General features: G+C 52.9%; 59 protein-coding genes. 27 read left to right on the top strand and 32 right to left on the bottom strand.

Features of this window, described 5'->3' with window-relative positions:
- Nucleotides 1-98 precede the first annotated feature (98 nt).
- The 5 genes from ACVL1J_RS06010 to ACVL1J_RS05990 all read right to left on the bottom strand — a co-directional run bounded on the left by ACVL1J_RS06010 (nt 99) and on the right by ACVL1J_RS05990 (nt 5794).
- Nucleotides 99-323 carry a hypothetical protein gene (locus tag ACVL1J_RS06010; RefSeq protein ID WP_491665182.1) on the bottom strand — a complete coding sequence of 75 codons (225 nt, stop codon included), beginning with the start codon at nt 321-323 and terminating at the stop codon, nt 99-101.
- A 167-nt stretch (nt 324-490) separates the two neighbouring features.
- Nucleotides 491-2242: a CHASE domain-containing protein gene (locus ACVL1J_RS06005; RefSeq protein WP_491665181.1), complete on the bottom strand. Its 1752-nt coding sequence runs from the start codon at nt 2240-2242 to the stop codon at nt 491-493.
- Between the two features lie 10 nt (nt 2243-2252).
- On the bottom strand, nt 2253-4685 hold the full coding sequence (locus ACVL1J_RS06000) for an ATP-binding protein (protein ID WP_491665180.1): 2433 nt from the start codon (nt 4683-4685) through the stop codon (nt 2253-2255).
- Between the two features lie 113 nt (nt 4686-4798).
- Nucleotides 4799-5578, bottom strand: coding sequence for a hypothetical protein (locus ACVL1J_RS05995; protein WP_341237442.1), 780 nt, complete (start codon nt 5576-5578; stop codon nt 4799-4801).
- Between the two features lie 3 nt (nt 5579-5581).
- The gene (locus ACVL1J_RS05990; protein ID WP_341237441.1) at nt 5582-5794 is read right to left on the bottom strand and encodes a hypothetical protein; all 213 of its coding nucleotides are present in this window, start codon (nt 5792-5794) and stop codon (nt 5582-5584) included.
- Nucleotides 5795-5946: 152 nt separating this feature from the next.
- Here ACVL1J_RS05990 and ACVL1J_RS05985 point away from each other — a divergent pair, with 152 nt between their 5' ends.
- The 3 genes from ACVL1J_RS05985 (at nt 5947) to ACVL1J_RS05975 (ending at nt 7908) form a co-directional block, all read left to right on the top strand.
- Complete coding sequence (locus tag ACVL1J_RS05985; RefSeq protein WP_341237440.1) at nt 5947-6417, top strand: thioesterase family protein; 471 nt, start codon at nt 5947-5949, stop codon at nt 6415-6417.
- Nucleotides 6414-7334, top strand: a complete 921-nt coding sequence (locus tag ACVL1J_RS05980; protein ID WP_341237882.1) for an alpha/beta fold hydrolase — start codon at nt 6414-6416, stop codon at nt 7332-7334. The genes ACVL1J_RS05985 and ACVL1J_RS05980 overlap by 4 nt, the downstream gene beginning before the upstream one ends.
- A 199-nt stretch (nt 7335-7533) precedes the next feature.
- A complete protein-coding gene (locus tag ACVL1J_RS05975; RefSeq protein WP_159569780.1) occupies nt 7534-7908 on the top strand; it encodes a 5-carboxymethyl-2-hydroxymuconate Delta-isomerase in 375 nt (124 codons plus the stop codon).
- A 12-nt stretch (nt 7909-7920) separates the two neighbouring features.
- On the opposite strand, the gene ACVL1J_RS05970 is transcribed toward ACVL1J_RS05975, so the two are convergent.
- The 3 genes from ACVL1J_RS05970 to ACVL1J_RS05960 all read right to left on the bottom strand — a co-directional run bounded on the left by ACVL1J_RS05970 (nt 7921) and on the right by ACVL1J_RS05960 (nt 10537).
- Nucleotides 7921-8691 carry a lipase family alpha/beta hydrolase gene (locus tag ACVL1J_RS05970; RefSeq protein WP_159569782.1) on the bottom strand — a complete coding sequence of 257 codons (771 nt, stop codon included), beginning with the start codon at nt 8689-8691 and terminating at the stop codon, nt 7921-7923.
- A 213-nt stretch (nt 8692-8904) separates the two neighbouring features.
- Complete coding sequence (locus ACVL1J_RS05965; protein WP_341237881.1) at nt 8905-10179, bottom strand: NAD(P)/FAD-dependent oxidoreductase; 1275 nt, start codon at nt 10177-10179, stop codon at nt 8905-8907.
- A 10-nt stretch (nt 10180-10189) separates the two neighbouring features.
- Entirely contained in the window at nt 10190-10537 is a 348-nt protein-coding gene (locus ACVL1J_RS05960) for a c-type cytochrome (RefSeq protein WP_236550851.1), read from the bottom strand.
- 182 nt (nt 10538-10719) lie between these two features.
- On the opposite strand from ACVL1J_RS05960, the gene ACVL1J_RS05955 reads away from it, so the two are divergent.
- The 15 genes from ACVL1J_RS05955 (at nt 10720) to ACVL1J_RS05885 (ending at nt 27750) form a co-directional block, all read left to right on the top strand.
- Nucleotides 10720-13770, top strand: coding sequence for a parallel beta-helix domain-containing protein (locus ACVL1J_RS05955; protein WP_341237880.1), 3051 nt, complete (start codon nt 10720-10722; stop codon nt 13768-13770).
- 5 nt (nt 13771-13775) lie between these two features.
- Complete coding sequence (locus ACVL1J_RS05950; protein ID WP_159569784.1) at nt 13776-14591, top strand: mechanosensitive ion channel family protein; 816 nt, start codon at nt 13776-13778, stop codon at nt 14589-14591.
- Nucleotides 14592-14668: 77 nt separating this feature from the next.
- Nucleotides 14669-15262 carry a DUF2796 domain-containing protein gene (locus ACVL1J_RS05945; RefSeq protein WP_159569786.1) on the top strand — a complete coding sequence of 198 codons (594 nt, stop codon included), beginning with the start codon at nt 14669-14671 and terminating at the stop codon, nt 15260-15262.
- A complete protein-coding gene (locus tag ACVL1J_RS05940; RefSeq protein WP_341237879.1) occupies nt 15259-15942 on the top strand; it encodes an ABC transporter ATP-binding protein in 684 nt (227 codons plus the stop codon). The genes ACVL1J_RS05945 and ACVL1J_RS05940 overlap by 4 nt, the downstream gene beginning before the upstream one ends.
- Complete coding sequence (locus ACVL1J_RS05935; protein ID WP_159569790.1) at nt 15939-17237, top strand: ABC transporter permease; 1299 nt, start codon at nt 15939-15941, stop codon at nt 17235-17237. Before ACVL1J_RS05940 ends, ACVL1J_RS05935 begins: the two co-directional genes overlap by 4 nt.
- A 34-nt stretch (nt 17238-17271) precedes the next feature.
- Nucleotides 17272-17958 carry a DUF3299 domain-containing protein gene (locus ACVL1J_RS05930; RefSeq protein WP_341237878.1) on the top strand — a complete coding sequence of 229 codons (687 nt, stop codon included), beginning with the start codon at nt 17272-17274 and terminating at the stop codon, nt 17956-17958.
- Between the two features lie 135 nt (nt 17959-18093).
- On the top strand, nt 18094-19080 hold the full coding sequence (locus ACVL1J_RS05925; protein ID WP_341237877.1) for an alpha/beta fold hydrolase: 987 nt from the start codon (nt 18094-18096) through the stop codon (nt 19078-19080).
- A 21-nt stretch (nt 19081-19101) separates the two neighbouring features.
- Entirely contained in the window at nt 19102-19395 is a 294-nt protein-coding gene (locus ACVL1J_RS05920; protein ID WP_341237876.1) for a hypothetical protein, read from the top strand.
- A 397-nt stretch (nt 19396-19792) separates the two neighbouring features.
- Nucleotides 19793-20989 (top strand): methyl-accepting chemotaxis protein, encoded by a 1197-nt coding sequence (locus ACVL1J_RS05915; protein WP_341237875.1) that lies wholly within the window; start codon nt 19793-19795, stop codon nt 20987-20989.
- Between the two features lie 21 nt (nt 20990-21010).
- On the top strand, nt 21011-21376 hold the full coding sequence (locus ACVL1J_RS05910; protein ID WP_341237874.1) for a response regulator: 366 nt from the start codon (nt 21011-21013) through the stop codon (nt 21374-21376).
- Nucleotides 21377-21395: 19 nt separating this feature from the next.
- Nucleotides 21396-21740, top strand: coding sequence for an STAS domain-containing protein (locus ACVL1J_RS05905; RefSeq protein ID WP_159569801.1), 345 nt, complete (start codon nt 21396-21398; stop codon nt 21738-21740).
- A gap of 3 nt (nt 21741-21743) precedes the next feature.
- Entirely contained in the window at nt 21744-23852 is a 2109-nt protein-coding gene (locus ACVL1J_RS05900; protein ID WP_341237873.1) for a chemotaxis protein CheA, read from the top strand.
- A 20-nt stretch (nt 23853-23872) separates the two neighbouring features.
- On the top strand, nt 23873-26071 hold the full coding sequence (locus ACVL1J_RS05895; RefSeq protein ID WP_341237590.1) for a methyl-accepting chemotaxis protein: 2199 nt from the start codon (nt 23873-23875) through the stop codon (nt 26069-26071).
- 14 nt (nt 26072-26085) lie between these two features.
- On the top strand, nt 26086-26610 hold the full coding sequence (locus ACVL1J_RS05890) for a chemotaxis protein CheW (protein WP_159569806.1): 525 nt from the start codon (nt 26086-26088) through the stop codon (nt 26608-26610).
- A 90-nt stretch (nt 26611-26700) separates the two neighbouring features.
- Complete coding sequence (locus ACVL1J_RS05885) at nt 26701-27750, top strand: GGDEF domain-containing protein (RefSeq protein WP_341237589.1); 1050 nt, start codon at nt 26701-26703, stop codon at nt 27748-27750.
- A gap of 10 nt (nt 27751-27760) precedes the next feature.
- Here ACVL1J_RS05885 and ACVL1J_RS05880 read toward each other — a convergent pair whose 3' ends face one another.
- Both ACVL1J_RS05880 and ACVL1J_RS05875 read right to left on the bottom strand, forming a co-directional pair.
- Entirely contained in the window at nt 27761-27988 is a 228-nt protein-coding gene (locus ACVL1J_RS05880; protein WP_491665179.1) for a hypothetical protein, read from the bottom strand.
- Nucleotides 27989-28090: 102 nt separating this feature from the next.
- The gene (locus tag ACVL1J_RS05875; protein WP_341237588.1) at nt 28091-28573 is read right to left on the bottom strand and encodes a MarR family winged helix-turn-helix transcriptional regulator; all 483 of its coding nucleotides are present in this window, start codon (nt 28571-28573) and stop codon (nt 28091-28093) included.
- Between the two features lie 294 nt (nt 28574-28867).
- On the opposite strand from ACVL1J_RS05875, the gene ectA reads away from it, so the two are divergent.
- The 7 genes from ectA to ACVL1J_RS05840 all read left to right on the top strand — a co-directional run bounded on the left by ectA (nt 28868) and on the right by ACVL1J_RS05840 (nt 36088).
- Entirely contained in the window at nt 28868-29395 is a 528-nt protein-coding gene (ectA, locus tag ACVL1J_RS05870; protein ID WP_341237587.1) for a diaminobutyrate acetyltransferase, read from the top strand.
- Nucleotides 29392-30726, top strand: coding sequence for a diaminobutyrate--2-oxoglutarate transaminase (gene ectB, locus ACVL1J_RS05865; RefSeq protein ID WP_341237586.1), 1335 nt, complete (start codon nt 29392-29394; stop codon nt 30724-30726). The genes ectA and ectB overlap by 4 nt, the downstream gene beginning before the upstream one ends.
- Nucleotides 30723-31112 carry an ectoine synthase gene (locus tag ACVL1J_RS05860; protein WP_159569819.1) on the top strand — a complete coding sequence of 130 codons (390 nt, stop codon included), beginning with the start codon at nt 30723-30725 and terminating at the stop codon, nt 31110-31112. Before ectB ends, ACVL1J_RS05860 begins: the two co-directional genes overlap by 4 nt.
- 22 nt (nt 31113-31134) lie before the next feature.
- On the top strand, nt 31135-32049 hold the full coding sequence (locus tag ACVL1J_RS05855) for a phytanoyl-CoA dioxygenase family protein (RefSeq protein ID WP_341237585.1): 915 nt from the start codon (nt 31135-31137) through the stop codon (nt 32047-32049).
- 1 nt (nt 32050) lies between these two features.
- Nucleotides 32051-33460 (top strand): sodium/proline symporter, encoded by a 1410-nt coding sequence (locus tag ACVL1J_RS05850; protein WP_341237584.1) that lies wholly within the window; start codon nt 32051-32053, stop codon nt 33458-33460.
- A 139-nt stretch (nt 33461-33599) separates the two neighbouring features.
- On the top strand, nt 33600-35651 hold the full coding sequence (locus ACVL1J_RS05845) for a histidine kinase dimerization/phospho-acceptor domain-containing protein (protein WP_341237583.1): 2052 nt from the start codon (nt 33600-33602) through the stop codon (nt 35649-35651).
- Nucleotides 35636-36088, top strand: a complete 453-nt coding sequence (locus tag ACVL1J_RS05840) for a response regulator (RefSeq protein ID WP_341237582.1) — start codon at nt 35636-35638, stop codon at nt 36086-36088. The genes ACVL1J_RS05845 and ACVL1J_RS05840 overlap by 16 nt, the downstream gene beginning before the upstream one ends.
- Here ACVL1J_RS05840 and fliR read toward each other — a convergent pair whose 3' ends face one another.
- From fliR to fliF, 13 genes are all read right to left on the bottom strand, one after another.
- Nucleotides 36089-36853, bottom strand: coding sequence for a flagellar biosynthetic protein FliR (fliR, locus tag ACVL1J_RS05835; RefSeq protein ID WP_159569829.1), 765 nt, complete (start codon nt 36851-36853; stop codon nt 36089-36091). It lies immediately after the preceding gene.
- Between the two features lie 2 nt (nt 36854-36855).
- Entirely contained in the window at nt 36856-37125 is a 270-nt protein-coding gene (fliQ, locus tag ACVL1J_RS05830; protein WP_159569831.1) for a flagellar biosynthesis protein FliQ, read from the bottom strand.
- A 20-nt stretch (nt 37126-37145) separates the two neighbouring features.
- A complete protein-coding gene (gene fliP, locus ACVL1J_RS05825; RefSeq protein WP_305773822.1) occupies nt 37146-37910 on the bottom strand; it encodes a flagellar type III secretion system pore protein FliP in 765 nt (254 codons plus the stop codon).
- Nucleotides 37907-38416, bottom strand: a complete 510-nt coding sequence (fliO, locus tag ACVL1J_RS05820; RefSeq protein ID WP_341237581.1) for a flagellar biosynthetic protein FliO — start codon at nt 38414-38416, stop codon at nt 37907-37909. Before fliO ends, fliP begins: the two co-directional genes overlap by 4 nt.
- A 22-nt stretch (nt 38417-38438) precedes the next feature.
- Nucleotides 38439-38873, bottom strand: a complete 435-nt coding sequence (gene fliN, locus ACVL1J_RS05815) for a flagellar motor switch protein FliN (protein ID WP_371717162.1) — start codon at nt 38871-38873, stop codon at nt 38439-38441.
- Between the two features lie 46 nt (nt 38874-38919).
- Entirely contained in the window at nt 38920-39966 is a 1047-nt protein-coding gene (fliM, locus tag ACVL1J_RS05810; RefSeq protein ID WP_159569837.1) for a flagellar motor switch protein FliM, read from the bottom strand.
- Between the two features lie 16 nt (nt 39967-39982).
- On the bottom strand, nt 39983-40501 hold the full coding sequence (locus ACVL1J_RS05805) for a flagellar basal body-associated FliL family protein (protein ID WP_341237580.1): 519 nt from the start codon (nt 40499-40501) through the stop codon (nt 39983-39985).
- Nucleotides 40502-40630: 129 nt separating this feature from the next.
- On the bottom strand, nt 40631-42163 hold the full coding sequence (locus ACVL1J_RS05800) for a flagellar hook-length control protein FliK (protein WP_341237579.1): 1533 nt from the start codon (nt 42161-42163) through the stop codon (nt 40631-40633).
- Entirely contained in the window at nt 42160-42609 is a 450-nt protein-coding gene (fliJ, locus tag ACVL1J_RS05795; protein WP_159569843.1) for a flagellar export protein FliJ, read from the bottom strand. The genes ACVL1J_RS05800 and fliJ overlap by 4 nt, the downstream gene beginning before the upstream one ends.
- 15 nt (nt 42610-42624) lie before the next feature.
- Nucleotides 42625-44031 carry a flagellar protein export ATPase FliI gene (gene fliI / locus ACVL1J_RS05790; protein ID WP_159569845.1) on the bottom strand — a complete coding sequence of 469 codons (1407 nt, stop codon included), beginning with the start codon at nt 44029-44031 and terminating at the stop codon, nt 42625-42627.
- Nucleotides 44032-44772, bottom strand: coding sequence for a FliH/SctL family protein (locus tag ACVL1J_RS05785; RefSeq protein ID WP_159569847.1), 741 nt, complete (start codon nt 44770-44772; stop codon nt 44032-44034).
- Nucleotides 44756-45757: a flagellar motor switch protein FliG gene (gene fliG / locus ACVL1J_RS05780; protein WP_159569849.1), complete on the bottom strand. Its 1002-nt coding sequence runs from the start codon at nt 45755-45757 to the stop codon at nt 44756-44758. The genes ACVL1J_RS05785 and fliG overlap by 17 nt, the downstream gene beginning before the upstream one ends.
- Before the next feature lie 36 nt (nt 45758-45793).
- Nucleotides 45794-47509, bottom strand: a complete 1716-nt coding sequence (fliF, locus tag ACVL1J_RS05775; protein ID WP_236550853.1) for a flagellar basal-body MS-ring/collar protein FliF — start codon at nt 47507-47509, stop codon at nt 45794-45796.
- 224 nt (nt 47510-47733) lie between these two features.
- Between fliF and fliE the strand changes: the two genes are divergently transcribed.
- Together fliE and ACVL1J_RS05765 are read left to right on the top strand one after the other, a co-directional pair.
- The gene (fliE, locus tag ACVL1J_RS05770; RefSeq protein ID WP_159569851.1) at nt 47734-48057 is read left to right on the top strand and encodes a flagellar hook-basal body complex protein FliE; all 324 of its coding nucleotides are present in this window, start codon (nt 47734-47736) and stop codon (nt 48055-48057) included.
- Nucleotides 48058-48128: 71 nt separating this feature from the next.
- Entirely contained in the window at nt 48129-49667 is a 1539-nt protein-coding gene (locus tag ACVL1J_RS05765; RefSeq protein ID WP_159569853.1) for a helicase HerA-like domain-containing protein, read from the top strand.
- 15 nt (nt 49668-49682) lie between these two features.
- Here ACVL1J_RS05765 and ACVL1J_RS05760 read toward each other — a convergent pair whose 3' ends face one another.
- From ACVL1J_RS05760 to ACVL1J_RS05720, 9 genes are all read right to left on the bottom strand, one after another.
- Entirely contained in the window at nt 49683-50438 is a 756-nt protein-coding gene (locus tag ACVL1J_RS05760; protein ID WP_159569855.1) for a flagellar brake protein, read from the bottom strand.
- Entirely contained in the window at nt 50435-50722 is a 288-nt protein-coding gene (locus tag ACVL1J_RS05755; RefSeq protein WP_159569857.1) for an EscU/YscU/HrcU family type III secretion system export apparatus switch protein, read from the bottom strand. Before ACVL1J_RS05755 ends, ACVL1J_RS05760 begins: the two co-directional genes overlap by 4 nt.
- Nucleotides 50712-52004 carry a flagellar hook-length control protein FliK gene (gene fliK, locus ACVL1J_RS05750; protein ID WP_341237577.1) on the bottom strand — a complete coding sequence of 431 codons (1293 nt, stop codon included), beginning with the start codon at nt 52002-52004 and terminating at the stop codon, nt 50712-50714. The genes ACVL1J_RS05755 and fliK overlap by 11 nt, the downstream gene beginning before the upstream one ends.
- A gap of 30 nt (nt 52005-52034) precedes the next feature.
- Nucleotides 52035-52382, bottom strand: coding sequence for a flagellar protein FliT (locus tag ACVL1J_RS05745; protein WP_159569861.1), 348 nt, complete (start codon nt 52380-52382; stop codon nt 52035-52037).
- Nucleotides 52383-52408: 26 nt separating this feature from the next.
- On the bottom strand, nt 52409-52801 hold the full coding sequence (gene fliS / locus ACVL1J_RS05740) for a flagellar export chaperone FliS (RefSeq protein WP_159569863.1): 393 nt from the start codon (nt 52799-52801) through the stop codon (nt 52409-52411).
- A 98-nt stretch (nt 52802-52899) separates the two neighbouring features.
- The gene (fliD, locus tag ACVL1J_RS05735) at nt 52900-54549 is read right to left on the bottom strand and encodes a flagellar filament capping protein FliD (RefSeq protein WP_341237576.1); all 1650 of its coding nucleotides are present in this window, start codon (nt 54547-54549) and stop codon (nt 52900-52902) included.
- A 22-nt stretch (nt 54550-54571) separates the two neighbouring features.
- Entirely contained in the window at nt 54572-54916 is a 345-nt protein-coding gene (locus tag ACVL1J_RS05730; RefSeq protein ID WP_341237575.1) for a flagellar protein FlaG, read from the bottom strand.
- Between the two features lie 176 nt (nt 54917-55092).
- Nucleotides 55093-55959 carry a flagellin N-terminal helical domain-containing protein gene (locus ACVL1J_RS05725; protein WP_159569869.1) on the bottom strand — a complete coding sequence of 289 codons (867 nt, stop codon included), beginning with the start codon at nt 55957-55959 and terminating at the stop codon, nt 55093-55095.
- A gap of 243 nt (nt 55960-56202) precedes the next feature.
- On the bottom strand, nt 56203-56292 hold a 90-nt coding region (locus ACVL1J_RS05720), incomplete at its 5' end, for a flagellin (RefSeq protein WP_491665264.1).

Below are 56292 nucleotides of genomic sequence, written 5' to 3'. Positions count from 1 at the left end.
CTGGATTGTGACAGCGGAAGGGGGAACTGCAGAGGATGTAAGGTTGCGGTACAGGTTCGGCGAAGGCGGCAGTGCTTGCCGCCTGTTCACCGCCCGCATTATTGCAAAGTCAGTTTGTTGTTTTGGCTGAAACGGCGCATTTGATGAACCACTGCCAAGGCGACTTGACCTACAACCAAGCAACCAGCAGCCAACAGGTTAGGGCCTTCAAAGCCGGTGCCATTGATGTAATGTACGCCTGCGTTGATGGTGAAGCCTGTGGTCAACATGGCCATGAACAAAATGCCTGGTGTGCGAACGACTGAGTCGATAAAGTTTTTCATTTTGGTATCCCTTTTCATTTGATGCGAAATTGGGGCTTTCGCTTTAACCCGGCAGACACTTTGTTTGTTCTGCTTGGAATTAATTGTGCACACTTGTGCACTGAAAATCAAATTATTTTGTTAGAGATACCTTTCTAAAATGTTAAGTAATTGATTAATAATGTATTTTAATCATAACTTGGTGTGTACGGTTTATTTGTTTTTTCAAAACGAAGTGCCCAGATCGATTCCCCAAGTTCTGGGTAAGTCAGTGCAAAACCCCTGAAAAACAAGGGCATGTGTTCAACATGGCCAGGAGCGGGCCAGTTGAACACGACCTGAACACGACTGTTTTTATAGAGTGGGTTCAACACCTCGTTTTCAAACTCAAGCAGCACGTCGGGTGCAAGCAACTCGGTGAGCTGTTGACCAATCAGTGTGGATTTGACGTTGGCCCCCTGAAGCAACAGCAGTGCCGCTGGATTGGCCAGTTTTATTTTGCGCGATCGATCCAGCGTAATCACACCGTCTGGCGCATGGGCGATCAATTCCTCCAGCGAGTGAATGTCTTTCCAGACCATCCGTGCTTCGGTTTCATCCCTGAATGATTTGGTGTAGCCCACCAGTTTGCGATTGTGACTGTAGATGGGCGCAAGATTCATGCGAAGGTGAATGCGCTTGGCAGAATCGCTGATCCGCAGCGTTTGAATGTTTTTGAGTGTTTCACCCTGTGCAGCCCGTTCGTGAAGTCTTTTCTCAGAGTTCAGCAACTCGTCCGGTATGGTGAGGTTTTGTTCTTGGTCGTACAAAACGCTGGCGGAGTCCAGGCCAAATAATTCCTCTGCTGCATGGTTCCACACCAGAATGCGGCCCCGGGTGTCCTCAGCAATCAAGGCCTCGGAGGAATTGTTGACCAACTGTTTGTGCAGTCTCAATTCGTCACGACGATCCAGCATCCGTTTGACCTGGTAAGCCGCCAATCCACTCACGGCAATACCCAGCAGGGTCAATGCCAAATAAACAGGGTTCAATGGCGTGTTGTTGTCAGGTTGGCTTGGCCAGAATTCCAAACGCCAGCGCCGGTTACCCAACTGCAAATCCCGGCTCGCCGCGGCGTGAGGGTACAGGGTGACATTGTGGGGTTCGACATTGTCAAAAAAAAGAGCGGGTGTTTGTTTTTCCTCAAGCACTGAAATTCGAAGTTGCAGTGTTTGATCTTGCGCCAGCCAGGCTTTCAGGAACCGGTCGATCGAGATGGGAAAGGACACCCAGCCCACCAATTCTTCGTAACGAGCTCCCAGGTCACTGGACGGTACCGCCTTGTTGAACACTGGCATCAGCATGGTAAAACCCAGTCGTCCAACATGCGCATTCTGAATCATGGTGATCGGCTTTGATACAGCTAATCCAGCTCGCGAGAATGCGCTGAGGCAGTTTTCACGTCGAACGTTTTCAGAGCCCAGATCCAGACCCTGCGCGGAGTGGTTTTCCTCAATGGGTTCAATGTACTGCATCACAAAACGGTCTTGAGAGGAAGGGCTGATAAAGCGGATCTGAAAGTCGCGCAGACCCTTCATTCTCATTTCCTGAATAAATTCAGCCTCTTTTTCCAGCGGAACCTTTCTGGCAAATGCAAGCCCCAAAGCACCAGGAAACTCCTTTCGCAAATTCAGGCTGTCCACATAATTGCGGAATCGTTCAGGTGTCAGTTCGTCTTGCCCAAACGCAGTGATCAGGCTGGCGGTGTTTTGAAGGTTCTGCTTGTATTCATTGATCGTGTGTTGCAGGTCCGCAGTTCGTCGGTCCAGCAAGTGTTCAAATGCAAGGGCTTCAGTGGCCTCGGCATTTCGTTGCAGGTGAAAACCCATTGCGATGCACAGGCTTGCGCCGAGTACACCCACCAGTGTGGCATAAGCCCAATTTGTAAATGATTGATCCATTTCTCGCATGTCAGTGGGTATGACTCTGTTCTTTTAGGCGAGCCTGAATGTCTTCAATCAACAGGTCCGGATCAAAAGGTTTGGTAATGAAATTGGTGAAACCAATGTTGATGCATTCGTTTCTCATGCTGTTGCTGACATGTCCCGAGACGGCGTACACCAGCAAGCTCTGAAGTTCTTCGCGCTTGCGTATCAACCGTGTGGCCTCCAGCCCGTCCATTACGGGCATTTGCAGGTCCATGAGCACCGCATCGAAATGCGCATTGCCGCTGGTCAGCAATGCAAGTGCATCTGCCCCGTTGCTCACGCAACTCACTGAAACGCCCCGGTTCTCCAGGAGCTTTTTAAACACCTTGGCGTTCAAGGCATTGTCCTCGGCCAGCAACAAGCGAAGTGGGGCATCTTGAGACTGCTCTGGTGCAACCGGCGATTCTTGCTTGCGGTGTTTGTAGGCGCGGCTCAAGCGGTCCCGAGTCAGCGGTTTCATCAACAGGCGAAGCTTGTGTTTTTCGGCGATTGCAGGCAGATCAGTGCCAAGCCAGACAATGTCTTGTCCCAAACTGGCTTGCTTGTCGAGAAACTGGCTGAGCCACTCGGCTTTGGACGCAGTCAATGGGCCGGGCAGGTCAAGCAGAACCCGCGCATTGTTGTGAACAGGCAATATTTTTTCGTGGGTGGTGCTGTGGTGAAGAAACTGAACTTGCCAATCGGGTTCCAGTGTTTGAACAAGGCGTGGCTCCAAAGCCGTTTCACCAATTTGCAGCAAAATCCGGCCGCTTTTATTGACGACTGGGTTGGTTCGAGCTTGGTTCAAGTTGCCATGCGACAGTGGCAGGCGAAACTCAAACTGGGTTCCCATATTGGGTTTGCTGCGCACATGGATGGTGCCGCCCATCACTTCAATGATCTGCCTGCAAATCGCAAGGCCCAGCCCCGCGCCGTTGTAGCGTTTCTGAAGCGATGAATCCACTTGATAGAACGCATCGAACACCCGTTCGATCTCTTGTTCTGGTATGCCAACGCCGGTGTCGGATACTTCAACAATCAGTTGAGCCCGCTCTCTGCTCTCGGTCACAACCTGAATGCGCACAGTGACGCGGCCAAACAGGGTGAACTTGAATGCATTGGAAATCAGATTTTGAATGACCTGTTCAATTCGCCCCTTGTCGCCGAAGTAACTCGTCTGGCTTGACTGGGGTTCCAGCAAAAAGGGTTCAATGCCTGGTTTTTGAATCCATTGCTGTTGAAGCATGTTTGCCGTGTTGTCGATCAAGTCATCGATATTAAAATCATTGTTGTTGAGGCGAAAGAAACCCTGGCGTATTTTCGACAGGTCCAGCAGATCATTCACAATGGCGTGCACTGATTCGCTGGATTGTTTGATGGCTTTGCCCAGTTCCTGAACTTCGGCAGAGTAGCCCGGCGCATCCAGCAAGATGGCGATGCTGTTGATCGAAGTCAGCGGTGTTCGAATTTCATGCGACACATTGGCAATCAGTTTGTCTTTTAACTCATTGGCCGATCGTGCTGATTCGAAAGCGGCCTGTATGGCTCTGCGTGACCGGTATTCGTACAGCGACATCCAGACCACAATGGTCATTGTGATCAAGGCCAACAGCACCAGGTAGGGATGCAGCCCCATGGGTTTGCTCCACCCCTGTTTGGGAGCCACTTCAATTGCCCATTCGCCGTAAGGAAAAAACACAGTGGATGAGATCGGGTCGATCAGCGTGGAAGCCGGGTTTCCATGCACGATTTGCCAGTTGGCATCCATCGGGCTTTTTTGTTGCACGTGCACCAGCAGCCCTTGTTGCTCCAAGGGTTCAATTACTTTTTGCTTGAGGTGTTCAAAGTCGATCAGCACCGCTGCAAAACCCATCAGGTCCTGATTGTTGTTCGGGTTGCGTTGCCGAAAAACCGGATAGCGAAGAATCAATGCATGGCCACCTTGCAGCAGTTCGCGCGGGCCTTCCATGATGGTTTTTCCGGTCAGTGCCGCTTCTTCAAGAAAAGGGGCGGTGAGCTCCGCTTTGTAAAGGTTTAGTCCGATCGCACTTTGATTCAGGGCTGGGTTGGTTAAAAACCGCAGGATGCCATCGGGTGCATATTGCAAGCTGCGAATGGCGGGGTTATCGACAGCAAGCAGGGTAGAGAACTGTTCAAAACTGGATTGGTCCAGCTGGGGCGTTTGCCGCACGAACACTTCAATGGCATGAAGGCTGGCGCTGGCTTTGCCAATAATCTTTTCAAGCGTGTTGGCGTAGTGGTCCAGGGTGTAGCGAACTTCTGCCTTGACACGCTGGGTTTCGCTTTCAACCTGTATGGAGTTGAACAGGGCCAGGCTGAGAATGCACGCAGACAAGGCAATACCGATCAGCCAAGGCAATAAACCCAGGGAAGACTGGTGGTCGTTGTTATTCGCAGGCGTTTTCGACAAAGGCATGGCTGGAAAGACTCATTGGTTTGGGCCAAGAGTAGTCTTCCAGCGTCCGCTTGTATCGAATGATTAAGATAGTTAAATCATCCCGTTTACAATTGTTGTCAGTTTGTCGGGCTTCAGGCCTGAAAAAAGGCGGTCAAACGATTGGCATAACCCATTTCTTCTGCTTTGGCCTTGGCCTTGGCCCGGTAAGTCTTGTTCACCTTGTCCGTTAGTTTGGCCATTCGAACCTGCGCTTTCTCGTCCATTTCGGCGGTGATTAAACCCACCTCAACCAATAAGTTGTCCTCGGTGAAGGCGGCGGCAATCAGTTCAAGCAGTTTTTCATCACTCAGCAAATTGGCCAGTTTCGCAATACGGTCTTTGCGCTGCGCATAAAACGAAATGTGCAGGTTGGCTGCCGGGTCCTTGATCACTTCCATGATCTCGATGGCTTTTTTCTCGGGGATGTAGTCAGTAAAGCCACCCAGCACATGAAAGTCGCCATGTTCAACCAGCTTGGCCGTTACTTTTTTCAACTGCTCAACAGGCAATTCAGCCAGCATGTTCACGGCACGCTCAGGAATTTGCTCGCGGGCGACTTCAGCCATGAAGTCTGCGTCGAACAGTTTGCACAGGCTTACAGCTTTGCTCATGGGGGTGAAGTACGACATATTGGCCGTAATCGCCGGGCCAAAAACCTTGGTGCACAAGGTTGCGCTAATTGAGTCGGGGGCCAGTTTGCCGGCGCCTGCAATTTTTTCAAACACGGGGCCAAATTTGTTCAGCAGGCTGTTTTGAAAATTGGTGCGCAGCTTTTGCAGCGCCAGGGCGTCGAGTTTGTCCAGATAAGCCAAATCGTCGGCAGACTTGTGCAAGGCTTGCGCCAGGCGGCGCAGTTCAGTGTTTCGGTCCATGATTCAAAGTCCCAGAATTTTTTTAACAGTGCCGCGCAACAGGCGTGGAATGTGTTCAAGCGCGTTGTCCATGCTTTCTTTTAAAAAAGCATCGTGAGCCTGGTGGGCAGCGGCCAGGTCTGCGGCCAGTTTCTTTTGGTTGGCGGCGCTAAGCTGTTCAAGCTCAGGCATTGGTTCTCCCAATGCATCGATCAATGCGGCATCCAGTTTGGGCATGCTTGTCTCCTGTTTTGTTAGGTTTTGCTGAATGATAAGTTGATTTTTTAAATTCGACAGTTTTTCTTTCCCGTTTAGAGGGCAGGGTCAAATTCAGCAGGGGTGCAGATCGCATACACTTTCATCAGCATAAACAAACCCACGATATTTTCATGGCACGCCTGCAACTGGACTTTCCGGACGATAACTTCATTTACACCACTGCACTGACTGTGCGGATCACGGACATCAATGCCGGCAACCATTTGGCGAACGATTCAATGATCTCCATGATCTCGGAGGCCCGGGCGCGGTTTTTGTTTCACATGGGCGTGCCCGAATTGTCGGAAGACAAAACTGGCATCATCGTGACCGACCTGGCTACCATGTACAAAAGCGAGGCCCATGCGCGTGATCAGCTTTTATTTGAAGTTGGGTTAATGGATTTCAATAAATACGGTTGTGACATTATTTTCAGAATTACACGTGCTGCGGACGGCCGCTTGATTGCCTTGGCCAAATCAGGTTTTGTATTTTTCAGTTACTCGGCAAGCAAAGTGGTGGCCATGCCTGCCCATGTTTTCAACACCTTTCAACAAGCCTTGGTCGACAACGTATCGGCTAGAAAAGCGAGCAAGCAGTGAATATTTATCAGCCTTTGAAGCAGCATGAATCGTGTTTTGTCGACTTGCGTGGTTTGCGCACCCATTTGCATTGCTGGGGTCCTGAAAATGCGCCACTGTTGGTGATGGTGCATGGCTGGATGGACGTGGGTGCCAGCTACCAGTTCGTGGTGGATGCCCTGAAAAATGATTACCGGGTTGTGGCGCCCGACTGGCGAGGGTTTGGTTTGAGCGAATGGCCCGTTGCAGACGGTGCGCCCGGCATACGTTCCTATTGGTTTCCGGATTACCTGGCCGACCTGGACGCCTTGCTGGACCATTTCTCGCCCAACAACCCTGTCAACCTGGTGGGCCACAGCATGGGTGGCAACATTGCCATGATGTATGCCGGTGTTCGGCCACAGCGCATTCGCAGCGTGGTCAATCTTGAGGGATTTGGCATGCTCGACTCCTCGGCGGAAAAGGCGCCCAAACGTTACGGCAACTGGCTTGATGAGATCAAGGTACCGAAGCAATTGCGAACCTACGGCAGCCTGGAAGCGGTGGCCAGGCGCTTGCAAAAAACCAACCACAGGCTAAGCGATGAAAAGGCGATGTACCTGGCGCAATTCTGGAGCAAGGTGGACAACGACGGTTACAGTTTGCTGGGCGATGCCGCACACAAAATCATGAACCCGATTGGCTACCGGCTGGCTGAAGCCCAAGCGTGTTGGCGCAATATTGCTGCACCTGTATTGCATGTTGAGGCCAAACAAACCGAAGCTGGGCTGTGGTTGAGCCGAGCGGGCGAGCCGGTGGATTTTGATGCGTTCCGTACGCGGTTTGATTGTGTCCCGAAGTGGGAATCAGTGATTGTGGACAACGCCGGGCACATGGTTCACCACGATCAGCCCGAGGTTTTGGCGCAGCTGATTGAAAGCCACATTGAAAAAGGATAAAAAAAAGCCGACTTCCTGGGAAGCCGGCTTAACCTTTCTCACTTGCGGAGAAGAGGAGACATGAGGTTGAGCACTGTTACAGCACTCAATGTAAACATTCTCGCGCTAAGCTTTCGGATCGGCAAGCAGATTTGTAGGTAATTTATACTAGACAAAACCATGAACTTTCACGGCTTTGTCACATACACAGGCCTTCTTCATGCCCCACATTACGATTGAATACAGTGACAACCTGCGCGATCTGGACGAGTCCTGGGTGCTGCTTCAGGTCAATAAAGCCTTGATGGGTTTGGGTATTTTTATGGACGCCGACATCAAAACCCGAATCCATTGTTTGCGCGCTTATCGCATGGGGGTGGCTGCCGCTGAAACTGGAGCGCATGCCTTTGTGGCGGCCACGGTGGAGTTGCTCAGCGGGCGGGAATTTTCCATTCAAGAGCATTTGGGCCAAGTGTTGCTCAGGGTACTGGAACGCACTTGCCTTCAATCCGATGGCTTGCAGACTCAAATCAGTGTGCATGTGCGTGAAATGCAGTCCGAGCTGTATTTCAAATCGGTCAGCAAGCGCAACTGAAAGCCTGGTGAATCAGGCACCCAACAATTGATGCGGGTTTTGTCCCTGCATTTTTCGTTTCAACAGTTCAATTAGCCGGGGTTCATCCAGCAAGGCCATGTGGCCAGTGCGGTCGATCACGTGGTTGGCTGCACCTTCCAAGTGGGCGTATCGATGATGCAATATCAAGGCATCGGGAATGGCAATCACACTGCTCATTTTTTGCCGGTGCGAGTCGTCTTCCACATTCAGTTGATTCAAAAAGTCACTGTTGGGCAGCATGTCTGCGGCACACTCGCCAACGCCAAGGTGGGCCATGCGCGTGCCATTGTTGGGCGAAGCCAGGGTGAACAGGTGTTGCACCTGTGAATGACTATGCCAGCGCTGGCTCATGGCTTTGCGCACGATCAACCCACCCATGGAATGTCCAACCAGGTAGGTGTTGGCACCTTCGCATTCAGGCTGGCCAAGCACCGTGTCCATGTAATGCCCGAAATCGTGCGCCATGTCGTGTACCGAGGCCAATAGATAGCGCGGTTGATACAGGGCCACGCGTACGCCGCTCCACAGCAGTTCTTCATACAGGGCGGCAAAACAACCGGGTTTTTCCATGTAGCCGGGCACCATGAACACAATGGGCAACTGGCGGTTGTGAAAGTTGGGGCTGAATTCAGGAACAAACTGCGCCACACGTTGGCGAAACAGAAAGCTTAAGCCAAACAGATAACCCTCGCGGGCTGCAAGTTTGGCCACTTCGGCCATGCCCAATTTTGGGTGACCATTGACAGGTGTTTGACTGGCCATTTTATTGTCCCTTTCAAAAACACTTTCAGGATTGCTGGCTCGTTTTGTTTAAATTACGCTTGTATGCGCATTGACTACAATTCAATTAACGGTCAAAAAAGTGTCCTGTTGAGTAAATAGAACACTACACAGGGTAAACACGGGGATTCAGTCGATGAAAAAAAGGCCAGCAATTGCTGGCCTTTCCAATTTGAACTGACGCCTGAACGCGTGCTACACCAAGGTGTCAGCCCAAATATTCTGGGCCCAGTTCCAGGCGTAAGTGCCTTCAAGTTCGTTGGGGGCTGCCGATACGCCGCCCGAGCCCTCAACGGTCAAGAAGGTTTTCTTCTCGGCGTTGAACACATGCACACTGGCCACGTGAATCACGTTGTTGGTGGTTACATAGCTGTAGCAGGTGTTGTTGGTCAATGGTGTGGCATTGGGTTCCCAGCCGCTAAGCTGCGCAACAATGGCTGCTGCCACCACTTTGGCCTGGCTGTTGGCCATGTGACCACTTTTTGGCATTTGCGGTGCACCTTGTACCGAGTCGCCAATCACGTGCACATTGGGTGCCACAGTGGACTCAAAGGTCATGTAGTTCACCTCGGCCCACCGATTGTTCAGGTTGGCAATGCCGGAATCGACTGCCAGTTTGCCGGCGCGCTGCTCCGGCAAAATATTCAGCACATCGCCCTTGATGGGCTCTTCAAATTCAAAGCGAACCGTTTTCGTGGCGCCGTCGACACCCGTTACTTTCATATTGGGGCGGTATTCCAGAATGCCTTTGTACTCGCTTTCCCAAACGCCTTTGAACAGCTTGCCTTTCGATGTTACGTCGGCATTGGCGTCCAGCAGCAGTACTTTTGATTTCGGTTTGTACTGCTTGAAGTAGTTGGCCACCATGCTGGCGCGCTCGTAGGGCCCGGGGGGGCAGCGGTAGGGGGCCAGTGGCACGTTCAAAATGTAGGTGCCGCCATTGGGCATGGCTTCCAGTTGCTTGCGCAAACCCACGGTTTCAGGGCCGGCTTTCCAGGCGTGAAAAATTTGCCCGTTGGCATTGGCTGCAACCAGGCCTTCGATTTTGTCCAGTTGCAAGTCAATGCCAGGTGACAGCACCAGTTTGTCGTAGGGCAGGGTTTTGCCGCTTTTCAATTTCACGGTGCGTTTTTCAACGTCAATGGCAGTCACGTAGTCTTTCACCATTTTCACGCCGTGGTTGCGGCTCAAGCCCGTGTAGGGTGTGCTGATTTCACTGATTTGGCGAATACCGCCCACCACCAGGTTGCTCATGGGGCAAGAAATAAATGTGGAATTGGGTTCAACCAAAGTGACATCAAGCTGGTTACCGGAAAGCATGCGCAGGTATTTGGCTGCCGTGGCGCCACCGTAACCGCCACCAATCACGACCACTTTGCCTTTGGCACTTTTTGCGGTTGCAGACAGGGGCATGCCGCCCAACAGGGCAGAGGCCAGCGCGCTGGTTTGTAAAAATTGTCGTCTTTGCATGGTGCGCTCCTTAGTCTTTTTTGCCGAGGTAGTTGGCGATGATGTCGATTTGCTCGTCGGTGTAGCCCTTGGCAAGTTGATGCATCACAGTGGCGGGGCGCTGCCCGGTTTTAAACCAGATCATGTTGGTTTTGATGTATTCCACACTCAGGTTGGCAAGCCCGGTGACTGCGCTGCCTTGCACACCCACGCCGTTGGTGCCGTGGCAATTCGCGCAGGTGGCAGCCAGGCTGGCCGCTTGCAGTTTCTTTTCGGGTGTCAGTTCATTGGCTAGGGCGCCAGTGCCCAGCAGCAGGCCGCTGCCAGCCAAGGCCATGCTCATCAGCAGGCGCGTGGCGTGTTGTTTCAAATCAGTCATTGCTGTCCCTCCAGTTCTTGTATGTATGAATGCTTGTCTCCAGCATTGTGAATCGAATATGAATCATCACGCATGCAGTGTCAATTAGCCGACACAATTCGAAATCCAATCTGATTCTAGCGTGGTAACAGGTACAGGCAAGCAGTTTTTTCTCATACGCATATAACAAGATCGAGGTTGGCGTGGCTCACTCCAAACATGCACTGCAAGCAGTACTCCTTTCCCTGTCCACACTGGTACTTGGCGCGTGTTTGTCGTCAGGCGGAGATGACCCCACAAGCACTTCGGGTGGCGGGTCGGCGGTCAATCCTGCCGAATCCAACGGCCGGGTGTTTTTGATCCAGCCCGGGCCCAATGCGACTGAGGAAATGGTCAAGGCCATGGTTCAACTCAAGCCCAAGGACATTTTGCGGTTTGATTGCGGTTTCTTCGATTTGAAAACGGGTATTCAGATTACGACCACTGAGGACGTGATTATTGAAGGCTGTGGCATGGATGAAACGTTCCTGTCCTTTCGGGACAGTACTTCGCAAGAGGGTTTTCTGGCCTCGAATGTGCGCGGTGTCACCATACGCAACCTGACCATTGGCGACTCACCCGGCGATGCCTTCAAAATGAAAGGCGTGAACCATGGCACCTTGAAAAAGGTGCGCGCCATTTGGAGTAGTGGCCGCAAGCTGCCCGAGGAGCGCCCAATTACTGCAGCCAATTTCCGCGATGAAATCAAGGTGGCCTGTACCGACCCCGCACGCCACAACCCGGCCAACCCCAATCCGCTGGAAACCGACAACACCTCGCCCGACTACACGGTGAGTACCGCTTCAGGGCGTTACGGCATTTACCCGGTTGAAAGCCGCAATATTCTGGTGGAAGAAACTGAAAGTATTGGTGCCTCGGATGCCGGTATTTATGTGGGCCAAACCAATATTGCAAAAATCCGCAAAAGCCGCGCGGCATTCAATGTGTTCGGCTTCGAGATTGAGAACGTTCAGGATGGGGAGTACTCAGAAAATCTGGCTGAATGTAACTCGGGTGGTTTTCTGGTTTACGACCTGGACAACCTGACCCAATATGGTTCGCGCTCGCGAGTGTTCAACAACATTTCCCGCAACAACAACACCTACAACTTTGCGGTACCCGGTTCAATCGTGGCCAACGTGCCGCGTGGTTCGGGCTTGATCACGCTGGCCTACGACAAAATCGATATTTACGACAACGTGTTCGAGAACAACGGCACTGCCGGCATTATTTTGACCAGTTACGATTTGCTGGGTGAAAACGGCGACCGCCGCATGGACGTGTATTCCGAAGCGGTGAATATTTTCGACAACACCTTCGTTAACAACGGCAATGATTTGCCCCAACCTGATTTTGCGACCATTTTGGCGACTCAGGGTGGGCAAGTAACCAGTGCCTTTCCCGCAGTGGTGGGTTTGAAAAACGCAGCCGGTGGCGGTGGTTATCGCGGAGCGCACATTGTTTGGGATGGGTATACCGACAACTTGAACAGCAGTTGTGAATTGCCCAAAGACCGCAATGGCAACCCCGTGGCGGTGGATGCCGATGGCAAGCCCATTCAGGGCAACCAAAACCCCAACCCAAGCTGCCGCTACAACAAATACAAATTCGAGTCCAATGGTCAGCGCAAGGTGCCAGCCTGGTGGTTCAGTTGTATCAATCCGAATAACAATTTCGGAACCGACAGCCTGGCGTTTGCCAATTTCCACGGCACCCGTGGTCTGGATGCGGTGATTAACTTGAACACCAATGACCCGGCCGCCAATTTGTCGCTGGATTATTTGACTGCGGTGGGCAGCGGTATCCCCTTGTTCCCCTCTGAATTTGACTTGAGCAAGCACGATTGTGTAGCGCGCTTCGGTTCGGACCTGCCACGCCTGCCCGATTTCGAGTTCGAGCCGTTTGAGCCCAGTGGCCAGTTTGCACCCGAGCCCACTGCGGAAGCTGTGAAAGCCTTGTGTGAAGTGCCCTTGAAGGCCGGGGTGGTCAATCAGCCTGCCGCTGTGGTGAACTGCCCGGACTTGGCTCAGTACAACCTGTTTGCGGATGATCAAAACCCGGCAAGCCGACCCAACGGGCAAGGCATGCCCTATGTGTTGAACAGCAAGTTATTCAGTGACTATTCGATCAAGCACAGGGTGATGTTTATTCCTGAAAGCAAGCAGGCGCGTTTCCTGGAAGATGAATCAAGCCGGGTCAATTCCACCATTGAGTTCCCGGTGGGTACCATTATCGCCAAAACATTCTCGTTTGTTGATCAACCTGCAGCGCGTGAAACACCTTATGAAACCCGCTTGTTGATCAAGCGCCAACGCACCGATGGTCAAAATTATTGGGAAGCGCTGGAGTACATTTGGCAAGACGCAGGCAATGGCAAACGCAAGGCCGTGCTGACCCAGTTTGGCGGCAGTGCAGCAGCGTCTTGGGATTACGTGGACGTGGATTCCGGCAAGCGTCAAACCGGAAGCACCAATGCCTACATGTTCCCCAATGCCAGCCAATGTGCAATTTGCCACAGCAACAACGATGTGGATCCTGGTTCGGCACCGATTGGTCCCAAGCCGCGCAATTTGAACCGGGCCTATGTGAATGAATCGCCCATGTTCACCGGGCAGGCACAGCACCCGGTCAACGGCAAAAACCAGTTGAAATTCATGTGCGAAACCGGTTTGATGAATGGCTGCCCGAGCAGCTTTAATCTGGATCAGCGCCAGGTGGCCACCAATGTGAACCACATTCCGAAGTTCAATAACCCGGGCGACTCGGGCATGGCTGCCAATTCAAAAGGCGATATCGAGGCCCGCGCACGCGCTTACCTGGAAGTCAATTGTGCCCATTGCCACAACGTGAATGGACAGGCCTCGAATACAGGTTTCTATGTGGACGTATTCCGGGCCGTGGACAGCACTTACGGCATTTGTAAAAAGCCAACTGCCAGTGGTTCAGAAGGGCGGGGTACGCGGACCTACGACATTCACCCTGCGGTGTCGGGCGATTCGATTGTGCCGTATCGCATGGGGCCGGAAGCCGTGGAACTGGCAGCGAAAATGCCGCCTTTGGCGCGCAGTGTTGTACACGCAGAGGGTGTGGCATTGATCAATCAGTGGATTGATCAGGTGATTGATTCAAGCTATGAAAATGCCGATGCCTGCCAAGATGGCAGCAATTCGGGCGGTGGATTGCCATTGATCGGAGGCCTTCCCCTGTTACCATAGCAGGCATGGAATTACTCAAAGATCCCACCACCTTGTTTTTGATCAAACTGGCCATCACCTTCGGGTTGATGGCCAGTGGGTTCTTCGTGAACAGGGCCTTGTCCTGGTCGCTTCGCAAACTTCATCCCTACCACCCTGAAAAGGCTCGCTCGCAACTGGTTTTTCTGAAAAACCTGGTGCGCATGTCAGTGTTTTTCCTGTTGATTTCGGTGTGGGCTTCGCAAATTACCGGCGCTTTTCTCAGTGTGGTGGCCATTGCGGGTGCCATGATCATCACCGGCAAGGAAGTGGTGTTGAGCCTGTTGGGTTATGTCAATATTTCGCTGTCCAAGCCCTTCCGGATTGGCGACTACATTGAAATTGGTACACAAAATGGCCGGGTGATCGATATTGATCTGCTCAGTACCAAGCTGTTTGAAATCGGCATGTCAGGCAAATACACCGGGCGGCGCCTGGCGGTGCCCAACGCCATGGTGTTGACGCAAACCATCAAACACATGTCCATGTTGGGCAAATTCAGCCTGTACACCATTGACATCATCTTGCCCTTCAAGGCCGACACCGTGAGGGCGGAAGAAGTGGCCTTGCAAGTGGCCAATGCGGTCTCGGCCAGTTGGCTTGAGGAGGCGGACCAGTATTTCGATCGCATCGAAGTGTCGGAGTTTGTGGATTTACCCGGCGCAAAGCCAGAGGTGTTCTGGCAGGCCTACAATGAGCTGGCGCATAAAATGATTGTTCGCCTGGCTTGCCCGCTGGAAAAGCGGGGCGATGCAGAACAGGCAATTTACAAAGGTTTCTGGCGAGAATTTGGACCGGTTTAACTGACTCTTACCCCAGGGAACCTCTTGGTACGGGTTGGTGTCTATCAAGCCATGCAAAAAACAACAAAGGGACATCAATGACACAGTTTGCGCATCAATCCTGGCTTAACAAGCTGATCCTGTTGACCTGCTCCGGTTTGTTTGGTGGCGCAGTGTTGGCAGCCGGCGGTCACAGCCACTCCCGCCACAACGATGCGGCCCATGTTCATGGAGTTGGCGAGCTTGAGGTGGTGCAAGATGGCAACGGCCTTTTCATCAGTTTGTACTCGCCTTTGGAAAACGTGCTTGGGTTTGAACGCAGTCCGAAAACCGACGCAGAAAAAGTCAAGGCACGCAGGGTGAAATCACTGTTGCAGGCCAATGGCATGTTTGCATTCTCGCCCGATGCGCAGTGCAAACGGACTTCTTACAAACTGTATTCCGAGGTGTTGAATCCGCACAGTCATGGTCCCAGTGATGATCATCAACACCATGAATCTGAAAGCGGGCATTCCGATTTTCGTGTTGCCTATGAGTTTGAATGTGCAGAGCCTGCAAAACTCAAGGTAATCGATGTGCGCGTGTTTCGCCAGTTTCCGGGTTTCGAGAAAATTGAAGTGCAGGCCTTGTTTCCAAAGGGCCAGGTTGGTGCAAGCCTTACGCCCAAACAGAGCACCTTGGTGGTTCAATGACCGCAGCAGTACTTCACTGCAACAACATTGCATTCAAATACGCCAGCAGCGGATTTGAGTTGAAAATCCCCGAGTTCTCGATGCAAGCCGGGGACACGGTATTTCTTGAAGGCGACAGCGGCAGCGGCAAAAGCACTTTGCTTAATTTGATGGCGGGTGTTTTGTTGCCACAAAGCGGCCATGTCAGTTTGATGGGGAAAAACCTGAGCGCTTTGTCGGCCAGCCAATGCGACGCACTTCGGGTCGATCACATTGGCTTTTTGTTTCAGCAATTCAATTTGCTCAGTTATTTAAGTGTGCTTGATAACGTGAACTTGCCCTGCAAGTTTTCAAAGCGCCGCAAACAAAACGCATTGAAGCATTCTGGTTCGGTGAATCAGGCCGCAAAGCAACTGTTGGGTGCTTTGGGTATGGACAAATTCCTGAATCAATCGGTGTCGACCTTGTCTGTTGGTCAGCAACAGCGCGTGGCCGCCGCCCGGGCTTTGATTGGTCAGCCCGATTTGATCATTGCTGACGAACCCACCTCTGCACTCGATGCGGGTCACCAAGCCCAGTTTGTTCAATTGTTGCTTGCACAGGCCGCTCAGCAAAACACGGCTGTGCTGCTGGTCAGCCATGACCCTGCCTTGGCACCACACTGTGACAGGCGACAGCGCATGGAGCAGTGGCAGGCATGATCCAAACCCTGTTTTTGTTGGCCAGTCGAAGTGCCTGGAGCCGCAAAGGCAGCCTGTTGCTGTTGTTGCTCAGTGTGATCACTTCCACATGCCTGTTGTTGGGCATTGATTTGGCGCGGCAAAGTGCCAAGGCCAGTTTTTCCAATGCAGTGGCGGGTACGGATTTAATTGTCGGTGCACAAACAAGCCCGGTTTCCCTGTTGCTCTACAGCGTTTTCCGAATTGGCCAGGCCACGCGCAATGTGCCCTATGCCGACTTTGAGAGGCTGGAACAAGACCCCCGCGTGAAGTCGGCCTTGCCCATTGCACTTGGCGATTCCTACCAAGGCTTTGCCGTGGTGGGTACCAAGGCAATTTATTTCGAGCAGTTTTTGTACGGGGCACGGCAAAACCTGCAATTTAAACATGGCCGCGCTTTCGAAGATTACAGTGTTGGCAAACCTGCAACCGTGTTGTTTGAAGCTGTGTTGGGCGCGGAAGTGGCCAAGCGCCTGAAGCACAAGGTGGGCGACAAAATCGCACTGAGCCATGGCATGCAAATTCAGCAGACCGAACCCAGCCATGCGGACAAACCTTTTGTTGTGGTGGGTGTTCTGGAGCCGACAGGAACCCCTGTTGACCAAAGCGTACACATTAGCCTTGCGGGCATGGAGGCCATTCATGTGGACTGGGCCGCCGGTGTGCCGGTGCCTGGTGCGGAAATTCCTGCTGAATATGTCACCAAGTTCAATTTACAGCCCAAGTCAGTGACTGCCGTGTTGCTGGGTTTGAACAACCGGGCCGGTGTTTTTCGCATGCAGCGTGAACTTGAAAACCGACCCAATGCAGCACTCAGTGCAATTTTGCCCGGTGTGGCTTTAAGCACTTTGTGGCAAACCGTGGGTGTGGTTGAGCGGGTGTTGTTGTTTGTGGCTGCGCTGGTGGCTGTGGTCAGTGCGCTGGGGTTGACCAGCGTCATGCTGGTTACGCTGGGGCAGCGCAGGCGAGAACTGGCGGTATTGCGTTCAACCGGCGCCGGGCCGCGCACCGTGTTTGGCTTGTTATTCCTTGAAAGCGCGCTGGTGATGTGGATCGGTGTTGCACTGGGTGTGATAGTGCTTGTGTTGGCCAGTGCTGCACTTGCGCCCTGGGTTCAGGCACAATTTGGTTTACAACTGGTGGGGCTGCGCGAACTTGGCGCGGGCTTGCTGGCGGTGGTCGCTTTTGCCGCATTTGGCAGCTTGCTGGGTCTGGTGCCCGCATTTCAGGCCTACCGAAACCAGTTGCAGGATGGTTTAAACCCCAAAACAAATTGATTCAACAGTGAAGTAACGTGCAGGTGTATTGTTCATGAAAATTGGCAAAGTAATCGTGATGGTTGTGGCCGTGGTGGTGCTTACTGTACTGGGCTATGGCCTTGCGGCCTGGTTTCTCGGCAAGCCTGCCCAAAACGCAGAAGGCGCGACCCAACTGGAACAAACACTGGCCCAACTTTCAAGCGAAACGGCAACTACCGATGGCGAGTATGCAGTAGGTGATCGCTTGGCTGGTCAGCCCGCCAAAAAAGCAACCGAGTTCGATCCTGCATTTCCAGAGTTGCAGTGGGACAACTTGATGCCTGCCGATTGGGACCCGATGGCTGCGTTTCGTGGCATGAATATCGCAGAACTGCAGGACAACGATCCGAAAGCCCAAGAGGCGTTGGAGAAAATGCGCAAAGCCTGGAACGATGCGCCTGTCAATATGTCTTACACGGGGAAAAAAGTACGCATTCCCGGATTTGCAATTCCAATTGAACAAAGCGAGAAGGGCGTGGATGAGCTGTTGTTGGTGCCGTATTTCGGGGCCTGTATTCACACACCGCCACCGCCCGCCAATCAAATCATTCATGTCAAACTCAGCGAACCCCAACCCGCCGTGGGCGCCATGCAGGCGTACTGGGTGTGGGGAGAACTCACTGCCAGCAAGTTCAGCAGTGAATTGGGCGACGCAGCCTATTTGCTGACCGCCACAGGCATACAGCCTTACGACGAGTGAGCTAGCGACTGAATTAGTAAAAACCCCTCTATTTTTATCGTTGACAGCAAGTCATCATGCCCATACCGTTACATCAAGCGATGTTACAGTCTATAAAAAAAACAAACGTTTGATTTCCACTGGAGGTAATGATTCATGGGCAATGTAAGCACTGGCACAGAATTAGCCAGCATGCATCATCTTGAGCTTGCATTTCTTGACGATGTTGCACCGAACTACCTCAACCTGGCCCGCCCGCCGCATGGCTTGAAGATTCGCCAATGGAAAAACCGCAGCGCGGTGCCCCTGATCAATAAATTGCATGCAGGCCTTTCAGGCTTGAAGCGCAATCAGGCCACTGTGCTTGACCACCAATTGGTGTGGCTTGAAGGTGGCAATCCCGAAGGCACGCCTGTGGTGCTGCTGCATGGTTTTGCATCCAACAAGGAAAACTGGTTGTCGCTGGTGCCTTTTTTGTTGAAGCAGCATCGTTTGTTTGTGCTGGATTTGCCCGGTTGGGGTGAAAGCCAGTTCAATGCCAATGTGCCTTATGGGCTGGATGACCAGGTGGCCCGTGTTGCAGCCTGGATTGAAAACCATGTGCCGGGCAAAGCCCATGTGGTGGGCAATTCCGTGGGTGGCTTGGTGTCGGCTTTGTTGGCCGGTCGGCATGGGCATTTGATACAAACACTGTGCCTGATGAACCCGGCTGGTGGAAAGGGCAGTGACCACACCCGTTTTGAAGCGGGTCTGAAAGAAGGCCGTAACCCAATGATCGTGGAAAGCCTTGCGGGCGCGCACACCCTGATGAGCCTGGCCGTACACAACCGTGCAATTGCTTTGGCACTTGCCCCGGTGATGGCGCAAGACCTGATCAGCCGCCGGCATGTCAATCGGCACCTGTTTCATCAAATGTTTGTCAATGCGCCCAATCCGAATGGTCCGGGCATGTCCGCCACACAGGCTCCAACCCTGATCATGTGGGGCAAAGAAGACCGACTGGTACATTACACCGGCGCTTACACCTATCAAGCCATCATTCCTCATGCGGATGTGTTACTTTTTGACGGCGTGGGCCACTTGCCCATGGTTGAAATTCCGATCCGCACGGCCAAGGCCCTGCAGGAGTTTTGGACGGCCTGATCTTGATAGGGGATTCGAAGCATGAATATTCGTAAAGCATGCATCATGCTGGGTTTGCTCGGTTTGTTGACAGCATGCGGTAACAAGCTGGATGGTGTTTACAAAGACGACCTGGGTTTGCAAAAGTATGAGTTTCAGGGTGATGGCACGGTGTATGTGTCAACCATGGGTGTAACCCGTGAAGCGGCCTATGTGGTGGAAGACAAAAAAGTGAAAATCACCAGCGATGGTGAAACCACCATTTATGACCTCAACGAGGACGGGACAATTAAAGGGCCTCTCGGCATGACTTTAAAGCCCGAAACAAGCAAATAAATTCGAGTCTGTACTACCCCGAAACCCGCTCCAGTAGTGGGTTTTTTTACATTTGTTCACACAGTTAACCTTCTCTTGCATTCCCCCAAACGCATTAACCCAATATTGGCCCCCTTTTCCATTTCTTTTCTCCCTATTGAGCACATGGGTATCAGCGCAAACTTGCATCAAGCGTGAAATATTCAAGTTCACTGCGTTTAACAAAGTGGACTATTGGAGGACTTGATGCGTAGCAACCCAATCGATTTCCTGCAACTTCTCCATCGTTGGGTGGCAACGGGCTACCTCACTGTTCATGGCGCTTTTTCCAATGGATGGTACGAGGCCTTTGAGCATGCCCCCGCTCCTCTTGAAACTGCAGTGTGCCCAGTCAAACAATTGATAGGAATATCGGTTCATGAAAAAACACAATAAAAATACACAACAAACCAGGAACTGGTTGCCGCTGGTCATGATCGCTGCGTCTGTGGGCATTCTGGTGTTTGTTGCTGTGGCACAGCGCAGCGTTTGGCCATTTGCCGCGGGCGCTGTTGCCGTGGTTTTGTGTGCCATTGCAATTTTTGAAATCGGCAAACAACGCCAACACACCTTGCAGGCAGAAATTGATTCCTTGCTGAGCACTGTGAATGACCTGAGTCAGTCCGACACGGAGAAAGTGGAGCTGGTTCAGTTGGCAGACCTGTGGGTGCCCACACTGAATAGCCAGTTGAGTACGGCCAACTCGCAAATGGAATTGGGAATCGTGAATTTGGCTGAAGCGTTTTCAGAAATTCACAGCAAATTGAACGACACAGTGAGTGCGGCCACTGGCGCAGCCCAAGTGCTGGGCAACACCTCTGGTGGCAGTAACGGATTGGCCGATCATGTTGCGCAAAGTCTCAACGGCATGTTGAGCAGCATTCGCAATTCCTTCGATGAAAAAGCCATGATCATGCAAGAGGTGAAGGGCTTTATCTCCTCGACAGAGGAGTTGGCCAAGATGGCCGTGTCGGTTGAAAATCTTGCTGCACGCACCAATTTGCTGGCACTGAATGCCGCCATTGAAGCCGCCCGCGCTGGCGAAGAAGGACGCGGTTTTTCGATTGTGGCCGATGAGGTGCGCAAGCTCTCGATGCTCTCTGCAGAAACCGGCGTCAAGATTCGCGAACGGGTTCAGTTGATTGCCGCAGCCGCCAAAAAGGCTGGTGACGGTGCCGCACGCATGGAGACCAGCGACGAGAAAGTATTGAGCCAGGCCAGTGAAACCTTAAGTGGTGTGGTCGATCAATTTGAGCAGGTTACCGGGCCACTTCACCAGGCCAGCGAGCAGATTATTGCCAACACCAATCAAGTGTCTTCCAGCTTGAACAATGCGGTAGTTCACTTTCAGTTTCAGGACCGGGTGTCGCAGATTCTTGGGCATGTACAAGACAGCCTGACCCAGATGAAAAGTCAATTGCACACAGGCCTTGAGGCCTTGGACGTGGCCACTTTGATGCACGAACTTGAACGCAAGTACACGATGGCTGAGGAGCGCGTAAACCACACCGGTAAAAGTGGTGGCAATGCTGTAGCCAAGCCCAGTGCAAGCAGCGATGAACTGACCTTTTTCTAAACACCAGGAACGAGAACCTGTATGAGCAAAACCGTATTGATCGTGGACGACTCCACCTCCTTGCGCCAAGTGGTGTCGATGACCCTGAAAAGCCAGGGCTTTGAAGTGGTGGAAGGTTGCGATGGCAAGGACGCGCTAACCAAACTGGATGGCCGAAAAATCAACCTGATCGTGAGTGACTTGAACATGCCGAACATGGACGGACTCACCTTTGTGCGTGAAGTCAAAAAAATGGCAGCGTACAAGTTTGTTCCCATCATCATGCTGACCACGGAATCGGACGACAAACTGAAAAGCGAAGGGCAGGCTGCGGGCCTGAAAGCGTGGATGGTCAAGCCATTCAAGCCTGAACAAATGATTGCAGCAGTGAACAAATTGGTGGCTTAACGCCACAGGGAGGATGCACATGCACAGCGAACTGATTATGCAAGAAGACCTTGAAAACGAAATGGAAAACAGTATTGCATCCACCAGGCACACCCAAGTGGCATTGGACACCCTGACGATTGCGGATTGCGCAGGGCTGGTTGAAGTGATTCGTCAGTCTTTGAGTCAGGGGATTTCAGTGGTGCTTGATTTGACTCACTGTCATGAAGTGGACACGGCGGGCATGCAACTGCTGGTGACCATTCAAAACGACCCTGCTGTGAACCTTCGCGTGCACTGGACCAAGCCCTCGGAAGTGGTGGCCATGAAAGCCGCACGCCTGGGTGTGCAGTCCTGGATCAACGCTGGTTTTCTGGAGAACTAAGGCATGGCCTTTGAACTGGATCTTGATGCTTCACGCGGCATATTTTTCACCGAGGCCAGGCAACTGCTGGCTGAAGTGGAAAGCTATGTGCTGCAGCTGGAGCAAAACCCCAACGACACCGAAGTACTGAATGCCGCTTTTCGCGCGGCGCACACCATCAAAGGCAGTGCAGGTGTTTTTGGTTTGCTGGTGATTACACACTTTGTGCACAACCTTGAAACTGTGCTGGATCGTGTGCGCAATTCTGAAATCGGCTTTGACGCGAATATGAGCACCTTGGTGCTTGAATGCCGTGACCACATTTCAGATTTGGTGGATTGCATTGAGGCTGGTGGCGATGCGGAAAGTGTTAGCCCCGAAATGGCAGGTGGGCAAGCTGGCCTGACTGCCCGGCTAAAAGCTTACTTGCTGCAGGAAGACCAACCTGCACCCAGCAGGCCAGGCAAGGGTGTTGAGGCCGATCAAGGGCAGCAAACCTGGCATGTGTCGGTGCGCTTGGGTCGCAGTACATTGTGCGATGGATTTGACCCGGCTCCCATTTTTTCGTACATGGAAAGTTTCGGCGAATTGCAGGCTGTGATGCCAGTGCTGGATGCACTGCCCAGTTTTGCAGACCTGGATTCCGAGACCTGTTACCTGGGGTTCGAGCTGCGTTTTGTCACTGACAAAGGCCAGGCCGGTATTGAGGATGCCTTTGAGTTTTTGACCGAGGAAAGCAAGGTTCGAATACTCGCCCACAACTGCACACCCGAGCAGTGGGACGACTTGGTCAATGCGCTGCCGGAAGGTGCTGTGCGCGCCACCGAGTTGTTGCACGAAGCGGGCTTTCGCAGACCAGTCGAGGAAGAATTGCCCGAGGAGCTTGAAGTTCAGGGCAGCGTTGTGAGTGCGGTACCGGGCAAAGTCAAAGCCGCAGGCAAAGCCACACCGACCAGTTCATTTATTCGCGTGCCTTCCGACAAACTCGATGCACTGATCAACCTGGTGGGCGAACTGGTCATTGCCAATGCAGGCACGGTGGAGCAGGCCAAACATTTGAACCACACCGCCATGCTGGAATCGACCAGCGCAGTGGCAGGTCTGATCGAGGAAATTCGAGACGGCGCACTGGGTTTGCGCATGGTGCAAATTGGCGAAACATTTCAACGCTTTCAGCGCGTGGTGCGCGACACCGCCATGGGCCTGGGCAAACAGATTCAGCTTGAAATTTCAGGCGAAGACACCGAGCTTGACAAGTCGGTGGTTGAAAAAATTGGTGATCCTTTGATGCACTTGGTGCGCAATGCCTTGGACCATGGTCTGGAAACTCCGGAAGAACGCGTGGCCGCCGGAAAGCCTGCTACGGGTCGCTTGCAATTGAATGCCTACCATGACAGCGGGCACATTGTGATTGAGGTCAATGACGATGGTCGTGGGCTGGCACGCGAAAAAATCCTGAAGAAAGCGATTGAGAAGGGCATCGTAACGCCCGACCAAATGCTGACCGACGCCGAAGTGAACATGCTGATTTTTGCGCCAGGTTTTTCTACGGCTGACAAGGTGACCGACATTTCCGGTCGCGGTGTGGGCATGGACGTGGTGAAGCGCAACATTGAAGCATTGCGTGGTTCTGTTCAGGTGCGTTCACGCCCGGGCAATGGTTGCACATTCGAGATTCGCCTGCCGCTGACCCTGGCCATCATCGATGGATTCATGATTGGTGTCGGTGGTTCGGTGTATGTGATCCCGCTTTCCTATGTGCGTGAGTGCCTTGAACTGCCTGTTGATGCTTTGGGCACCGACGATCGCATGGACATTCATTACGACCTGCGTGGCGAGTTTCTGCCGGCAGTGCGATTGCGCAAAGTGTTTCATCCCGATGCTAAGCGCCCCAAGCGCGAAAATATCATTGTGGTCAGCTTTGGTGGCATGAAGGCCGGCATTGTGGCCGATCAACTCCACGGCGAATCACAAACAGTGATTAAACCGCTGGGCAATCTGTTTGAGCAAAACCGGGCAATCAGCGGGGCCACCATTATGGGCAACGGTGATGTGGCCTTGATCATTGATGTACCGAAATTGATTACAGAAGTCAGCAGTATTTCAGCAAGCCTTGAGCAGGCCAACGCGTAATTTTACAAAGGAAAACGAACATGGGTGCATTTGATTTTTTGAAAAGCGGTCAGTTGGCAGCAGTGGCTGATAACCTTGAAGTGGAAATTTCCGGCTTGAAAACCAACCTGGAAAAGCCTTTGCAGGCATTGCCCACCAAAGACCTGAGCGGTGATGTTCTGTCCGTTGTGACCAAGATCAACGAGATGATTGCCAACGTGAATGAGCGTTCACGCAGAATTGAAGAAACTGCCGTGCGCAGCATTCACCAGTTGTGGAAAAAAGAAACATTGAAAGGCGCTGCCGATGAGTTGCCCGCGGTGATTCGCGACGCAATGAAAAAACTGGAAGCGGAAGCCATGTTTGCGCAACGCCAGGTACAAGCGCTGGAAAGCGTAGCCACCAACGTGATGATTGCCGATGCTGATTACAACATTGTGTACGTGAACAACTCACTGTCGAAAATGTTGGTGGAAGCGGAAACTGACATCAAGAAAGACCTGCCCCAATTTGATGCCCGCAAAATTCTGGGCGCGAACATTGACAGCTTTCACAAGGTGCCCAGCCACCAGCGTGGCATGTTGGCCCGCCTGCGCGATTCATACAGCACCAACCTGACCATTGGTGAGCGCCATTTCAACTTGTTGGTGACTCCCGTGTTTGATGCCTCGGGCACCCGCGTGGGTACTGTGGTGGAATGGAAAGACCGCACCGGCGAAGTGGCCATGGCCAAGCGCGAAGAAGAGCGTGCCGAGAAAGAGCGCAAAACTGCGCTGGAGAACCTGGCCATTCGCATTGCCTTGGACTCTGTGACCACCAACGTGATGATTGCTGACAACCAGAATCACATCACTTACTTGAATAACTCCTTGAACACCATGATGACGCGCAACGAGGACATGATTCGCAAGAGTCTGCCCAACTTCAACGTGCGCAAACTGATCGGTGCAAACATTGATGTGTTCCACAAAAATCCGGCACACCAGCGCGGCATGCTGTCTGCCCTGAATTCACCTTTGAAGACGGGAATTAAAGTGGGTGACCTCAGCTTCCGTTTGATCGCTTCACCAGTGATCAACGAGGCGGGTGAGCGTTTGGGTACGGTGGTGGAGTGGAGCGATCGCACTGGTGAAGTTGCAATTGAAAACGAGATTTCCGGCATTGTGGGCCGTGCCTCCGATGGTGATTTCAGCAGTCGCATTCGTGAAGATGACAAGGAAGGTTTCCTGAAAACATTGGCACAGAACGTGAACGGCTTGTTGACCACCACATCGGTGGGTCTGGAAGACGTGGGCCGTGTATTGAAACTACTGGCCAGCGGCAACATGACCCAGAAAATTACAGCCACCTACAACGGGCTGTTTGGTGAAGTGAAAGACGATGTGAACACCACCATTGACCGCCTGAGCGATGTGATTCGGGAAGTGCGTGGCAATGCAGATTCATTGACTAACGCGGCACGTGAAATTTCCAAAACATCACAAAGCCTGTCGCAGGGTGCAAGCAGCCAGGCCGCAGGTGTTGAAGAAGTGTCAGCCAGCATTGAAGAAATGGCGGGTTCGATCAAGCAGAACAGTGAGAACAGCCGCGTGACCGATCAGATCGCAACCAAAGCCGCTGAAGAAGCGAAAGAGGGTGGTCGCGCTGTGACTGAAACTGTGAACGCGATGAAGGCGATTGCCGACAAAATCGGCATTGTGGACGACATTGCTTATCAGACCAATTTGTTGGCCCTGAACGCTGCAATTGAAGCAGCCCGCGCCGGTGAACACGGCAAGGGTTTCGCTGTGGTGGCGGCAGAGGTACGCAAACTGGCCGAACGCAGCCAGGTGGCTGCTCAGGAAATTGGTGACCTGGCCAGCAGCAGCGTGAAGCAGGCCGAGCGTGCTGGTAGCTTGTTGCAAGAAATGGTGCCGGCGATTAACCGCACATCCGACCTGGTTCAGGAAATTACAGCTGCATCGAATGAGCAAACCAACGGCGTGGCGCAAATTAACCAGGCCATGATGAGCTTGAACCAGCAAACCCAGCAGAATGCCGCAGCTTCTGAAGAGTTGGCGGCAACTGCCGAAGAAATGAGTGGTCAGGCCAGCATGCTGAACACGGCCATGAGCTTCTTCGATACCGGCACTGGTCGCTCAAGCGCTCGGGCCTCAAGCCACGCTGAACGCAAGCCGACATCACCCAAAGCTGGCAGCCAAGGCAGTGCAGACAGTTTTGATAATTTTGACGACTTCTAACAGGGGCACTCACCATGAGCAATATCAATGAGCAATTGGCCAAGGCCATGGAGAGTGACAGCGCCAGCCACCAGTACCTGACGTTTCAGGTACATGGGCAAAAGCTGGCGGTGGAAATTCTCCGGATCAAAGAGATCATCGAGTTTGGGCGTATTACGGTGGTGCCAATGATGCAGCAATGTATTAGTGGTGTGATCAACCTGCGGGGCTCCGTGGTGCCGGTGGTGGATTTGAGTGCCAGGTTTGGACAGGGCAAAACTGAAATCAACCGACGCACCTGCATTGTGATTCTTGAATGTCAAATGGCCGAAGAAACACAGGTGGTTGGCTTCATGGTCGATGCGGTAAACGCCGTGGTCGACATTGGGGCCGAGTTTATTGCACCGCCTCCGCAGTTTGGCGCGGGTGTGCGAACAGACTTCCTGCGTGGTATCGGCAAAGTGGATGAAGAGTTTGTGTTGGTGTTGAACGTTGAGCGCCTGCTTGACTTCGACATTCCAACCAACCTTGAGGAAGTTGCTTCGGCCGCACTTGCTTAAAGCAATTACTTGGAACCGGCAGGCGGTAATGCGTCACTGAGATCATGAGCTGACACACCCACTGGGGGGATATTCTCCCGGTGGGGCACCATGAGATATCTCAACCGCATGTTAAAACTAAAATACGTTCTCGATATTTCAGACAGTGCCTCGCGCGCGCGGCAACGAATGGCCTTTGCCGGGCTTTCCTTTCTGATCGTTTTCTTTTTCGCGCCGGGAGGCGCGATCACTGGTAACAGCGCCCGCATGGCCTTCATGGTTGTGGTGGGGCTTTATTTTCTCTTTGCCTTGGTGCAGGCCTGGCTCATCTCCAATCGCGAACGCCATTGGGAAAAAATCGAACTACCCAGTTATTGTATTGATCTGCCATTGATTGGTTGGGGCTTGGTGGTTTCTGCAGACTACCTGGCACCCCTGTCGCCCTTGATCGCTGTGGTCGCGCTGATTCGGGGTATTCGTTATGGCCCCTGCATGCTTGCGTGTCACATTGGCTTGGGTATCCTGATCGTATTGGGTTTGGGCGCGTTTGTACCTTATTGGCAGGCGAACACCGAACTGGTGTATGCCAATCTGTTTTTGTTGTTGGTGTTGCCCATTCAGTTTTATGGGGTCAGTGTAAAAATTCAGGCCAGTTCAAAATCCTTGCGTCAGGAAAACCTGACCGACCCCCTGACCCGCAGCTTGAATCGCAAGGCACTTGAGGCCGCAGTGTGGCGGACCCTGAATGCCAAAGAACCTTTCGTTTTGTCCTTTCTCGATCTGGACAATTTCAAGATGGTCAACGACAGCCTGGGCCACGCCATGGGCGATAAGTTGCTCAAGCGTATCAGCAGCAAGTTGTCTGTTCGCCTGCGATCCGAAGACAAGGTGTACCGTTTGGCGGGCGATGAGTTTGTGGTGTTGAGTTTGGGAACCATTCGGCCAGACATGGCAGAAAATTTGGGGCAACGCATTAAGGCGGCCATTGCCGAGGCCATTGACTACACCTGCCCGAATCTGCCGGTTTCCGCCAGTGTTGGGGTGTTGCAGGTTACAACGTTTGAAGAGACAAGCCTTGAGAAGCTGTTGGCCCGGGCGGACGAGCTCATGTACGAAGCCAAAAAAACCGGAAAGGACCAGGTTCTGGTTGCGACACTTTAAGCGCTTGGGTTCAACCCTTTTTGGCGCAGTACTTGCTTATCGGTTCTTGCTGGTTAAGTGGGGTTTGCAGTTCGGGGGCTTGGTGCACATAAGTGCATTCTGCAATTTCACCGTAGTTGGAATCGCGAGTGGCCAAGGCTTTGCTGACCTGTATTGATACGAAGGTCACCATGAATGCTGCAATTGCGAACCACAGAACTTTTCTGTTGCGTCTAAAAAATGCGCCTAAATCAAGCATGGAGACCAGTCAAACCCCGAAAGTGTGAATTGTTGTAAATTCGTGACAATTATTAAAAATTATAAACAATAAGTCAATTCTTATTTGACAGCCTTGTTCAGCTTATTTCGTTGGTTTGTCGATCTCGCCCACATCAAGAATTGGCGAAGCGTCAATGGTCTCTGCGCCCAGCAGTGTGGTAACACGGCCCAGTACCGACGCAATCAAATGCTGTTCCCAGCTTTGCAGTTGACCGAAGCGCTCGGCAAAGCGGGTTTGAAGGCTGGACGGGGCGTCATTGACCTCGTGTTTGCCCTTCTCGGTCAGCACCACTTCAAGCCTGCGCTTGTCCACCTTGCTTCGAATTTTTTCGATCAAACCCCGGCTTTCCAGTTTTTGAAGAATGACCGTGGAAGTGACTGGAGAAAGGCTCAGCGATCTGGCCAGTTCGCCTGGGGAAATGCCTGGGTTGTCTGCCACGGATTGCAAAGTCAGTAGTTCAGAGGTTGCCATGTCGGCTTTTTTGGCCAATTCGCGGGCGCCCGATTCGGTGGCACGAATGATTCGGCGGAGCGAAATGAGTGAATTTTGTAAGGTGCTGTCCATGTGCGCTAACCCGGTGATTTAATTCAGTTTGATGAATTGTAGTGATTAACAGGCGCTGTGAGTTGAAAATTCCAGCGCTTAGAGCGATCCCACCAAATTTAACAATCCGGGGTTTGTTCGGGGTTTGTACAAGACGATTTGCAATCGTTCATAAAATAAACTATTATGGATTTGTTCTTTCATAAAAACTCTTTAAATTGTTGATTTGATTTAAGGAGCTTTTACGAAAGGATGAGAAGTAGTTAATTTGTTAATAACAAATGGGTCTGCCAATAACAGAGCCATCTCATCCAAATGTCAAACACTGATGTCGTCTTGCGACATCCCGTGCTCGAAGACGGTACTGCCGTTTTTGATCTTGTGGACGCTTGCAAACCCCTCGACCTGAATTCCCATTATTTGTACCTGTTGCAGTGCAGTCATTTTGCGCCCACCTGCGTAGTGGCCGCCTTGCATGGCGAGGTGGTTGCCTGGGTATCGGGCTACATTCCACCCAAGCAAACCGACACATTTTTTGTTTGGCAGGTGGCAGTGGGCGAAAAAGCCCGCGGTCTTGGTTTGGGCAAGCACTTGATCAACTGGGTGCTTGCACAGCAAAACGGCATCAACAAAATTCACACATCCATTACGCCTGACAACGCGGCGTCTTGGGGGCTTTTCAAATCACTGGCTCGCGACTGGGGCAGCGATTTGTCTTCACAAGACTGGTTCGAAGAACAGTCTCATTTTGGCGGGCGGCACAACACCGAAGTATTGGTGGAAATCGCTTTGCCAACTACGCCACTGGCGACATTCCTACAAACTCAAGGAGTACAACAATGAGTGACTCAAGCAAGTCAATCGACTTTCAAACCCTGAGCAAAATTCGCACATTCCAGAAAAACGAGTCGGAAGCACGCAGCTACTGCCGCAGCTTTCCAACCCTGTTTGTTCGCGCCAAGGGCAGCTACATGACCGACATGAATGGTCAGGATTATCTCGATTTCCTGTCTGGGGCAGGCTCGTTGAACTACGGGCACAACGATCCAGAGATGAAATCGGCATTGCTTGACTACATTACGGATGACGGCATTGGCCACAGCCTGGACATGCACAGCGCTGCAAAAGCCAAGTTCATTGATGCGTTCAATCGTCATATCTTGAAGCCGCGCGGCATGCAGTACCGCATCCAGTTCACTGGCCCAACCGGTACGAACTCGGTGGAAGCGGCCATCAAGCTGGCGCGCAAAATTACCGGGCGCAAGCAGATTATTGCCTTCACCAATGGTTTTCACGGTGTTACCCAGGGTGCACTGGCGTGTACAGCCAATACCCACCACCGCAGCCCCTCGGCATCGACTTTGTGCGGCGTGGACCGTTACCCCTACGACGGTTACATGGGCGAGGGCGTGGACACCACCGAGTACCTTGAAAAAATGCTGACCGACAAATCAAGCGGTCAAGACGCACCCGCCGCTGTAATTGTGGAAGGCGTGCAAGGCGAGGGTGGTTTGAACCCTGCGTCGATGAAGTGGTTGAAAAATTTGGCCAAGATCACCCGCAAAGCCGGTGCCATGCTGATTCTTGATGAAATTCAGGCCGGTGTAGGCCGTGCAGGTTCTTTCTTCAGTTTTGAAGAAGCGGGCATTGAGCCCGACCTGATCTGCCTGTCCAAGTCGCTTTCAGGCATGGGCTTGCCCATGGCCGTTACGCTGATTCGCCCAGACCTTGATTTCTGGAAGCCGGGCGAGCACAACGGCACCTTCCGAGGCAATAACCATGCGTTCATTACCGCGGCAGCTTCGCTGGAAAAGTATTGGGCCAACCCTGCATTTGAGCGCGGCATTGCGCAGCGTGCAGACGTGGTGAACCAAAGCTTGAACCGTATTTTGAAGGCCAATGACAACATCACGGTGCAGGTGAAAGGCCGCGGCATGATGCAGGGCATTGAAATGCAAAACGGTGCGCTGGCCGATGAAGTGGTGGCCGAATGTTTCAAGCATCACATGATTATCGAGACCTGTGGAAATGAAGGCCAGGTGGTGAAGGTGTTCGCTGCCCTGAACATCGAAATGGAAGACTTGAAGAAAGGTTTGACCCTTCTGGAAAAAGCGGTGGCCGTAGTAAGCGCCAAGGCTGAGAAGGAAGCCAACAGCAAAAAGGTGAAAGCATGATTGTCCGAAAACTCAGCGAAGTACAAGGCACGGAAAAGCACATTCATTCAAAAGGTTGGGACAGTGTTCGCATGCTGCTGCGCGACGACGACATGGGCTTTTCCTTTCACATCACGACCATTCATGCCAAGGCTGAATTGCACATGCACTACAAGAACCACCTGGAGAGCGTGTATTGCGTCAGTGGCAAGGGCGAAATTGAAAGCAAGATCGATGGCAAGGTGTATCCAATTGAGGCGGGCACCATGTACGCCTTGAACTTGCACGATCCGCATATTTTGCGTGCCTTTGACGAGCCCATGATCATGGCTTGCGTGTTTAATCCGCCCGTAACCGGTGCGGAAGTGCACGACGAAACCGGCGCGTATCCCGCGTTGGCCGAATAAATAAAACAGGAGGCAAAACACAATGATTGTTTCAGCCGTAAGAGACCCATACCCCACACGTGACAAATCTGAAGGCGCTTTGATTCGACGCGCCGAACCTGTGGTGCACGGTGAGTGGACCGAAGATTCGCCGTTGACCCAGGCGCAAGTAGAACAGTTCGAACGCGACGGTTACCTGGTATTGACCGATGTATTTTCAGCGCATGAGCTGGACGAGTTGCGTGCTGCCGCCGAGCGTGTGAGCAAGAATTGCGCACAAACCCATGCAGGGCAGCTGATCAAGGAAGCCGATGGCGATCAGCTCCGTACCCTGTTTGGTGTGCATGGCATGGAAGGTTTGTTGAAAGAGACTGCCAGCAACCCACGCATGCTTGAAGTGGTGCAATTTCTGCTCAACGACGCGGTGTATATCCACCAGTCACGCCTGAATTTTAAAAGCCCGCAGTATGGCAGCGGGTTCGAGTGGCACAGCGACTTTGAAACCTGGCACGCCGAGGACGGCATGCCCGGCATGCGTGCGATTAGCGCCACGGTGCTGCTGACCGATGAAATTTCAGCCGATGGTTCCTTGAAGTTCATGCCACGCAGCCACAAAACATTCGTGGCCTGTCCTGGCGAAACACCAGACACCGATGGCTATCGTGAAGCATTCAAAAAGCAGGCCGTGGGCAAACCGCCTGCACTGTTTCTCGATTTGCTGGAGGAAAACGGGGGAGTTCAGGAAGTGGTGGCGCCGGCCGGTTCAGTGTTGCTGTTTGATTGCAACGTGATGCACGGCGCAGGCAAAAACACCAGTGACCACCTGCGTGCCAACCTGTTTTATGTGTACAACGCAATCAGCAACGCCCTGCATTCGCCTTACGCTGCGGATGCGCCAAGGCCTGAGTTTCTTGCCGCACGCACTGTTGAGGCCTTGACCCTGCAGGTGCCTGCTTAATTTGGGCGCAAGTTTTTTCATTTGCTTGGGCCTGGTGCTGCTGGTTGGCTTAAGTTCAGCCAGGCAGGCCAAGGCCAGTGCGGCTGATTACTTCGTAGCCAGCCGCAGCGTGCCTCCGTGGCTGGTGGGCTTGTCGGCAGTGGCCACCAACAATTCAGGTTACATGTTCATCGGCCTGATCGGCTACACCTATGCCGTGGGCATTCAATCGGTTTGGCTCATGGTCGGCTGGATTGCGGGCGACCTGATGGCCTCAAAAATTGCGCATGAACGCATGCGCGACGAGGCCGAGCGTGTGCATGCCAACGGCATCATCAGTTTGTTGGCGCGCTGGGGCGGCACCCGAAACAGATCATGGCAAATATTGGCTGCGCTGGTCAGTGTGGCTTTTTTGAGCACCTATGCCGCCGCGCAAATTTCGGCTGGCGGCAAGGCACTGGAAGGCATGCTGGATATCCCCATGGCCATTGGCATGGGCATGGTGGCGGTGGTGGTGATTGCCTACAGCATTGCAGGCGGCATGCGCGCATCCATCTGGACCGATGCCATGCAATCGCTGCTCATGGTTGTTTCCATGGTGGTGCTGTTGTTCGCTGCAGTGACTCACCTGGGTGGTTTGCAGGCTGTATTTCAGCAAGCCGGTACCATTGAAGGTTTTCTGGATCCAAGCCCCACCGATCTGGACATTCCCGGTTTTGTTGGCCCAATTGCGTTTGTGGTGGGCTGGATGTTTGCCGGCGCGGCAGCGCTGGGGCAACCACACATTGTCAGCCGTTTTCTGGCTTTGCAAAATACCCGCCAAATGAACCAGGTACGCTGGTGGTATTACAGCTACTACCTGCTGTTCTATTGTTTTGCCACGGCGGTGGGTTTGCTGAGTCGCTTGTACTTTGGCGAAAGTGCTGGTTTCGATCCAGAAATGGCTTTGCCCACTATGGCACGTGACCTGCTGCCGCCCTGGTTGGCCGGGCTCATGCTGGCGGGTATTTTTGCCGCGACCATGTCCACAGCCGATTCGCTGGTGCTGTCGTGCTCGTCAGCCCTGACCCAGGATTTACCGTCCCGACCTTCTGAAAACAGGTGGGTTCTGAAAGCCGCCACGGGCTTGACCACCTTGTTCGCCTTGGGCATTGGCCTGTGGAGTGAGCAAAGCGTGTTCTCGCTGGTGGTGTGGGCGTGGGGTACCCTGGGCGCCGCGTTTGTACCTATCCTGATTTGGCAGGTCATGGGGGCCCAATTAAACTCGCTGGCCATGCTTTGCATGTCGAGTACGGGTGTGTTGATTACTGTGGTCTGGAAGTTTTATGGTTTTCCCAATACCGTGTATGAAGGTGCTGTGGGCATGTTCAGTGCTTTTGTTTTGGGCGCCTTTTTCGCAATAAGTACTATCCGCAGCCGGTTTCACCCCTAGCTACCCCGATTGGGGGGATAGGTGTATCACCCCAAGTTGTTAAATTGTGTAAACGACCTGCAAGTTCTTGTCAGGTATCAATACTCAATAATTAAATCAGCATCAAGCTGGATAAATCGAATCAGGGGCGGTGCAATTCATGAATTGGCTAGTGGAGGATTTTGCATTCGCAGCAGCTGCAATTTCAGAGGCCAACCTTTCCGGCTTGGCATTTGGTTTTTTCGCCTCTCTTTTGGCCATGACAGTGGGCGTCGAAGTCCGAATCAAAAACCCCCCCTTGATTGCCAACAGTCACTACCTGATTCGTCGGGGGGTGCTCATTACCCTCTACGTCATTTCCATGTTTTTTGCCTCGGCCTTTGTGGGGCTAACCTTGCCCTCAGCCAAAGGGGCATTGTTCAGTATTTCAGGCACGGTGCTCACGTTTTTCGTGTGCATTGCAGTGTTTATTTATGTGGATTATCTGGTTCAGTCGGCCAAAGCGGCTGCCAAGCTGTTCATGTTGTTGTTCACTTCCTTGGGTATTCTGATTCAATACCTGATTCACATGGCTTTTATTTTCATACCCAACAATCACCAGGTTGTGCAGGTGCGTTGGCCCGGCCTGATCGCCATGTATGTGTTTCTGTTTGTGTGCATGGGTTTGCTGAGCCGCTTTGCGCATGAAACCTCGGTGGGTAAATCAAAGCCATTGCAAAGCCGGATGATCTACATATTCGGCATTGTGGGTTTGAACCAAATGATCGCGCTGAGCCTGATTGGTTTTGTGCATGTGACCGATGGCCCCGAACACACCACCTGGTATGGACTGTGGACCGGCTGGGCAGGGTTCGAGATATTCGTCAGCTTTTTTGCCTTGCTGATGATTTCTGTGCTGATGTGTTACGTCTATGTTCTGCTCGACAAGTCTGTTCAAATCTTGCGCGCAGACAATCAGAAACTTCAGGTGATGAAGCAAGATGCCTTGGCGCAAGTGGCCAATGCATCAGAAAAACTTGAACTGGAACGAACCCGCATTGAGCAATTGGAGCGTTCCATTGAACTGGTGCAGCACGACCATGAAATGTCGGTCGATAGTTTGGTGGCCGCTGTAGCAACACTCGAAGACGGTGTTTTTGAATGGGATATTGAGCAAGAAACAGTCGCCTTCAGTTCAACCTGGCGTCGATTGTTTGGCTTTGATGAGCAGGCACAATCCACCATATCAGCCAATGCATGGCGTGCCGGTATTTTGAGTGAAGACATCAAGGGGCTTGATGCAGCCCTGCAATCCTGCCTGACAGCCATCTTGCCCAGCACTGCTGTGCAGGTGCGTTATGCAACAGCCTATGGCTCGTTGTTGAAGCTTGAAATTCACTTGGTCGCGGTTAAAAATGCCTATGGCTTGCCCAGCAAGGCGGTGGGAATTATTCATGACCGAACCGAGGAAATGGACCTTGAGCTTTCCATTCGGGAGGAATTGAATGAAGAGTCGCTGTTGTCTTCCAGAAAGTCCCAGTTTGTGTCGTACCTGTCGCATGAAATCCGAACACCGATGACAGTGATAGGTTCAGCCAAAGCGTTGCTGGAAAGTTCGCTGCAAAAGGAGCCGGTGAACATGGAGTCGGCCTTGCATTACATCGATCAAATTGGCGGTGCCTTGCGTTCATTGCGGGCACTGGTCGATGAAACATTGATGTTTATGGGGGCAAGTTTCACGCGGAATCATTTGAACATTGCACAGCTGGATATCCGGAAAGTGTTTTGCCAGTTTTCCTCGTTTGAGCAAAGGCGCAGGCATGGTCAACACTGGCTGGAATATGAGTTGCACCCCAGTGTTGATCAATTCTGTTTTTATTCGGATGAGTACGTGTTCACCCAGGCGATGAGGCAGATGTTGTCGTTTGCTGAGGGCAAAGACTCACATGCTGGCAAATTGATCATCACAATGCCCAATGAGAATACCCTGAACCTGTGCATAGAATTGCTGGAGTGGCCTGTCTGGATGGTCAAGGCTGGACAGCTTGAACCCATGCACGATGAAGAAACTGTGGTGCCTTTCAAAGGTGAGCATTTGCCATTCACCTTGTTGCTCACCAAGCGGGTGATACGGTTAATCAATGGCCGCATTATGATCAAAAACCGGCGTAATCGTCATTACTTGTGTGTCGATTTGCCGTCTCTGAAGGAGGAAGCATGCCGCGTGTCATGATCGTAGAGGATGATTTGACCATTCTCAGTAATCTCTCTCAGTTGCTGCAACTCAGCGGGCTCGATGTCATGGAAGCACACGATGGGCAAGAGGCACTTCGCTTGCTGCTGGAATGCCGTGTGCACGATACCGCTTTGCCCAGAATGATTGTCAGTGACTTGATGATGCCCAATATGGACGGCTTTGATTTGCTGCGGGCCGTGCGAGGCGATTCGCATTTCAAGAAGCTTCCCTTTGTGTTGTTGAGTGCCCGAAGTGATGCGAGCGATCTGCAGCAGGCGTTTGCTTTGGGGGCCAACGATTACTTGATCAAACCCTTTGAGGTGGATCAGTTGATGGAGGTGATTCGGTATCACCTGTCGAACGCTGTGGATCGCAAGAAAGGAACTTTGGCAGGAAAAGACTGCACGGTAGACAGCGACTTTTTTCTGGAATAATCAGCCCGTTTTGAGTACAGAAATACTCAACAGGCGACCAATGGCGCTGTCGATTCCGGCAATGAAATAGGGCAGGCTGACCCACAGTATCCAAAGGCCGACACCAATCGTGATTGAGAAACCGATCGACATCACGTTCAACTGAGGCGCAGCACGCGCCAAAATGCCCATGACAATGTTGCTGATCAACACCGCCGCCAACACAGGCAGGGCAATTTGCAGCGCGAGCATGAACATGATGCTGCCCGCCATGGCAATGTTCTGGGTGTTGACCACCGAAAGGTTTGCACTGATCGGGATCAACTCGAAGCTTTGAACCACCGCTGCGATCACCAACAGGTGACCATCAATGACCAGAAATACAAGACTGGCCAGCACGCCCAGAAAACTGCCGATCAGTGGCGTTTGTGTGCCGCGGGCAGGGTCAATGAATTGGGCAAAGGCCAAACCCATTTGCAGGCCCAGCAAATCGCCTGCCATTTCGAACGCTGCAAACACCAGGCGCATGGAAAAGCCCATGGCCACACCGATCAGTATTTGTTGTATCAAAACGGGAATGGCCTGCGTCGAACTCAACACCGGTGGTGCGGGCAACAGGGGCATCATCACAATGGCAATCAGTGCGGCCAGCCCCACGCGAGTGCGGCGCTGTACAGTGCGGTTGTCGAACACGGGGGCTGTGGCCAGCATGGCCAGAATGCGAATAAATGGCCACAAAAAACTGGCGATCCAGATTTCAAGTTGTTCGCCGTTGATGGGGACCATGTTTAGCCGATCACGGTGGGTATGCTCATGATCAAACGCTGTGTGTAGTCCACCAGGGTGGCCAGCATCCAGGGGCCGAGCAGCAACAGCGTGGCAAAAATACCCAGAATTTTCGGAATGAATGACAGGGTCATTTCATTGATTTGTGTGGCAGCCTGCAAAATACTGACCAGCAAACCCACCACCAGGGCCACGAGCAACAAGGGGCCCGACACCATCAGCATGGTTTCCAGTGCGGCCTGTCCCAAATTCAATACGGTTTGACTGTTCATGTGCGTGCACTCAATTCAGTTCAGGTTTCAAAGCTGGCCACCAGTGAGCCAACCAGCAGGGTCCATCCATCGACCAGCACAAACAGCATGATTTTGAAAGGCAGTGAAATCAACATGGGCGACAGCATCATCATACCCATGGACATCAGCACACTGGCGACAATCAGGTCGATGACCAGAAAGGGCAGAAAGATCATGAAGCCGATTTGGAAGGCTGTTTTCAATTCGCTGGTGACAAAGGCGGGGATCAATACGCGCAAGGGCACGTCTTGGGGATTCTCTACATTTTCCACTTTGCCCAGGCGCATGAAAAGCGCCAGGTCGGGTTCGCGGGTTTGTTTGAGCATGAAGTCTTTCATGGGCACGCTGGCCCGCTCGGTCATTTCCTGAAACTCGATTTCATTGTTGGAAAACGGCAGGTAGGCGTTTTCATACACGCGGTCAAACACCGGGGCCATGATGAAAAAGGTCAGGAACATGCTCAAGCCGATGATGACTTGGTTGGGTGGCGAGTTTTGTGTGCCCAAAGCCATGCGCAACAGCGACATGACGATCACAATGCGGGTGAAGCCCGTCATCATCAATAGCAATGCGGGCAGAAAGCTGAGGAAGGTGAAGAACAGCAGCGTTTGAATGGGCACACTGTAATTGGTGGTGCCGTTGGCACCTGGGCTTGCGGTAACGCCGGGCAGTACCTGTTGGGCTTGTGCCGCCTCGGGCATTGCCATGACTAGCAGCAATAGCAGCAGACCGAGGACCGTGAATTTACCTGCGAAGGTGTTCATTGTGATTTCACCTTGCCTGATTTCACACGTTCGAGCATTTTTGCAAAGTTGGCTGCAGGGTTCTGGATTTCATCCAGTTCAATGCTGCCCGCAGGCATGCTGTGCAAGGTGTTGATGCTGCTGCTGGTCATGCCCAGTACCAGCCAGGTGTCGCCGATTTCGACCAGTACAATTTTTTCGCGTGGCCCCAAGGCTGAGCTGGCCAGTACCTTGTAAAAGCCCCCTCGACGTTGCTGGTTGCCAATGCCCATGCGTTTCAACAACCAAACCAGCGCAAGCAGCAAGACCACCACAAACAGCAAGCCCAGTGTGGTTTGCAGCAGGTGGCCTGTCATTGGGTTGTCGGCTGCGCTTGTTACTGCGGGAGGAGCTGCTTCTTGTGCGCGAACTGCGCCATGAACCAGCCATGCCCCTGACAAGAACAAAAGGCGCATGCCTTTTGAAAAAGGGTTGCGCCTTGTGATCAATGTTCCCACCGTATTTGTATTTTTTTGTTGTAGTTGCATGCCTTTGTACTGCAAAGGGATATCAACGGTTGAGCTTTCTCAGACGCTCAGATGGCGTAATGATGTCGGTCAATCGGATACCAAATTTGTCATTCACGACGACCACTTCGCCCTGTGCGATCAGGTAGCCGTTCACCAGCACATCCATGGGTTCGCCAGCCAGGCCGTCCAGTTCAATCACGGAGCCCTGAGCCAGTTGCAGAATGTGCTTAATCGGTATCTTCGTCCGACCCAGCTCAACAGTCAACTGAACCGGGATGTCGAGAATCATGTCAATGTCGTTCTGCGTGCCTGAAGCCACACTTCCGGCAAATGGCTGGAACAGGCCAGAGGCAGGCTTTGCGTCGCTGGCCTGCGCAAACAGGTTGTCAGTGTCGCTGGTGCTGGTGGCGGTGGTACTGGCTTGTTCAGCCAGTGCTGCGGCCCAGTCGTCGGCTGCGTCGGTGGAGTCGGTCATGGTATCTACTTGCTGTTCAGACATGGTGTATTCCTTATCTTGATCGCTATTCGTGTGTTTTTTCAGGCTGCTTGGCTTCCTTGCTCAGCAAGGCCTCCAGGTTCAGCGCGTCGGCATGGGATTCATTACTGACCGCCAATACTTCTTCAACTTTAAGTGCGTACTGGCCACCACTGGTGCCGTAGCTGCAATTGAACACGGGCACATTGTCCACACGTGCTTCAATGACTTTGTCAATTTCGATCGGAATCACATCGCCAATGCGCAGTTCCATGATGTCAGCCACAGTCAGCTGTGTGCTGGCCAGACCTGCGACCAAATCCACTTCAGCCATTTGTACCTGCTTTTTCAGCATGGTGACCCAACGTTTGTCGGGCTCAGCCTGATCGCCTTGCATGCTGGAATACAGCAGATCGCGAATCGGCTCCATGGTGGAGTAGGGAATACAAATGTGAAGCGAGCCGCCGCCGGCACCCAGTTCAATTGAAAACGAGGTGGTCACCACAATTTCAGATGGCGTTGCAATATTGGCGAACTGCGTGTGCATTTCCGAGCGCAGGTATTCAGGCTTTAACGGAAAAACCGGTGCCCATGCTTTGACAAATTCTTCCCGAATGACCTCGAGCATGCGGGCAATGATCCGCTGTTCGGTTTGAGTGAAATCGCGACCTTCCACACGGGTGTGGAAACGGCCGTCGCCACCAAACAGGTTGTCGATCACCGCAAACACCAGGCTGGGGTCAAAAATGAACAAGGCATTGCCGCGCAAAGGCTTCATGGCCATGATGTTCAGGTTGGTGGGTACCACCAGGTTGCGAATGAATTCGTTGTACTTCAATACTTTCACGGGGCCGACAGAAATTTCCGGGCTGCGACGCATGAAGTTGAACAAGCCGATTCGAATTAAACGCGCAAAACGCTCGTTGATAATTTCAAGCGTGGGCATGCGGCCGCGAACGATCCGTTCTTGCGTGGCCAGGTTGTAAGGGCGAACGCCTTCTGCGGTCTCAGATGCGTCTTTCGTTTCTTCTTCGCCGTTGACACCTCTGAGCAGGGCATCGACTTCGTCTTGTGAAAGAAATTCTCCGGGCATGGCGCAAGGCTTCCTGTTACTGAATCACAAAGCTGGAAAAATGCACGTCGCGAATGCCGCGGGTGGGGTCTTGTGGATCGCCTTTGATCGTGACACGGGCCAGATCCACCAACTCATCCATCAACCGTTGTTTGCCCTCGATCGAGGTCAGGTTGCCAACATTCTTGCCAGACAAGACCAACAGGATACGGCTACGGATAACCGGGGTGTAGTTCTTGATTTCCTCGGCTTGCGCCGGGCCGTTCACTTCGTAAGTGATGCCAATTTGAAGATAGCGTGTGGTGTCTGGTTCGGCCAGGTTGACGACAAACTGATCCATTACGACAAAAGTGGGCGGGCCAAGGGGTTCTTGTACTTTTTCTTCAGCGGCACCGTCAGCACTTTTGCCACTTAGCAGAAAGAATGCTGCTGCACCGCCTGCGGCCAGCAGGGTCAATACGATTGCGAGAATCAGGATCAGTTTTTTCTTGGATCCTTTTTCGGGCGCTGCAGCCTCAGGGGCTGCTGCAGCGGGTGCCGGGGCGACTCTGGCCATGTGCTTAACTCCGTAAGTTCAAATGCTGTTGTGTGTCACTTTCAAACTCTATTGTGTCTGAAAGGTTTCCGAGCAAACCCCCGAAAAGCCGTGTTGTTTGGACTCAATTCATTAATCAGGCTTTGTTGGTCAGGCAAACAGGTCGAGCTTGCCTTCAGGTTTTCTGCTTGCAGCAGCAGGTGTCCCTGAATCCTGTTGCTCATTGTCGCCACCACCGCTGCGCTGGCCGTTGTTTTGGCCTTGCTGGCGGTTTTGCTCAAATTGCGCTTGACCTTGGTTACCCTGGCCTTGCGGGGTTGGCGTGTTGCCATGTTGAATCTGGACCTGGTTCAGTTGCAAACCGTTTTGGGCCAAAACTTCTTTCAGTCCGCCCAGGGCTTGCGTTAACAGGTTGGCCGATGCTTCATCTTGCGTGCGAATGACCAGTTGAACCTGCTGGCCTTTTTGCACCAGGCGCATGTTCATGGGGCCAAAACTTTCGGGATTCACGCGAATGTCCACGGTTGACAAGTTTTTGCCAATGGCCCATTGCACGGTTTGTCCAAGTTCTTTGGCAAAGCCTGGCTGATTTACGGGTGTTTTGATCAAGGCCTGCTGCGCGATACCCGTGGCGCTAGTGAGCCCATTGGTACCTGCCGCAATGCCAGTGCCTGTGTTCGAAGATTGCAAGCTGCCAGCCGCCAGAATTTTCTGGCCCACTTTCAAGCCTTCGTCCCCGAAGCCTTCACCCATGGCTTGTGCCTGTTGGGCAATTTGGGGTGCAATTTGCGCAGCCACCGCATTGGAGTTGCCTGTAGCGGCGGCGACGTTGGCCGTGGCTGCAGAATCATTGCGTACTTGTACCGTGCTGTTGGACAGCGCAGCCTCTGCTTTCAGCTGGGCTGTGGTTTTGATGTCTGGGCGTGTTTTGTCGGCGCCGACTTGCTCAGTCAAGGTGTTTTGTTCGGTGCCAGGCGTTGTGGCTGGCAAATCGGCTGGCTTGCTGCCTGTCGATGTGCTTAAGGGCAGTTCAGCGGCAAGGCCGGTTTTTCCGTCCAGTGGCTTTTCCTGGGCAGCAGACGGGATGGTGTTGCTGACCAATGAGATTTGCGTGTCTTGCTTGCTGCCGGAAGCTGCTTTGTTGGCCGCTTCATTCGCTGCTTCATTTGCTGTTTCTGGGGCCGTGCTGTTCTGCGCTGTTGTGGGTGCGTCAGTTGTCTTGGTTGTGTCGCTGGTGCTTGCCTTGCTTTCGGTTTTGTTTTCGGTAACTTTTTCTGTGATTTTTTCTGCTGTTTTTTCTGTCGCGCGCGGAGCGCTTTCAGGTGCGGCAGCCTGTTTTACGGGTTCAGTGTTCATAACAGCAGCGGGCGGTGCGGCTTGTTGCACCGGGGTGGTTTGCATCCAGTTGCGCTGTGCCCACACAGCTGTCTGAGCGGCCTGTGCTGCTTCTGCGTTGGCCGTGCTGTCACTGTTTTTTTTCGGTTTGTCCTGTTTGTACAAACTTTCCCGCAATTGGTTTTCAATGCTGTTTAGCTGGGCGTTGGGCGCAGATTGGCCCAGTGCTGAACTGAACAGGTCGTTGAAATTCAATTCGGATTCTTGTTTGCCCTGCTTGGGCTTGTTACCCGCTGTGGGGGTTTGAACCTTGTTGACATTGTTCATGGCTTGAGTGCTCGTGGTCATGAGGGTTCCCCTGCGGTGTGAACCCGGTAAATTCGCGCAGCAAATTCGTCATTCATTTTTTGATCACGTTTGTTTTCAAGTTTTGCCTGTTTCACTTTTTCACGTTCCACCAAGGCTTCAAATTTGCGCTGTTCGGCCAGGGCTTCTTGCCATTGGGTGCGCTGGTGGGCCAGGGTGGTGTTCAGGAATTCGATTTCACGGGTTTGCTGGGCCACGGCCTCACCAATTTTTCCGACAAAGGCCAATTGGTTGCGCAATTGTTGCCCTGTCATGCCAGTACTGGCTTTGTTGTGCATGCCACCCTCGCATTCGTCGCGGTAGGTTTGCAGCATGTTCAGTTTGTCTTGGCCCTGCACCAGCTTTTGCTGGGTGTTGGCCATGTTTCTGGCCAGGTTGTCGGCCTTTTCGCTGGCCTGTTCAATCAGGATTTGCAGCACATTGCTCATGGGCATCCAAGCGGTTTAGTGTTTGTCGTTTTTAAATTCGTTCGGAAATAACGATTGAAGGCCTGCCAGCGCTTCATCGAAACTTGCACTCTCTAACATTGACTGTTGCAGCAGGTTTTCAATCTTTGGATAAAGGGCCAAAGAATGGTCCAATTGCGGGTCTGCCCCCGGAGCGTAAGCGCCCACGGTGATCAGGTCGCGGTTGCGCTGCACTTTCGAGAAGGCAGCTTTCAGCCCTCGGGCGGCGTTCAGGTGGCCTGCGGGCACAATGTTGTGCATTGCCCTTGAAATGGACTGTTCAATGTCGATGGCAGGGTAGTGGCCGCTTTCGGCCAGTTGGCGCGACAGCACAATGTGGCCGTCCAGAATGGCTCGGGCCGCGTCGGCAATCGGGTCTTGCTGGTCGTCGCCTTCGGTCAGTACTGTGTAAAAGGCGGTAATGGAACCGCCGCCTTTTCGACCATTGCCTGCCCGTTCAACCAGTGTAGGCAGTTTGGCAAATACGCTGGGCGGGTAGCCTTTGGTGGCAGGGGGTTCGCCAATGGCCAGTGCAATTTCACGTTGTGCCATGGCGTAGCGGGTTAGTGAGTCCATGATCATTAGCACGTTGTGCCCTTGGTCACGGAAATGCTCGGCCACCACCTGGGTGTAGGCTGCGCCCTGCATGCGAAGCAGGGGGCTGACATCGGCAGGTGCAGCAATTACCACGCTGCGTTTCAAGCCTTCTTCACCCAGAATCTGTTCAATGAATTCCTTTACTTCACGGCCACGTTCGCCGATCAGGCCAACCACCACACGGTCGGCTTTGGTGTAGCGGGCCATCATGCCCAGCAACACCGATTTACCCACACCGGAACCGGCCATCAGGCCAATTCGCTGGCCACGCCCTACGGTAAGTAGTGCGTTGATTGCACGCACGCCCACGTCCATCGGTTCGGTAATGGGTTCGCGTTCCAGCGGGTTGATTGGGCGTGCCGCCAACGGGCTGCGTTTTTCGAATTTCAGTTCGCCCAAGGTATCAAGCGGGCGGCCATTGCTGTCAACCACTCGGCCCAGCAAGCTGTCGCCCACAGGCAGGTGTTTGGTTTTGTCTTCAGGCCTGCGCCAAGGGTGGGCTTTCACACCCAGTTTGGGGGCGATGGGGGGTGGTTCCTGTGCAACGACTTTGGCACCGGGTGTCATTCCGTGTACGTCGGTGGCAGGCATTAAAAACAGTTTGTCGCCGTTAAAGCCGACCACTTCAGCCTCAAGGGGTGGGGCGCCTTTTTGCATCACGGTGCACACGCTGCCCACCGGCAATTTCAAGCCCACTGCTTCCATCACCAAGCCAGCCACACGGGTCAGTTTGCCCGTGGCAATTTGGGGTTGGCTGTGTTCAACCAGAAACTTGCATTCGTCTATCCATTCCAGCAGGTCGGCCATTTATTCTGTGTCCTCAGGCGTCAGTGGATCGTCGCGGCCCAAGGCCTCAATGGCACGTAGCCAGCGGGTTTGCAGTGTGGCGTCGACTTCGCCTTCCGGGTGTTGAAGCAGGAAGCCACCTTGCAATTGTTTGGGGTCTTCGATCATGCGCAGGTTACCCAGCATTTGCTGATCGCCAAACTGCGCTTCAAGCACGCGAATCGTGTTGGGGTGAGCACGCAGGCTGACTGCTTTGCCGTGCAATTGCATGCTTTCCAACACCTGATTCAATAATTGGGCTGCCTGTTCGGGGTGCAACGCAAGTGTGTCGCCAATGACTTTTTTGCTGACCAGCACGGCCAGGTCAAGCAGCTTTTCTGAGAGTTCGCTCTTAAAGCGCTCGAACTCTTCTTCCATGGTGGTGGCAGCTTGAACCAGCACCACACGTTCGTTGTGTGCCGCGTTCCAGCCAGCCTCGTAGCCCAGTTGCTGACCACGTTCCTCCGCCTGTTTCAGGGTGTCTTTCTCGAGTTCCTCCAGCTGTTTCTCGCGGCGAGCCAGCGCTGCTTCCCATTCCTTCAAACGCAGTTCTTCTTCGGTAGGGGCCGGTGGCGGTACGCTGATTTCCTTCTGGTGTCGGTCGATTTCCGCCATCATGCGGTCAACCGGGTTTTCATAGCGTGAGCCAATCAATTCGACTGACCAGTTGGGCAATTCGGCTGCATCGAGGCCGCGAATAATGCGGTTAGATGAACGCATCATCTCCGCCTCCACCCAGTACCACTTCGCCAGCGTCGGCCAACTTGCGAGCCACTTTCAAGACATCTTTCTGCGCAGCTTCCACCTCGGAGAGGCGAACCGGACCACGACTTTCGAGATCGTCGCGCAGTGCTTCTGCCGCACGGCTGGACATGTTCTTGAATACTTTTTCGCGAATGGCTTCGTCGGCACCTTTCAGTGCAATGACCAGCAAATCACTTTGAACATCGCGCAGAATGCTTTGCATGCCACGGTCGTCAATGTCGAGCAGGTTGTCGAAGGTGAACATTTCATCCTGAATGCGCTGGCTGAGTTCGTTGTCGTATTCGCGGATGGTGTCGAGCACTGTTTTCTCGGAGGTTGTACCCACAAAGTTCAGAATCTCGGCCGCAGCCCGCACGCCACCCAGGGTTGTTTTCTTCAGCTTGTCGCCGCCTGCCAGCACCTTGGACAGCACATCGTTCAGTTCAAGCAATGCATTGGGTTGAATACCATCAATGGTGGCAATTCGCAGCACGACATCGCTGCGCAGTCGATCGACAAACAGGTTCAAAATGGCCGCGGCAAAATCGCGTTCAAGGTGAACCAGAATGGTGGCAATAATTTGAGGGTGTTCGTTTTTAATCAGTTCGGCCACTGTGCCCGGGTCCATCCACTTCAGGCCTTCAATGCCGGATGTGTCGCTGCCCTGCAAAATCCGGTCTAGCAAAAAGCCAGCCTTGTCTTCACCCAGGGCACGAGTCAACACGCTACGAATGTAAGCATCCGAGTCCAGGCCCAATGCACTTTGACTTTGCGCAATTTGCACCACTTCCCCCGCAATTTCTTCAATGCGGTCGATGGGTACATCCTTGGTTTTCGACATTTGTTGACCCAGCTTTTGAACTTCTTTGGGGCCCAGGTATTTGAATACTTCAGCTGCTTCTTCCTCGCCCAAGCTGAGCATCAGGATTGCGCCTTTCTGAATGCCGAGTTCGCTTTCTGCCATGGTGTTGATTCCTTGTAGTGCTTCTGCAGGCGGGCCTTAGCCGTTCTGTGTTTCGCCGTTGACCCAGTTTTTCACAATGCTGGCCACAATCTGTGGGTGCTCTTTGGCCAACTGGCGCAGCTTTTCCATTTTTTCCTGACGATTCATGCCGGGCAGGGAACCTTCGCGTTGCAGTTGCTCCAGAAGTTCGGCGTCGTTGTCGCCGCCCACCTGGTTGGCAAGCAAAGGCATGCGCTGGCCTGGCAGCAGTTCAGGGCCTTCGTCGAACAAATCAACATCGGCTGGTTTCATCATGGGGCGGAACAGGCCGAACACCAGGATGGCTGCAATCAGTGCAATACCAATTGGCATGCCCAGTGATTTCGCCAGGTCCATGGTTTCCTGTTGTGCCCACATGGGGATACTTGCTTCTTCAACCTTGGTGAAGGCCTGGTTCACCACATTCACGGCATCGCCGCGTTGTTCATCAAAGCCAATGGCCTGCTTCACCAAACTGTCCAGCTGGGTGATTTCTTCAGGTGTCAAAGGCACCTGGCGTGTTTCCCCTTTTGGATCGGTGATTGTTTTGAAGTTCACCACCACAGCGGCTGACAGGCGTTCAATTTTGCCCACCTGCGATTTGGTGTACTGAACCGACTTGTCCACTTCGTAATTGACGGTGGAGTCTTTGCGGCTGCTGTTGTTGGTTTGCGCTGGTGCATTGTTGCCATTGGCCAGTGCCTGTTGTGGGTTCTGACCAATATTGGCGGCGGCTTCCCCGGGTGGGGTGTTGGCCATTACGCCGGGAATGCCCTGCGGGTTGGCGTTGCTGCTGCCGTCATTGGACTCGCTGATTTGCTGGCTGCGAATGGTGGCTTGCGTGGTATCGCCGTTGGGTTTGTAAATTTCGTCGGTGCGCTCGGACGTGGAGTAATCCATGTTGGCGGTTACGGTGGCGCGTACGTTTTCGCTGCCGAATACAGGGGTCAAAATGTCAACAATTCGACTGGTCAGGCTTTGTTCAATTTGGTTGGTGTAGGCCAGTTGTGTGGGGTTCAAGCCGCTTTCAAGTTGTGTTTTGCCGGTTAGCAAGCGACCTGACTGGTCAACAATGCTGACATCTTCCGGGTTCATGCCGGGCAGGCTGGAGGCCACCAGGTGAACAATGCCGTTGATTTGGGGCTCAGACAGGGTGCGACTGCCAAACAGGTTTAGCACAATGGATGCGCTGGGGGTTTGTTTTTCACGAATGAAAATAGACGGCTTGGGAATGGCCAAATGCACGCGTGCACTTTGCACCGCTGAAATGGACTGAATGGAGCGAACCAGTTCGCCTTCCAGCGCGCGTTGGTAATTGACTTGTTCCTGAAACTGGGTGATACCCAGCTTTTGGTTGTCCATGGCTTCGAAGCCGCTCACGCTGCCTTTGGGCAGGCCTTGGCTGGCCAGGGCCAGGCGGGTGTCGTACACCTTGTCAGAAGGCACCAGAATGGCGGTACCTGCTGTGTTGAACTCGTAGGGCACCTTCATTTGGGTCAGCGCTTCAACTATGGCACCACCGTCCTGGTCGTTCAGGCCACTGAACAGCACGCGGTAGCTGCTCTGGTTGGCCCACATCAGCAGCGAGGCCAGCACCGCGATCAACAGGGGCACGCCGATCAGCACACCCATTTTGTTTTTCTGGGGCAGTGTTGCGAAACGTTGCTGCATATTGGTAATCGGGTTGTTGCCAACCGGGCCGATCACTTCGGGGCTGCTGAGAGCTTCTGCCATGTAATACCTGCATGTGGGTTAAATATTGTTCTACCCATGCATTGTGCTTGGGCCGGTGCGCAAGCAATTCGGTAAAAAGGGGCCTTTAACGGCACCTATTTCAAAAACTTGAGGGTGGTGTTTAAAAAATAAGGGGGGTTTTGCCCCCTGTTCGCGGCAATGGCTTGCCCCACTTGCCTGTACAAAGAGAGGGTACAAACAATAATTCCGCGTTGGAGTATTTCATGATCGAGAAAATGGGGGCCGTAAGTGGCCTGTTAAGCAGTGCGGTAACCGATGCGATCAAAAGCCCGTCGCTGACCAATAAGCCGCAGGCGCTGGATCAGGCCTCGTTTGCTGATGCCATTGCCAAGGCCCTGGAAAGCGCGAGCCTGTCAGCAGACAAGGCGGCTGAACTGGGCAAGCGTTTGCAGATGGATGACCCCACTGCGTCGATTGAAGAATCCGTGATTGCATCGAATATGTCATCGCTGCAGTTCACAGCGGTGGTTCAGACCCGCAATAAAATTCTGCAAGCCTACAACGACATCATGAACATGCCTGTGTAATGTTCTGAATTCCAGACAGGCTGTGGCACAATCCAATTCATTGAATCCTCACATGAATTGGAGCCCGGCCCATGATTTCACCTTTTCCGATTGCCCGCGACAACCGTGCTGAAACAGCAGCCGACCTGGTCATGCTGCCTCAGTTGGCCAACCGGCATGGTTTGATTACAGGTGCAACCGGTACGGGTAAAACAGTGACCTTGCAGGTGCTGGCTGAAGCGTTTTCACGCGTTGGCACACCTGTGTTTATGGCCGATGTGAAGGGTGACCTTACCGGCATTTCCCAGCCTGGAAAAACCTCTCCGAAATTCGAAGAACGCATGAAAATGACCGGTATTCCCGTGCCGGAGTTTGCAGGCAGCCCCGTGACATTGTGGGATGTATTTGGCGAACAGGGCCACCCGGTGCGGGCCACCATTTCCGACATGGGACCTTTGTTGTTGGGTCGTTTGCTGGGTTTGAATGACACTCAGGAAGGCGTGCTGAACCTGGTTTTCAAAATTGCCGACGACAACGGCATGTTGTTGCTTGATCTGAAAGACCTGCGCGCCATGCTTCAGTACGTGGGCGAAAACGCCAAGCAGTTCACCACGGAGTACGGCAATGTTTCTTCAGCCTCTGTGGGGGCGATTCAACGTGGCTTGCTGGCCCTGGAAGGGCAGGGTGCCGACAAGTTTTTCGGTGAACCCATGCTGAACATTGATGACTTGATGCAAACCGATTCGAATGGACGCGGCATCATCAATATTCTGGCGGCCAATCAGTTGATGAATTCACCGAAGTTGTACGCCACCTTTTTGCTGTGGTTGTTGTCTGAGTTGTTTGAGAATTTGCCGGAAGTGGGTGATGTCGAGAAACCCAAAATGGTGTTTTTCTTTGACGAGGCGCACCTGCTGTTTACCGACGCACCCAAGCCCTTGATTGAGAAAGTGGAGCTGGTGGTTCGCCTGATTCGTTCCAAAGGCGTGGGCGTTTATTTCGTGACACAAAATCCATTGGATGTTCCCGATTCTGTGTTGGGGCAACTGGGCAACCGGGTTCAGCATGCCTTGAGGGCATTCACACCGCGCGATCAAAAGGCAGTGAAAGTGGCCGCTGAAACCATGCGCCCGAATGCAGGTTTGGACATTGAGGCTGCCATTACCGAATTGGGTGTGGGCGAGGCGCTGGTCAGTTTTCTCGACCCGAAGGGCACGCCCAGCCCCACTTGCCGCGCCTGGGTTTATCCACCCGCCAGCAAGTTTGGCCCGGCCAGCCCGGAGCAGTGCAAGGAATTGATTGCCAATTCACTGGTGGCGGGTGTGTATGAAAAAACAGTTGATCGTGAGTCAGCATTTGAGATGCTGAAAGCGCGCACAGAAACAGCAATGGCAGCTCAGGATGCAGCTGAAACACCTGCTGCCAAAGGCACTCAGACCGCCGAGGAAAAAAGCACGCTGAGTGGTTTGGGTGACATGTTGTTTGGCACCAGTGGCGCAGGTGGGCGAAAGCGCCAAAGCGTGGCTGAGAGCATGGCCAAGAGTGCTGCCCGCAGCATCGGTTCACAGGTCGGCCGTGAGCTGATGCGCGGTATTCTGGGTTCCCTGTTGGGGGGCAGCAAGCGCCGTTGATCGGTGCTTGATTGTTTAGTCGATCGAATGCAAGTTCGCGCGTTGTCTGCGTTCGGTTGCCAATAGAAACCGTTGCAGGCGACGCTCGGCGCCCCGCTCAAGGGTTTTCATTTCACATCCAAGTTGCACCATCTCGGGGTGATCTGCCAAAGGCTTGATGTTGCGTACCACCAAGTCCACCAGCATGCTGCCTTGGCCATCGGGCAGGGTCAGGCGAACATCGTTCATCACATCTCCGGCCTGATGCAGGCTGGGTGCTGTTTGCAGGCACACGCCGCAGCCTGCCAGGCTGATGTCGATCAGGCTGACATGGCCAGCAACTGCCGGTATTTCAAGTTTCACTTGTGCGTTCAGTTCTTCGTCAGCCATCACCCGGAAGTAATTGCGACGTTGCAGTCGAACGATTGTTTTGGGTATGGCAATTCGCAAGGCATCGGCACCTTGATACTGGCTTTGCAAAATTCCCATGCCGGCAAACTGCACTTTGACGCCATCGGGAAAGCTGACCATGACATAAGCCGTAGACGCGTTGCAATTGGCGCTGAGTGATTTTTCATACGGCGTGCCCAACCAGATCAGGCCAGCCGACCAGTCGATGTTCAATATTTCGGTGACAAACTGTGTGTGATCTGATTGCAGGTAAACGTACAGTTCATGTTCGTCCTCCTCAATGGTGTTGAGGAGTTTTCGCAGTGTGGGTTCTGCACTCAAACTGAATTCTTCAAGCAGTTTTTGATCGCGTTCTGGTGCAATGCTGGTGTTTTGACTCATGGCTTTCCCTCTGTACTAAATTCTTTGTTTTCTATTTGATACACCCAGGCCAACAATTCTGCAATGGCCTGGTACAGGCCGGGAGGAATTTGTTGATCCAGGTCGACATTCATTAACAGCGAGACCAGTTCTCGGCTTTCATGAACAAACACCCCCGATTCTTTCGCTTTCTGGATAATTTGTTCTGCAATCAAGCCTTGGCCTTTGGCCACCACTTTGGGTGCGCCAGAGTGTTCGAGGTAGGCCAATGCAACAGCCTGCTGGGGGCTCAGTTTATTCGCCAATTTCGAGCCCCGTGGGTACCATGAACTGACCGTGAACCAGTTTCAAACCTTTGTCATCCATGGCGCGCCGGAAGGTTTGCCAGTGGGGATCAATCGCCTGTTTGCTGTGTGCGGGCCCGGTAATTTGTACATCGCATTGTGAACCTATCATGCGCACCCGAACATTCAGCTCACCCAAATGAGCCATGTCCAGTTTCAGGCGTGCAATCCAGGGGCGGGCTGCTTCCTCGCTGCTTTGCTCGTCTTTGTCGGGCGCTTCCTCGGTGTCGGGTTCAATGTCAATTTGAACCGGGTGCCCCAGCAAACCGCTCAGCGCCAATGAAATCCGGTTGCTTTCGAGTGCCGCAAGTTGTGCGGTCACCAGTTTCACGGATTGATCAACTGCGGCCGGGTTCAAGCCTTTTTCGGAAATGACCTGGTCTTGTCCAAACCGGGCCTGGGGTTCTTTTGCAATTTGATCGGTGCTGCGCTGCCCGTTGGCCCACTGCTGCAAATGCGATTCATAAAACAGCCCGCTGTTTTCAACTGCAGCACTGACCTGTTTGGCCAACACGCCAGCCAGGCTGTTGTTCAGGTTGTTTGCCGCGTTCACCGCTTGGGCTTGTTGAGCGGGGGGCTTAGCTGCGCCCTGAACTGTGCCTTGGGTTGTACTCGGAATCAGCGCACGGGAATTGGGCGTTGCATTGTCAGGTTCGGCCAGCAAGGCGCCAGGCACAGTGGTGGTCTGTGTTGGAAACTGGGTGCTTAACTGCTTCAGGCTGGTCATCACCGTGGTAGAGACTTGCGTGGGCGAACCTTGCCCCAATCGTTCAAGCAAACCAATCAATCGTGCTGTGCCTGAAAGCCGGTCCACAAAACTGGGTGAGTCTTGTGCCTCGCCATCGTCTGCCGTTGCTGGCAGTGTAGTCAGCAGGTTGCGGGCATCGGCTATTTTTTTGCCGCCACTGGTGCCACCTGCCGATAAATCGTCGCCTTTGTTGGACAAGGCAAAGGCGACTGTGACCATTTCGCCAGCCGTCAGTGAACGCCCCGGTGGCAACTTCACTTGAATGTTTTGCCCTGCAAACTCAAGTTCTGCCTCGTTGCCGGGGCCACCTTTGACCACACGAACCAGGGCGGTTTGACCGGCCAGTTGTTGGGCTTGGGGCAGGGGAAGCTGACGGGTCAGTATGGCAACCACAGGCGCAATCTCGCCTTTGCCAGAACTGACCCGGTCACCCGGATTGGATTGGAGAAGGGAGTTGACGTTGGGTGGAGCCGATTTAACCGGGGTTAATGTCATGTCTCACACCCGTTGCTTTAGCGCAATGGCTTAGTTGGATCCGTAAGAGTTGCTGAGTTTCTGCGAGTTGTTGGCTGCGCGAAGAAATTCTTCCAACTGCTTAAGGCGGGGTTCAGTGATGTCGCGAATTGCCGCGTCGTCGGCCAGAATCTTTTTCAGATAGCCAATGTGCTGACTGCGTTCTTTTTCATTCAATTCGGTTTGTTGTGCTTCCTTGATGACTTGTAGCTCATGGATCAGCCTTGAGCACTGCTCTTCTGCAGCACACAATTCATCCCAATCGCCCGCCTTGGCTGAATCAAGCATGATTTGGCTTTGATTCGCGATGGCGGCGTACAGCTTCATGATTGCACCGTTGTTGTCTGTCGCAAAGATCATGGTCGAGAGCGGTCCTAAGTAGGTTGTTATGGTTTGGAGGCAGTTTGGCCGATTTCCAGCCAGGCACTGCGCAGGTCATCGAGCAAAGCAATGCAGGTGTCCATGCGTTCCGGGCTGTTCTGAACGTTTGCCAGAATCAGTTCTTTGCCAATGTAGTCGTACAGTGAAAGCAGCTGCTCAGCCAACGCACCGCCGGCATTGACGTCTAGCGAGGCAGTCAATCCGTCTTTGATGATGCGTAGGGCTTTGTCCACCGATTTGGTTTTCATCTCGATGTTTTGCATTTCCAGATAAATTTTGGCCTTTCGAATAGCCTCGATGGCTCCTTCGTAAAGCATTACAATGAGGCCGTGTGGAGAGGCACTGTTGATGCCGGTTTCCAGTCCTACTTGTGCGTATGCTTTTGCGCCGTACATCATGGTGCGTTCACTTGGTAATTTGTCTTAAACAAATAGTAGGGTCTGTGCCCCCTGTTTGATCTGACTAAAAACAGGGGTTTTAGGGCACAGTTCCTCGCTTACCGCTGTTGTGCAAGTGCAGCCAGTTGCTGGCTTAGGTAAGCACTGGTTTGCTGCATGCTGGCCAGCATGGTGTCCAGTGCTGTAAATTGCGCGCGGTAGCGCTTTTCAACCTGTTCAAGCCGAAGATTGATTCGGTCTTCCTGAGTGTCGAGACGCTTTTTTCGGCTGTTCAAGCCGTCGGTGCGGGAAACCAGTGCGCCGCCTTCATCGGACAGGCTGCCGATCCAGTCGCTTAACCTTTCGGCCAAGCCCTTGCTGAATGTAATTGTGCCCATGTCGCCGGCGGCACCTTGTGCCACTGAAAATTGCAAGCCCTCGCTGGCTTCACCGGTGGCACCCGTCAGCACGCTACCAATGCCTGTGCCCGCTACGCCGTTGATGGTGCCCGCCACGGTGTTGCTCCCATCGTATGCGGTGCTGATGTTGATGGCGTAGGTGCCTTCCAGTGTTTTTGTATCGGCCCCTACAAATTTGATCCGTGCATCCGTTGTTGTGGCCGTGTTGGTAAATACTTTTTCCAGAATGGATGGATTGGCCGCCACGGCTGCGTCAAGTTTGGTTTTGTCCAACGACAGCACGCCGTCTTTGTCGAAGTTCAAACCAATGTCGCTCAAGCCGATTCCGTATTGGGCCACCTGTTCACGCAGAATGTTTCGCATACCGCGTTCCAGGGTCGATGGTGTGGTTTCTTTCGACAGGGTGGCGTCTTTTTGTTGCTGGTCTTTCAGATTGCCGCGAATTTTATTGTAAGCAGCAACAAAGCCGTCGAGCGTGGTTTTCAGGGCACCATCGTCCAGGGCCACTTCAATGTTCACAGGGGCGGTGGTGATTGCTTTCAGGTTCAGTGTCAGGCCTGCTACCGCATCGGTCACTGTGTTGCTGGCTTTGCTCACAGCCAGGTTGTTGATCGTGAAGTTGGCGTTCTGCGCCACTTGCAATGATTCTGCATTCTTGCCAGCACCCGCTGCGGCGGTTGGGTCATAGGCTAGCATGGACAAGCCAGCGGCGTCGGTGTTGGTGCCGTCGGCATCGCTCACTTCCAGCTTGAAGCCATTGACTGCGCCAGTCTCTTTACTGGTTAACACCAAGCGCGAACCTGTGCCGTCATTGACGATGGATGCGGTCACTCCCGCATTGGCATCGTTAATCGCTTGTTTGATGCCATCCAGCGTTTGCTGACCCTCACCAATGTTGATTGTTACCGGCGTTTTTGCGGCATTGTCGGTAAAGGTGTTTGTGGCGGAATCGTAGCTGCCCAAAGTCAGGGTAAGGCTGCCGGTGCCTACAATGCTGTCTGATGTGGCCACGCTGGGTGCTGCCACGCTTTGTGCTTTGGCAAGCTGGCTGACCTGGATGCTGTAGCTGCCCTTGGCGGCGGACGAACTGGCCGTGGCGGAAACAACTTTGTCGTCACTTGACGTTGTTTTCAGCGGATTCAGGTTGCTCAAGTTGCTTAGTTTGTCAGCGGACGCTTTTAGATCTGCAAACGAATTTTTGATGATGCCGTAGATCGAAATTTTGGTGTTGATCGCTGTGCGTTCTTGTGTGACCTTGGTCAGTGGAATTCGCTCGGCGGCCATCAGGGAGCGAATAATGCCCTCAATGTCGAGTCCCGAACCGATACCTGCGGATGAAATTCCAACCATGACTTGTTCCCCTTATTGCGTTCTATGCTTCGCGAGACATTAAAACGCCTTGCATTTTTTCGATGGCTTTTGCGATTTTAAGCATTTCAACCGATGGAATTTGTTTCAATATTTCCTGGGTTTCCCGATCGACGATTTGAACGATCGGTTTGCCATTGTCGCTGTCGACAAGAAATTTCAGATTGGACTGGTTGCTCGTCAGGGCCGCATTTGCTTTCTGAACCACTTCAATCAATTCACCCACGCTTAGCTCGGCCTGCCTGCCCATTGGCGGCTTGACCTCCGTGTTTTGAACCGGTTTGGTGTTCATTGCGTCCTGCGGTTTTTGCAGGGCTGTTGCGTAATCAACCATGTTTGAAATATTCATTTTCGCCACCTTTGCGAATTTTACGAGGCCAAGACAAGCCCCCATGTCTTGATTAACGGCAGGTTTCGGGGTTTTCTTTAGCGTTAAAAAGCCCGGTGAGCTTGGTTCACCGGGCTTTTTATTTGATTTGAACCCACTTTTGGTGGATTCTGGTCAGTGATCAGACTAGGTCTGAATTAACGCAGCAAGCTCAACACGTTGTTGGGCAGCTGGTTGGCCTGGGCCAACATGGCGGTACCAGCCTGCTGAAGAATCTGCGCACGGGTCAGGTTTGCAGTTTCCTTGGCGAAGTCGGCGTCCATGATACGGCCACGGGCAGAGCTCAAATTGGCGCTGGTTGTTTCCAGTGAGGAAACAACCTGGTCCAGTCGGCTTAAGCCAGCACCGGTTGTGGCACGCAGGTTGGTGATGTCGTTGATTGCGGTGTCGATTTCCGTAATCGCGGTTGTGGCGTTGGCCACGGTGTCCACGCCACCGAATGCGGTCACGATTGCAGCCTGAGTTGCGCCACCCAGGGTGGTTTGCAAATCATTGCCTGCGGCTGTACCGGTGTCGGTCAGGTTCACGCTCAGGGTGTCGGAGGCCACGTTGCCCGAACCAATTTGCAGGTCCACGGTTTTGTTGGCTGCTTCAAACACGTTGTTGCCGTTGAATGTGGTGCCTGTGGCAACACGACCCACTTCGTTGGCCAGTTCGGTGTATTCGCGGTTCAGGTTGGCGCGGTCGGTGTCGTTCAATGTGCCGTTTTTGGCTTGAACACCCAATTCACGCATACGCTGCAGGTTGTCACCGATTTTGCCCAGTGCGCCATCGGCCACTTGCAACAGTGAAACGCCATCGTTGGCATTGCGTGCAGCTACATCAAAGCCGCGGATTTGTGCGGTCATGCGTTCTGCAATGGCCAGGCCGGCAGCATCGTCTTTGGCGCTGTTAACACGCAAACCGGATGACAGACGGGCAATTGAAGTTTCAAGGGAACTGGCAGACTTGCTCAGATTGTTTTGTGCGCCAAGTGATGGCGTATTTGTGTTGATACCTAACATTTAGGACCTCCTAGCGGTTGAATTGACAAATCCTTTGTGAAGGGGTTTGTCGCTTTGGGTTAATTAACCCTTGTGCAGTTTCTTTTACTGACAATTCGATTAACGGAGGTTTTTAGTCAAACTTAAATAAATTAATTAAATAATTTAAATGATTTTTAATGCGGCTTAAAATGCGAAAAGATTATCCTGCCAGAAAGGCAGGATAATCCGGTACTAATTATGATAAGCGGTTTTTTTATTTCATTACTGCAACAGGCTCAGCACGTTGTTGGGCAACTGGTTGGCCTGGGCGAGCATGGCGGTGCCAGCCTGCTGCAAGATCTGTGAGCGGGT

This window comes from Limnobacter sp. G6BE5S, from assembly GCF_058448965.1.
Note: the sequence above shows the minus strand (reverse complement) of the source record. Positions and strands in the feature narration are given on the sequence as shown.

Bases quoted from the DNA above. Each gene is read 5' to 3' on its own strand.
- ACVL1J_RS06010 (WP_491665182.1), bottom strand. From the start codon at position 323: ATGAAAAACTTTATCGACTCAGTCGTTCGCACACCAGGCATTTTGTTC.
- ACVL1J_RS06005 (WP_491665181.1), bottom strand. From the start codon at position 2,242: ATGGATCAATCATTTACAAATTGGGCTTATGCCACACTGGTGGGTGTA.
- ACVL1J_RS06000 (WP_491665180.1), bottom strand. From the start codon at position 4,685: ATGCCTTTGTCGAAAACGCCTGCGAATAACAACGACCACCAGTCTTCC.
- ACVL1J_RS05995 (WP_341237442.1), bottom strand. From the start codon at position 5,578: ATGGACCGAAACACTGAACTGCGCCGCCTGGCGCAAGCCTTGCACAAG.
- ACVL1J_RS05990 (WP_341237441.1), bottom strand. From the start codon at position 5,794: ATGCCCAAACTGGATGCCGCATTGATCGATGCATTGGGAGAACCAATG.
- ACVL1J_RS05985 (WP_341237440.1), top strand. From the start codon at position 5,947: ATGGCACGCCTGCAACTGGACTTTCCGGACGATAACTTCATTTACACC.
- ACVL1J_RS05975 (WP_159569780.1), top strand. From the start codon at position 7,534: ATGCCCCACATTACGATTGAATACAGTGACAACCTGCGCGATCTGGAC.
- ACVL1J_RS05970 (WP_159569782.1), bottom strand. From the start codon at position 8,691: ATGGCCAGTCAAACACCTGTCAATGGTCACCCAAAATTGGGCATGGCC.
- ACVL1J_RS05965 (WP_341237881.1), bottom strand. From the start codon at position 10,179: ATGCAAAGACGACAATTTTTACAAACCAGCGCGCTGGCCTCTGCCCTG.
- ACVL1J_RS05960 (WP_236550851.1), bottom strand. From the start codon at position 10,537: ATGACTGATTTGAAACAACACGCCACGCGCCTGCTGATGAGCATGGCC.
- ACVL1J_RS05950 (WP_159569784.1), top strand. From the start codon at position 13,776: ATGGAATTACTCAAAGATCCCACCACCTTGTTTTTGATCAAACTGGCC.
- ACVL1J_RS05945 (WP_159569786.1), top strand. From the start codon at position 14,669: ATGACACAGTTTGCGCATCAATCCTGGCTTAACAAGCTGATCCTGTTG.
- ACVL1J_RS05940 (WP_341237879.1), top strand. From the start codon at position 15,259: ATGACCGCAGCAGTACTTCACTGCAACAACATTGCATTCAAATACGCC.
- ACVL1J_RS05935 (WP_159569790.1), top strand. From the start codon at position 15,939: ATGATCCAAACCCTGTTTTTGTTGGCCAGTCGAAGTGCCTGGAGCCGC.
- ACVL1J_RS05930 (WP_341237878.1), top strand. From the start codon at position 17,272: ATGAAAATTGGCAAAGTAATCGTGATGGTTGTGGCCGTGGTGGTGCTT.
- ACVL1J_RS05925 (WP_341237877.1), top strand. From the start codon at position 18,094: ATGGGCAATGTAAGCACTGGCACAGAATTAGCCAGCATGCATCATCTT.
- ACVL1J_RS05920 (WP_341237876.1), top strand. From the start codon at position 19,102: ATGAATATTCGTAAAGCATGCATCATGCTGGGTTTGCTCGGTTTGTTG.
- ACVL1J_RS05915 (WP_341237875.1), top strand. From the start codon at position 19,793: ATGAAAAAACACAATAAAAATACACAACAAACCAGGAACTGGTTGCCG.
- ACVL1J_RS05910 (WP_341237874.1), top strand. From the start codon at position 21,011: ATGAGCAAAACCGTATTGATCGTGGACGACTCCACCTCCTTGCGCCAA.
- ACVL1J_RS05905 (WP_159569801.1), top strand. From the start codon at position 21,396: ATGCACAGCGAACTGATTATGCAAGAAGACCTTGAAAACGAAATGGAA.
- ACVL1J_RS05900 (WP_341237873.1), top strand. From the start codon at position 21,744: ATGGCCTTTGAACTGGATCTTGATGCTTCACGCGGCATATTTTTCACC.
- ACVL1J_RS05895 (WP_341237590.1), top strand. From the start codon at position 23,873: ATGGGTGCATTTGATTTTTTGAAAAGCGGTCAGTTGGCAGCAGTGGCT.
- ACVL1J_RS05890 (WP_159569806.1), top strand. From the start codon at position 26,086: ATGAGCAATATCAATGAGCAATTGGCCAAGGCCATGGAGAGTGACAGC.
- ACVL1J_RS05885 (WP_341237589.1), top strand. From the start codon at position 26,701: ATGAGATATCTCAACCGCATGTTAAAACTAAAATACGTTCTCGATATT.
- ACVL1J_RS05880 (WP_491665179.1), bottom strand. From the start codon at position 27,988: ATGCTTGATTTAGGCGCATTTTTTAGACGCAACAGAAAAGTTCTGTGG.
- ACVL1J_RS05875 (WP_341237588.1), bottom strand. From the start codon at position 28,573: ATGGACAGCACCTTACAAAATTCACTCATTTCGCTCCGCCGAATCATT.
- ectA (WP_341237587.1), top strand. From the start codon at position 28,868: ATGTCAAACACTGATGTCGTCTTGCGACATCCCGTGCTCGAAGACGGT.
- ectB (WP_341237586.1), top strand. From the start codon at position 29,392: ATGAGTGACTCAAGCAAGTCAATCGACTTTCAAACCCTGAGCAAAATT.
- ACVL1J_RS05860 (WP_159569819.1), top strand. From the start codon at position 30,723: ATGATTGTCCGAAAACTCAGCGAAGTACAAGGCACGGAAAAGCACATT.
- ACVL1J_RS05855 (WP_341237585.1), top strand. From the start codon at position 31,135: ATGATTGTTTCAGCCGTAAGAGACCCATACCCCACACGTGACAAATCT.
- ACVL1J_RS05845 (WP_341237583.1), top strand. From the start codon at position 33,600: ATGAATTGGCTAGTGGAGGATTTTGCATTCGCAGCAGCTGCAATTTCA.
- ACVL1J_RS05840 (WP_341237582.1), top strand. From the start codon at position 35,636: ATGCCGCGTGTCATGATCGTAGAGGATGATTTGACCATTCTCAGTAAT.
- fliR (WP_159569829.1), bottom strand. From the start codon at position 36,853: ATGGTCCCCATCAACGGCGAACAACTTGAAATCTGGATCGCCAGTTTT.
- fliQ (WP_159569831.1), bottom strand. From the start codon at position 37,125: ATGAACAGTCAAACCGTATTGAATTTGGGACAGGCCGCACTGGAAACC.
- fliP (WP_305773822.1), bottom strand. From the start codon at position 37,910: ATGAACACCTTCGCAGGTAAATTCACGGTCCTCGGTCTGCTGCTATTG.
- fliO (WP_341237581.1), bottom strand. From the start codon at position 38,416: ATGCAACTACAACAAAAAAATACAAATACGGTGGGAACATTGATCACA.
- fliN (WP_371717162.1), bottom strand. From the start codon at position 38,873: ATGACCGACTCCACCGACGCAGCCGACGACTGGGCCGCAGCACTGGCT.
- fliM (WP_159569837.1), bottom strand. From the start codon at position 39,966: ATGCCCGGAGAATTTCTTTCACAAGACGAAGTCGATGCCCTGCTCAGA.
- ACVL1J_RS05805 (WP_341237580.1), bottom strand. From the start codon at position 40,501: ATGGCCAGAGTCGCCCCGGCACCCGCTGCAGCAGCCCCTGAGGCTGCA.
- ACVL1J_RS05800 (WP_341237579.1), bottom strand. From the start codon at position 42,163: ATGACCACGAGCACTCAAGCCATGAACAATGTCAACAAGGTTCAAACC.
- fliJ (WP_159569843.1), bottom strand. From the start codon at position 42,609: ATGAGCAATGTGCTGCAAATCCTGATTGAACAGGCCAGCGAAAAGGCC.
- fliI (WP_159569845.1), bottom strand. From the start codon at position 44,031: ATGGCCGACCTGCTGGAATGGATAGACGAATGCAAGTTTCTGGTTGAA.
- ACVL1J_RS05785 (WP_159569847.1), bottom strand. From the start codon at position 44,772: ATGATGCGTTCATCTAACCGCATTATTCGCGGCCTCGATGCAGCCGAA.
- fliG (WP_159569849.1), bottom strand. From the start codon at position 45,757: ATGGCAGAAAGCGAACTCGGCATTCAGAAAGGCGCAATCCTGATGCTC.
- fliF (WP_236550853.1), bottom strand. From the start codon at position 47,509: ATGGCAGAAGCTCTCAGCAGCCCCGAAGTGATCGGCCCGGTTGGCAAC.
- fliE (WP_159569851.1), top strand. From the start codon at position 47,734: ATGATCGAGAAAATGGGGGCCGTAAGTGGCCTGTTAAGCAGTGCGGTA.
- ACVL1J_RS05765 (WP_159569853.1), top strand. From the start codon at position 48,129: ATGATTTCACCTTTTCCGATTGCCCGCGACAACCGTGCTGAAACAGCA.
- ACVL1J_RS05760 (WP_159569855.1), bottom strand. From the start codon at position 50,438: ATGAGTCAAAACACCAGCATTGCACCAGAACGCGATCAAAAACTGCTT.
- fliK (WP_341237577.1), bottom strand. From the start codon at position 52,004: ATGACATTAACCCCGGTTAAATCGGCTCCACCCAACGTCAACTCCCTT.
- ACVL1J_RS05745 (WP_159569861.1), bottom strand. From the start codon at position 52,382: ATGATCTTTGCGACAGACAACAACGGTGCAATCATGAAGCTGTACGCC.
- fliS (WP_159569863.1), bottom strand. From the start codon at position 52,801: ATGATGTACGGCGCAAAAGCATACGCACAAGTAGGACTGGAAACCGGC.
- fliD (WP_341237576.1), bottom strand. From the start codon at position 54,549: ATGGTTGGAATTTCATCCGCAGGTATCGGTTCGGGACTCGACATTGAG.
- ACVL1J_RS05730 (WP_341237575.1), bottom strand. From the start codon at position 54,916: ATGAATATTTCAAACATGGTTGATTACGCAACAGCCCTGCAAAAACCG.
- ACVL1J_RS05725 (WP_159569869.1), bottom strand. From the start codon at position 55,959: ATGTTAGGTATCAACACAAATACGCCATCACTTGGCGCACAAAACAAT.